This window comes from Micromonospora sp. GCM10011542 (assembly GCF_042650685.1).
GTDB lineage: Bacteria > Actinomycetota > Actinomycetes > Mycobacteriales > Micromonosporaceae > Micromonospora.
The window spans coordinates 113,038-168,226 of sequence record NZ_JBHSBO010000032.1 but is presented as its reverse complement, the minus strand read 5'-3'; the positions used below and the strand labels follow the sequence as shown (position 1 = coordinate 168,226).

Here is a 55,189-nt window from a genome sequence, read left to right as displayed (position 1 = left end):
GCGTTGATGCCGAGGTGGGCCGCCGCCCAGAACAGCGCCAGGCCGGGCAGGCCGATCAGCGCGGCCAGGCCGGCGCCCCGGGCGAGGTCCTGGCCGGGTCGCCGGGCGTCCAGGCCGAGGGTCCGCGCCGGGTCGCCGGGGTCGCGGCTGAGCAGGTGTACGGCGAGCAGCACCGGTAGCAGCGCGAAGACGATGCCGAGCAGTTGGTACGTCAGGTCCAGCCAGGGTCGGGCCGACGCCGAGGTGTTCAGCGAGGCGGTCTGCTTGGAGAGCGGACCGTCGGCGGTCAGCTTCGCGATGATCGAGACGACCGCGTAGACCGCGGACTGGCCGAGGGAGAGGCCGAGGACCAGCAGCGTCTCGGTCCCCAGCAGCCGGCGCGACACCGGGCGGGTCAGCTCAAGGGTCACCGCACCACTGTGCCCGACCGGCGGCCCCGACGGCACCGCCGAGCGGCGGCGTGAACCGGTCGCACATTCTGTGCGACCGGTCGACACGTTGCGTGGAGATTCTATGGGCACCCGATCCGCCGTCAGGAGAAGGAGCGTGTCCGTGGACAACGTCGCGCGGCTGCTGAAGGAGAGCTGGACTCTCGTCGAGGAGGACCGTGACCGGCTGACCGGTCACTTCTACGCCCGGCTGTTCCTGCTCGATCCCGCCCTGCGGCAGCTCTTCCCGGTGCAGATGACCGGTCAGGGCGACCGCCTGCTGGAAGCGATCATCACGGCGATCCACACCGTCGGCGACCCGGAGAGCTTCGACGAGTTCCTCCGCGCGCTCGGGCGGGACCACCGCAAGTACCACGTCGACGAGGAGCACTACGCGACGATGGGCGTGGCGCTGCTGGACGCGCTGCGCACCGTCGCCGGGGACAGCTGGAACCTGGAGTACGACCAGGCGTGGCGCGACGCGTACGCGGCCATCTCGACGACGATGCTGGCCGGCGCGGCGGCGGATGAGAACCCGCCGTTCTGGCACGCGGAGGTGCTGACCCACGAGCGGTACGGGCCGGACACCGCCGTGCTGACCTGCCGGGCGTTGCAGCATCCGCTGCCCTGGCGGGCCGGGCAGTACGTGAGCCTGGAGGTGCCCCGCCACCACCCGCGGGTGTGGCGGACGTACTCGGTGGCGAACGCCCCGAACGACGACAACGTGCTGGAGTTCCACGTGCGTACGCCCGGGGCGGGGTGGGTCTCCGGTGCGCTGGTCCGCCGGGTGAAGCCGGGTGACCTGCTCCGGTTGGCCGCGCCGATGGGGTCGATGACCCTGGACCGCGCCTCGGAGCGGGACATCCTCTGCGTGGCCGGCGGGGTGGGGCTGGCGCCGGTCAAGGCGCTGGTGGAGGAGTTGGCCAGCTACAACCGGACCCGCTGGGTGCACGTCTTCTACGGCGCCCGCCGGTCGGCCGACCTGTACGGCCTGGCCGGTCTGCGGGAGTTGGTCGCGGCGCACCCGTGGCTGTCGGTCACCGCGGCCTGCAGCGACGAACCGGACTTCGAGGGCGAGCAGGGCGACATCCCCGACGTGGTGGCCCGGTACGGCCCGTGGACCACGCACGACTGCTACGTCTCCGGTTCGGCCCGGATGGTCCGGTCGACGCTGCGGGTGCTGGCAGCGGACGAGGTGCCGCCGCCGCACATCCGCTACGACACCTTCGGTGATCTCTAGAGCGTTCCTCCCTCCATGCCGGGGCGCGTGCCCCTGCCCCCTGGGGCACGCGCCCCGGTCCCCGCGTCGGCACTAGTACCGCCAGGGGTTGCCGGTCTCCCGGTACTCCTCGACCGGGACCAGCGGCACCCCGGGCGCCATCCGGTCGACGTAGAGCCGCCCCTCCAGGTGGTCGATCTCGTGTGCGACCAGCCGGGCCATGCCGAACTCGAACGAGGTGATGATCCGGCTGCCGTCCCACTGGGCGTGTTCGACGTCCAGGCGCAGTGGCCGGGGGACCAGGCCGCGATGGTCGAAGAAGGAGAGGCACCCCTCGTACTGCTCGTCGGCGTCCGGGGCGGCGTCGACCACCCGGGGGTTGAGCAGCACCACCGGCTCGGCCGCCCGATCGGGGGGCCGAACCACGGCCGCCGACCGGCCGATGCCGAGCTGTGGGGCGGCGATGCCGACGCCCTTGCTGAACGGGTGCAGCTCGTCCAGCCGGACCAGGGTGGCGGTGAGCCGGTCGACCACGTCCCGGGCCGCCTGTGCCTCCGCGGGCAGGTCGAACGGTCGGCCGGGCTGGCGCAGCAGGTCGGCACCGCGCTGCACGATGCCGATCCCGCGCATCCGCTCGCTGGGCCGCAGCCGGTTGCCTCCGGACGGTGGGTCGGTCTCCGGGCGGGCGCGGAACCGCCACTGCATCCGGTAGCGGGCGTTCAGCGGCGGATCGTCGGTCTGCCACTCGAAGATCGCCCGGTCACCCTCGTCACGCCGCTGCGGCGCCGTCCGCAGCGGTCCCTCCTCCGCCGAGAGCGAGGTCTCCACGCCCCAGACCTGCGGGTCGAGCGCCGCCGGCATGTCCAGGCGTACGGACATCTGCCGGGTGGGCAGCCGGACGGCCCGCTGGAACCAGGGGCCCCACTTCTCCCGCCCGACGCAGTACGCGTACTCCAGCGTGGCCCGGTCGCCGGGGTAGAGCGGGAAGCGCCGTTCGCCGTTTTCGAAGAGCAGCCAGATCTCCTTGAACGCGTCCCGGTCGTGCTTGGCCCGCCAGTGCATCGCCTCCGGCTCACCGCCGCCGTCATGGCGATGAGCGCGTAGTTGCAGCTCGGCGAAGGTGAGCGGGTGTTCCCGGTGGTGCCGGTTGGAGCGGCCGGGGTCGTTCGGATAGCGGTCCACGGCGACCCGGACGAGGTAGCGGGTGACCGGCTCGGTGCCGGCGTTGTAGAGCTCGCGGCGGATCACGCACCGGTAGGCCTCGTCGGTGTGGATCAGCGTGGCGAGTTCCCGTTCGACCACCAGGCCGGTGCCGGGCGGCAGCTACTGGCCGGGCAGTTGCGGCTCGCGCTGCGCATGGCCGGTGCGGGCGTGCCGCAGCTCGTCGTACTCCCGGAAGCGCTGCCAGATCGCGCCGCTGGCCTCGAGCACGGCCTCGGCGCGGCGGGCGAAGTCCTCGGTCGGGCGGTGCCGGCGCCCTTCCACGTGGCTGACGTAGGACGGGTCGAACCCCATCAGGGCGGCCAGTTGCTTCTTGGACAGCCCTCGCCCCGTCCGGTGGCGGGCGAGTTCGGCCGCGAAGGAGTCGGCAGCCCGTTCGAGGGGGGAGGTCGTCATCGGCTTCCTCGTGGCCGGGAGTATCAGTTTCACGTTCCGTGCTCGGGCGCACACGCGTCTGCCACCTTGCCGACACACCACTTGACAATCAACCGACGGTTGTCAATCCTGCGCCGGCGTTTTCCGGGGCCAGGGTCGGGTAGTACGCCGGGGCGCGGAGCCGGACTCCCGCCGGGGGGAGTGACCCACGCCTCCCGATCCGACCGAGGTGAGGCTTCCCTTAGACCCACGGGTGTGCTTAGGCTAGCCTTAGCTCAGGACGGCAGCGGTCGTCCGCCGAGGCACTCTCCTCGGTCACGCGGACGGGGGATGACGCAGGTGACAGCGGTGATGCCGAGGCACGACGTGGCCCCCACGCCGCTCGCGCCGGTCACCGCGGCGCTGCGGGCGATGTTCGGCACCGACGACCTGCCCGGCCTCGCGCCGGGGCTGCTGGTCACCGACGAGTTCGGCTGGGCGCCCGCCACCACCCTGATCGACGGCACCCGGCTGCCCGAACTGCTGCACGCGGCCACCCGGCGCTGGGGCGGCACCCCGCACGCCTGCGCGGCGCTGGCCTGGAAGTCGTACAGCTACTGGACGTCCCTGCCCGTGGTCCTCGGCTGGGCCTCGGCCCGGCGGGTGCCGCTGCTCGACCCGGCCGACGTGCTGATCCACTTCGAGGACCACCGCCCGCTGCTCACCCTGGGCCTGCGCCGTACGACCGGCGTCGCCGTGCTGCCCAGCGACCCGCTGGCGCTCTCCGGCCACCCCGAGGTGCGGGTCGTGGCCGGTGAGGCGGAGCTGCTGGCCGCGCTGCGCGGCTCGCTGCTCGACGCCCACCTGGCCCCGCTGATCGCGGCGATCCAGGCGGAGGTCCGGATCGGCACCCGTACGCTGCTCGGCTCGGTCGCCTCCGGCATAGCGAACGGCATCCTGCGTGCCGCCGACGGGCTGCCCGGCTCGACGGTGCAGACCATCGACACCCTGCTCGGCGCACTGAACCTGCGCGACCTGGTGGAGCTGGCGCCCGGGCCGACCGGCGAGCCGACCGTGCAGCGCCGCACCTGCTGTCTCGCCTTCACCCTGCCCAGCCCGAAGGTCTGCCAGGGCTGCTGCGTCCGCTAGCCCGACCCGGCTCAGTCGGTCAGCGACCGGACGTCCCACACCCAGACCCCGCCGGTGAAGACCGGCCTGATCCCGGTCAGTTCGGTCATTCCCCGGCGCAGCGCCACCTCGTACTCGTGCGGCCCGAGGATCACCACGCCGGCCCGCCAGAAGCGCATGTCGTCGACCGCCGCCACCCGGTCCTGCGGAGTGATCGGCGGCACCGCGCCGGTGCGCCGGATGGTGGCGAAGAAGCTGCTGGTGGGCCGCGGAGGGGCGGTGAACAGGGCGATCCGCCCCTCGCCCGGCCGGGTGTCCGGGCCGAGGAAGTAGCCGCGGGCCAGCGGCATGTCCAGCCGCGTCGCCGCGGACCAGCGCAGCGGCTCGGCGTAGTTGGTGTCCGGCAACGGCAGGGTCACCACACTGCGCCCCCCGGCGACATAGGGACGCCACGCTCCGGAGGTGACGAACGCGGGGACCGGGTCGCGGCGGTCCACCTGCAGCGGGGTGGGCAGGATCGGCAGCAGCGCCATGGTGAGCGCGGTCGCGGTGGCGAGTCGGATCGGCCCGCGGGCGGCCGGGTGGCTGCGGACGAGCGTACGGGCCTGCTCGGCGCCGTAGGCGAGCAGCAGCCCGACGATCGGGGTGATCGCCAACGCCCACCGGGTCGGCACCACGGAGTGCAGGATCGGCAGGTTCTCCAGCGCCGCCCAGGGACCGGGCACCCCGGTCTCGCGCCCGGCGAAGCGGATCTCCCGGCCCAGCGAGAGCACCGCGAAGAGCAGCCCGAGCCCGGCCAGCACGAGCACCACGACCGACCGTCGCAGCCACCAGACCAGGGCGGCCACCAGCACCAGCAGTGGCCAGCCGAAGAAGCTGTTCTCCTCGGTCGGGTTGATGGCCAGCTTCGCCGCCGTCCGCGGGCTACCGGCCAGCGACTCGCGGGAGTACGCGACGAACGAGGCGAAGTCGCTGGAGTAGCCACGGATCAGCCGGGACAGCCCCGCGTACGCGCCGGGGCCGAAGAACTGCACGTAGAGGGGGTACGCCAGCAGCAGCGCGGCGACCCCGGCGGCGACGGCCAGGCCGGCGAGGAAGGGCCGGGCCCGGGCCCGCACCTCCGGGCGGGCGAGGGCGAGCGCCGCGATCACCACGCCGAGGCCGATCGCGGTCATCAGCAGGATCTCCAGGTTGAGGAAGGCCTGCCAGACGATCACCAGGGCGAGGAGCACTCCGTCGAGCAGCCACCGGCCCGGCCGGCCCAGCCGCAGGGTCCGCCAGATGATCAGGGGTACGACGAACTGCGACACGATGTTCGGGTGCGCATTGGCGTGCGACACCATCGCCGGCGCGAACGCGGAGAAGCCGGCACCGAGCCAGGCCGGCCCTCTGGCACCGATCAGCACCCGGGAGAGCAGCAGGTACCAGGCGACGGCGGTGGCGATCATCCCGCCGGTGAGGAACAGCAGGAATGCCGCACGCGGACCGAGCAGCACGGTGACCGGCGTCATTGGCAAGGAAATGGATAATACGGACGTATTCGCCATCAGGTTGACGCTGTCCGGCACGTTCATCCGGTCCGAGCCGAATGGATAGGCGAACTGGGTGACGACCCGCGCACCATGCGCCATCATCCACTCGAACTGCGACTGATCCGAGGGGTTGTCCCGCACGCCACTGCCGGGAGTCAGCCACAGCCGCCCGGTGACCCAGAAGCCGAGCACCACGAAGCTCAGCACGGCAGCCACATCGACCAACCCTCCCCGCCGCGGGGGCGGACCGGGCTCGCCCAACGGCGCCACGGAGGGCGGGCCGGCGCCGGGCGGGTCCGTTTCAGGAGTAGTCATGACAATTCGAAGGGTAGTCAGGGTATGGCACTGCCGTGACATGTTTCGGGGTACTGCCGTACTATGTGCCGGGTTCGCCGACCGCCGATCCCGTGCCCACCCCCGACCGCAATTCCGCCATCCCGCTACCCGATTCTTCTGCTTCCCACGCGGATGATTCACATTGTCGGTCCAAGGCACGGGTCGAGTTCTTACCGTGAGGAATCGACGCATGGCAGACATCACTGGGGATCAGCGCGTCCAGTCCGAGGTGCTCGAAGGGCTGGCGACCGCCGTCAACCATCGCCGCTGGTTCGTGGAGCTGGCAGTGCCGTACCTCGGTGACGATCCGATCGAGATTGGCAGCGGTCTCGGCGACTACGCGCTGGAATGGTCGGAGCGGCTCCCCCGGATCACCGCCACCGAGGCCGACCCGGACCGTCTGGTGCTGCTCAAGGAGCGGCTCGCCGACCGGCCGACCATCGAGGTCCGGCAGATGCTGCTGCCCCACAACGAGCGCGGCGACCACAGCGCCGCGGTCTCGTACAACGTGCTGGAGCACATCGAGGACCACGTGGGCGCGCTCCGCAGCATGCGCGACCTGGTCCGCCCCGGCGGCGCCGTGGTGATCATCGTGCCGGCGTTCCAGTTCGCCATGAGCCCGGCGGACATCGCCACCGGGCACGTGCGCCGCTATACGAAGAAGACGCTCGCGGCGGCGATGACCGAGGCCGGCCTCACCGTGGAGAAGATCCACTACGCCAACGCGCTGGGCCTCCTCGGCTACTTCATGGCCACCAAGGTCTTCCGGCTGATGCCGAAGGAGGGCCCGATGGTCAGCGTGTACGACAGCGTCGTGCTCCCCGCCACCAAGGCAGTCGAGCAGCGCCTGCGCCCGCCGTTCGGCCAGTCGGTCTTCGCGGTGGCCCGCGTACCCTCCTGACCCGACCGCGGTCTCGCACCGTCCGCCGCAGCGTGGGTGCGAGACCGCGGAGACCGGGCGTCAGTCCTTGATCTGGTAGGTGGGGCGGATGACGGCGCGGGCCAGGGTGTGGAACGTCAGGTTGAAGCCGACGTAGGCGGGGCTGGCGTCCGGCGTGAGGTCCAGGCGGTCGACGTCCAGGGCGTGCACCGCGAAGACGTACCGGTGCGGCCGGTCGCCGGGCGGCGGCGCCGCACCGCCGTACCCCTGGTCGCCGTAGTCGTTGCGGACCGAGAACGCCCCGCCGAGGTCGGTGCCCGCCGCGCCGCCGGCACCCGTGGGCAGCTGGGTGACCCCGGCCGGTACGTTCACCAGGACCCAGTGCCAGAAGCCGCTGCCGGTGGGCGCGTCCGGGTCGTAGCAGGTCACCGCGAAGCTCTTCGTCTCGGCGGGGAAGTCCGACCAGGCCAGTTGCGGGGAGACGTTCTCGCCACCGGTGCTGCCGTGCGCGTGCCGGGTGTCCATCGGCTCGCCGTTCTGCACGTCGTCGCTGGTCAGGGTGAATGAGGGCACCGTGGGCAGCAGCTCGTACGGATCCGGGGCGATCGGTCGTTCCAGGGTCATCGGGACGGTCCTTCCGAAAGTGCGCGAAACTTGCTGCGCCCTTCATACCCCGTCCCGGCCCACCCGACGACCGGAAGTGCCACCCTCGGCCGGATGCGGCTGGGTGGCTATCGTTTGTCGGAGGGCAACGTTGGAGAAGATCCGGGAGCACCGCCGGGAAGACGAGCCGCCGGGCTCGGCGCAGCCCTGACGACCCGCGCCGACGAACGCCGTTCGACCCGCTCGACCCGGGCCGCGCCGCCCGCTGGAGCAGCGCAGTTCACCGCCGCGCCGCGGGTCCGGCGTCGCAGCCGTTCGTCGGCGGAGGGTGTGGGATTCGAACCCACGAAGACATCGCTGCCTTACCGGTTTTCAAGACCAGCGCCATCGGCCACTAGGCGAACCCTCCTGGGCCGCCACCCGGGGGTGCGCGGCCGTGCCTAGTCTGCCACGACCATTCGACGGGCGGGCCGGCGTCCCACCCGGGGCGTGCCTGTCCGGGCCCTATCCGTCCACAGTGGCGAGCGCGGGAACCGGGTGCGCCTGCGGCCCGACCCGGGATCGGGTAAGACTGAGCCCATGCGAGCGATCACCATTCCCGACCCCGGTGGGCCCGACGCGCTGGTGTGGGCCGAGGTGCCCGACCCGGAACCCGGCCCGGGCGAGGTGGTCGTGGACGTACGGGCCACCGCCGTCAACCGCGCCGACCTGTTGCAACGGCAGGGGCACTATCCGCCGCCTCCGGGCGCGCCGGCGTACCTCGGGTTGGAGTGCTCCGGGGTGATCAGCGCGGTCGGCGCTGAGGTGACCGGGTGGCGGGTCGGGCAGGAGGTGTGCGCGCTGCTGGCCGGCGGTGGGTACGCCGAGCGGGTGGCCGTACCGGCCGGGCAGTTGCTGCCGGTGCCCGCCGGCGTCGACCTCGTCGACGCCGCGGCGCTGCCGGAGGTGGCCTGCACGGTCTGGTCGAACGTGGTCCGGCTCGCCGGCCTGCGCTCCGGCGAGACGCTGCTCGTGCACGGCGGGGGCAGCGGGATCGGCACGTTCGCCGTACAGCTCGGGGTGGCCCTCGGCGCCACGGTGCTGGCGACCGCCCGGTCGGCCAAGCACGCACGGTTGCGCGAGCTGGGTGCGGCGCACGCGATCGACTACCGCGAGCAGGATTTCGTCGAGGAGGTCCGGCGGCTCACCGACGGCCACGGCGCGGATGTCATCCTCGACATCATGGGCGCGTCCTACCTGAGCCGGAACGTGACCGCGTTGGCCACCGGCGGCCGGCTGGTGGTGATCGGGATGCAGGGTGGCCGCAAGGCCGAGCTGGATCTCGGCGCGCTGCTGACCAAGCGGGCCACGGTGGCGGCGACCAACCTGCGGGCCCGGCCGCTGGCCGACAAGGCGGCGATCGTCCGCGGGGTCCGGGACGAGGTCTGGCCGCTGGTGGAGGCGGGCCGGATCCGGCCGATCGTGGACCGGCGGCTGCCGCTGGCCGACGCGGCGGCGGCGCACGAGCTGGTCGAGTCGAACGACCACGTCGGCAAGGTGCTGCTCACGACCGGGTGACGCCGAGTACCGGGCGGTGGGCGTCAGGCGGGTGCCGGGTCTCCCGCCGCGCGGGGGAGCACCAGGCGGGCGCCCGGCCCCTCGCCGGCGAGGGTGTCCTCCGGGTTGTACAGGGTGCAGCGCTGCAGGGACAGGCAGCCACAGCCGATGCAGCCGTCGAGGTCGTCGCGGAGCTTGGTGAGCAGGCGGATCTTCTCGTCCAACCGGCTGCGCCAGGTGGCGGAGAGCCGGGCCCAGTCCTGCGGGCTGGGGGTCCGGCCGCCTGGCAACGAGGCCAGCGCCTCGCGGATCTCCTCGAGCGAGACGCCGACCTGCTGGGAGATCCGGATGAAGGCCACCCGGCGCAGCTCGGCGCGGGCGTACCGGCGCTGGTTGCCGCCGGTCCGCTCGGCGCGGATGAGGCCCAGCCGCTCGTAGTAGCGCAGCGCCGAGGGCGCCACGCCCGAGCGGACGGACAGCTCGCCGATGGTCAGTGAGTCCTGCATCACCCGGTCCTTGAGTTGAAGCGCACTTCAAGTCACAGGCTATCGGCATGGCCACGACACTCACCACCGACACCCACGCCCGACTCCGACCCCTGATCCGCCGGCTGACCGGCGACGAGAAACACGCGCCCAGCGCGCACTCCACCATCGACGTGCTCCAGGTGCTCTACGACCGGGTGCTGCGGATCAGCCCCGACACCGTCGACGATCCGGAACGGGACCGCTTCCTGCTCTCCAAGGGACACGGGCCCGTCGCCTACTACGCGGTACTCGCCGCGCACGGCTTCATCCCGGACTCCTGGCTCGACGACCTGGCCGGACCGGAGAGCCGGCTCGGCCACCACCCGGACCGGACGCTGATCCCCGGCGTGGAGATCGGCTCCGGCTCGCTCGGCCACGGCCTCGGGCTGGGCGTCGGCACCGCGCTCGGGCTGCGGGCCCAGGGGCTGCTCAAGCCCCGGGTGTACGTGCTGCTCGGCGACGCCGAACTCGACGAGGGCGCCAACCACGAGGCGATCGCGTACGCCGGCGCCACCGGGCTGGCGAATCTCACCGCGATCGTGGTCGACAACTCCTCGGCCACCCACGGCTGGCCGGGCGGCATCGCCAGCCGGTTCACCGTCGACGGCTGGACCGCCGACACGGTCGACGGCCGGGACCACACCGCCCTGCACGCGGCGCTGACCGGGCACCGGCCCGACCGGCCGCACGTCGTCATCGCCCGCGTCGAGAGCAAGGGATGACCGTCATGCGGACCGCGTTCATCGACACCACCACCGCGCTGCTCGAGGAGCAGCCGCGTACCGCCCTCGTGCTGGCCGACATCTCGGCCAGCCAGTTCGCCCCGGCCGGCCGTCGACACCCCGACCGGGTGCTCAACGTCGGCATCCGGGAGCAGTTGATGATCGGGGTGGCCGGCGGGCTCGCCCTGACCGGGCTGCGCCCCATCGTGCACTCGTACGCGACGTTCCTGGTGGACCGGGCGTACGAGCAGATCAAGCTGGACCTGGACCACCAGGGCGTCGGCGCGGTGCTGGTCAGCATCGGCGCGTCGTACGACGGCTCGCGGGAGGGCCGGACCCACCAGTCGCCGGGGGACGTGGCGCTCTTCGACACGCTCGGCGACGGCTGGACGGTGCGGGTGCCCGGTCACCCGGACGAGGTGGCCCCGCTGCTGCGCGCTGCCGTCGGCACCGACGACCCGGTCTACCTGCGGCTGAGCGAGCAACGCAACGCGCGGGCGTACCCCGACGCGCGGCGGCTGCGGATGCTGCGGCACGGTGGGCCGGGGGCGCCGCTCGTGGTGGCGGTCGGACCGATGCTCGACGCGACGCTGGCGGCGACCGAGGGGCTGGACGTGACGGTCGCGTACACGCACACGCCGCGACCGTTCGACGCGGCGGGACTGCGGACGCTCGCCACGAACAAGGTGGTGCTGGTCGAGCCGTACCTCGCGGGCACGTCGAGCGCGGCCGTCGGCCGCGCCCTGGCGGACGTGCCGCACCGGCTGCTGGCCCTTGGGGTGGGCCGGACCGACCTACGCCGGTACGGCGACCCGGCGGACCATGCCCGGTGGCACGGCCTGGACGCCGTCGGTCTGCGGCGGTCGATCAGCGCGTTCCTGGAGTCAGCGCGGGTTTGAGGCGGTGGGACGGCGGCGGGCGCGCTCCCGGCCGAGGATCCAGATCGCCTCGACGCCGTCCTTCCAGGTGATCTTCTTGCCCTCTTCGCGGCCACGCGCCCGGTAGCTGATCGGCACCTCGTACGGCCGGATCCGGCGGCGCAGCAGCTTGCCGGTCACCTCGGCCTCCATGCCGAAGCCGCGGGAGCGCACGTCCAGCGACCGGTAGAGCGCCACCGGCATGAGCTTGAAGCAGGTCTCCAGGTCGCCGATGTAGGAGTTGAACAGCACGTTCGCCGCCATCGTGACGCCCTTGTTGCCCATCACGTACCAGAAGCTGTACGCGCTGTGGCTGCCGAAGGTGCGATTGCCGTAGACCACCGTGGCCCGGCCGTCCAGCACCGGGTCGAGGAGCTTCGGGATGTCCTGCGGGTCGTACTCGAGGTCGGCGTCGAGGATGACCATGTAGTCGCCCTCGGCGTTGTCCACCGCCGTCTTGATGGCCGCGCCCTTGCCGGCGTTGCGCTGGTGCGTGATGACCCGCAGCCGTGCGTCGTCGGCCCGACCGAGGACCTCACCGGTGCCGTCCCGGCTGCCGTCGTCGACCACCACCAGCTCGATCTCGCACGGGTAGTCGACCGCCAATGCCTGCTTGAGGGCATCCGCGATGCGTTCTTCCTCGTTGTAGACCGGCATGAGGATCGAGAGCTTCACGGGAATCTCCACGGTGGCGACGATATGTCGGGCCTAGCCTAGCCTGGCTGGTCAGCACGGCGGAGGCCAGCACCGTCGGCATCCGGCGTGGCGGGCGCAGTCGGATGGTGTTTACTTCCGGCCATGTCGGCTGCCGACTTCCCGCTCGCGGTGGCGCCCGCCGCCGCGGTGCTCCTGCTCACCGTTGCCACCAGGCCGGCCGAGTCGGCCGCGGTGGCGCCGCTGCGACTCGCCGTCGTGCGCGCGGCCCTGCTCACCGGGGCGTACGCGGTACTCGTCGTCGAAGTGCTCGGCGCGCTGCACGCGCTGACCCGGCCGGCGTTCGTCGCCGCCTGGCTGCTCTTCCTGGTGGCCGCCGCGGCAGTCGTCGGGTGGCGCCGCAGCCGGGACACCGTCCAGCGTGGCGCCCCGGCCACCGAACCACGAACCAGAACGCTGGTCGGCGCGGGCGTCGGCGAGGCCGGCGCCGGCCCGGCGGCCACCCTCCCATCCGGTCCGGCGAGCGGTGCCACGGATACGCACCGGCCGCGGTACGGACGCGCCGCCCCGCTGGCCGCCTTCTGGCGGACGGCGAGCCGGGGCGAGCGGCTGCTCGCCGGCACGGTCGGCGGGCTGGTGCTGCTGGAACTGCTCGTCGCGCTGCTCGCCGAGCCGAACAACTTCGACTCGCAGACGTACCACCTGCCCAAGGTGGAGCACTGGGTGGCGCAGGGCGACCTCGACTTCTGGGCGACCGCCATCCACCGGCAGGTGACGATTCCGCCCGGCGCGGAGTATCTGCTGCTGCACCTGCGGCTGCTCACCGGCGGCGACCGGCTGCACAACCTGGTGCAGTGGGCGGCCGGCGTGGGCTGCCTGCTGGTGGCCGCCCGGATCACCGCGCAGCTCGGCGGTGGGCGACGGGCTCAACTGCTCACCGCGATCGTGCTGGCCAGCACCCCGATGGTGGTGCTCCAGGCGACCAGCACCCAGACCGACCTGGTCTGCGCGGCCTGGGTGGCGTGCGCGGCCACGCTGGTGCTCGACGGGCTGCGTCGGCGTACCGGCTGGGGCACCCTGCTCGGCCTGGGGGCCGCCACCGGCCTGACCGCGGTGACCAAGACCAGCGGTCTGATCGCGGTCGGCCCGCTGCTGCTGCTCTGGGGGATCGCCCAGCTGCGGTCGGCGTGGACCGGAGCCGGCGCCCGGCGTACCGGCGGGCTGGCCCGCACGGTCGGCGGTTCGGTGCTGATCCTGCTGGTGGCGGCCGTGGTGGTCGGGCCGTTCCTGGCCCGGGTGACCGCCGAGTTCGGGCATCCGCTGGGGCCGCCCCGGCTGCGCGAGTCGATCCCGATGGAGCGGCACGACCCGCCCTCGATCCTGGTCAACGCGCTGCGCATCGGGCACACCGCGTTCGACACCCCGCTGGCGCCGCTGCGCCGGGCCGGCGCGGAGGCGATCATCGGCGGCGCCGACGCCATCGGGGTCGACCCGCAGGACCGGGCCATCACCTTCGGCCGGGAGGTGTTCCCGGTGCCCGCCTGGTATCCGGACGAGGACCGGGTGGCGTTCCCGCTGGCCGGGTCGTTGGCGCTGATCGGCGCGGTCGTCGCGCTGGCCCGGCCGCGTCGGATCGACCCCGAGCAGGTCGGGGCGCTGCGCGGGTACGCCGTGGTGGTGCTGGCCACGGTGGCGCTGCACACCGCCATGATCAAGTGGCAGCCGTGGGGCAACCGGCTACTCCTCTACGTCCTGGTCCTCGCCGTCCCGCTGGCCGGGCTCTGGCTGGACGCGCTGTTCCGGCACCGCGCCCACACGCCGGCCGCCCCGCCGGCCGGCGCGGGTGGGCGGCGCTCGATAGCCGCACTGGTCGCGGTCGCCGTACTCGCCACCTCGGCGCTGGCCGGGGTGCTGGCGCTCTCGTACGGCTTCCCCCGTCGACTGGTCGGATCCGGCTCGGTCTTCACCACCTCGGACTGGGACACCCGGTTCCTGCGCCGCCCGCAGTGGGCCGAGGAGTTCCAGTGGGCGGCCACGGCGGTACGCGACAGCGGCGCCCGCCGGATCGGGCTGGTCGAGCAGAACGACAACTGGGAGTACCCGTGGTGGCTGCTGCTGCGGCGGCCCGACGGCAGCCCGCCGGAGCTGGTGGCGTTGCAGTCGGTGCTGCCCGAGCGACCGCCGGCCGACCCGTCCTCGGTGGACGCGATCGTCTGCACCGGCGGCAGGTCGGCCTGCGCCAAGCTGGTCCCGGCCGGCTGGCGGCTGGAGTTCCGCGGCTACGTCGGCTACGCGCTGCCGCCCGGCCGCTGACCGTCGTCGGCCGCGACCGCCGACCGTGCCGCCCGGATCGTCCGATCCGGGCGGTTCTGCACTCCGCGCAAGGATGGCGAGACTCATTCACATCCGTTGATCGGCACGTTACCGTCTGGTAACTCGATCGACGTGCTGCGATCGAGTCGAAAGGAGTGCGTCGATGCCTGCTACCCCCGCCAGGCGCGAACGCGCGACCCGACGACGGAATCTCGCCGTCGCCGTCGCCGCCGCTCTCGTCCTGCCGATGCTCGCCGGACCGGCCGCCCCCGCGACCGCCGCGGACCGGCCCGCCGTCCAACCGCTCGCCGCCAACCTGGAGGCGATCCGGGCCGCCGAGGCCACGGCCCTCTACGGCGCTCCGGCCATCCGACCGCTGGAGCAACGCCGCACCGCGCTGATCACCATGGGCGACAGCGAGATCTCCGGCGAGGGGGTCGGCAACTACGTCCCCGGCACCCACCAGAACGGCAACTGGTGCGACCGCTCGTACGACCAGGCGGTGTTCCGCACCGACATCCCCTCCGACGCGCAGTACAACCTGGCCTGCTCGGGCGCCACCCCGTGGAACCTGATCGCCGGCGGCCCCACCCAGCACAACGAGCTGAACCAGGGCGACTACCTGGGGATCAAGGCGCGCAACACGCACGTGAAGCTGATCTGGGTGGTGGTCGGCGCGAACGGGGACGGCACCATCCAGTTCGGCCCGGTCGCCACCGACTGCGCGATCAGCCGGGTCCTCTTCACCGGCCCCTGCTACCCGCGCTACACCGACCAGTGGACCATCCGCACCGACGGCAGCCGCCGGGCGGTGGTCGACGCGCTCACCGACATCCGGCAGACCATGACCAACGCCGGCTACCTGCGCTCCGACTACGAGCTGGTGCTCATGTCGTACCCCAGCCCGGGCAGCCCGGACGTGGAGGACAACCCGAACTTCCCCGGCTGGTACGCCGGCGGCTGCCTGCTCTACCTGGCCGACGCCGCGTTCGCCCGGAACAAGGCCGTGCCGATGTTCGAGTCGGCGCTGCGCGCCGCCGCCACCGAGACCGGCACCCGCTACCTGGACGCCAGCCGACTCTTCCACGGCCACGAGGTGTGCACCGACAACACCTCGGTCCGCGGCCTCTACATCGAGCTGGGCATCTGGGACGAGAACGCCGCCCGGCAGTCGTTCCACCCCAACGCCCGCGGGCACGGCATGTTCGCCCAGTGCATCACCCAGTTCTGGAACTCCGGGCAGGACCGGGCCAGTTGCGTTGACCCGGCCAGCACCGGCGGCGGCGTGCTCTACCCGGGGCTGCTGGAGTTCAAGCAGTTGCGCAACCTGGCCACCGGCACCTGCGTCGACGGCAGGGGGTACGACTCGCGCAACGGCACCGCCCAGCAGTCGTACGGCTGCCACGGCGGCCGCAACCAGGGCTTCTGGTACGACCCGAACCGCAGGTCGCTGCACTCGGAGCTCTCCCACGACCGCTGCCTGGACGTCGCGGGCGGGTCGATGACCGCCGGCACCGCGGTCAACATCTACGACTGCAACGGCAGCGCCGCCCAGCAGTTCGTCTTCGCCGGCAACCAGCTCAAGCCGGCCGGCGCGGGCAGTCTCTGCGTGGCGTTCGACAACCCGTGGCTGGGCAGCCCCCGGCTGCGGCTGGCGGCCTGCTCCACCAGCACCCGACAGCAGTGGTCGTACGAGTCCCGTAGCTTCGCCAACCCGGTCGGCTACGGCCACGACGACTTCATCGGCTCGCGCGTCTACTGAAGTGAAAGGAGGGGCCCCTTGTTAACGCCTGGGCGTTAACAAGGGGCCCCTCCTTTCACTTCGTGCGGGGGATGAGGATCAGGCGGGCCACGTTCCGGTCGCCGTCCTTCGCCCCGGCCACGCCGAGCGTCGTGCCGACCTTGACCTCGCTGGGCTGCACGGTCGCGCGCCGCTCGACCACCCGCAGGTCGTCGCCGAGGGTCCAGGTCATGGTGAACCCGTCGGTGGACTTCACGGTCATCGAGTCGCCGTCGACGGCGGTCACCGCACCGCGCTGCACGGCGACGGTCCGCGTACCGCCGTCCTTAGTCTGCACCACCGCCTCGCCGTGCAGGGTGTTCCTGCGCAGCAGCACCCGGGCCTGGTGGCGCTTGCGCCACTCCTCGCCGCGCTTCTGCCGGGCCTTCTCCCCCGCGCTGGGGGAGGCGCCCGGGGTGGCGGACCCACCGGGCGTGGCCGGCGCGGCGACGGCCTGGACGTCCAGGTCGGTGGCGTCGAAGCCCATCGCGGCCAGCGCCTGGCCTTCGACGCCCATCGCCGCGGCGACCTCGACGGCGGCGTCCCGAGCGGGCTGGCTGGCCACCTCGGCCGCGCCGCAGCCGCTGACGCCGAGCGCGACCGCCGCGAACAGCGACGTGGTGGCGGCGGCGAATCCCCAACGTGCCATGACTCTCCCTCTCGTTCGTGGAGCCCTCAGCCTTCCCCACGCCGACGAGCGCAGCATCAGGCCGATGTTCGGGTCGGGTAAGGATCGGCGGGCAGCCGGACGGTGAACGCCGCGCCGCCCTCCGGCGCGTGGCCGGCGACGATCTCCCCGCCCAGCCGGCGGACCAGCCCGGCGGCCAGCGCCAGCCCCAACCCGCTGCCCACCTTGCGGACCCCCCGGTAGCGCTGGTGCAGCGCGCCCCGCTCGAAAGCCACGGCCAGGTCGTCGTCGGTGAAGCCGGGTCCGCCGTCGCGGACCTCCAACACCCCGCCGGCAGCCGGGTCCGGGCCGGCCGGCCGGGCCGCGAGCACCACCGTTGCCCCCGGGGGTACGACCCGCAGCGCGTTCTCCAGCAGCCCGTCGACCACCTGCCGGATCCGTCCCGGATCGGTGTACGCCGGCACCGGCGCGTCGGGGACCTCCACCCGGAACGGCACGCCCACCGCCGCGCACCGGTCGGACCAGGTCCGTGCAGCGTCGGCGACGAGCCGGCCCAGGTCGACCGGCGCCGGTTCGAGCGGAAAGTCGGCGGCCTCCAGCCGGGCCAGCGCCAGCAGATCCCCGATCAACCGGTCCAGGTGCTCCGCCTCGGCCAGCACCGTACGGCCGGTGTCGGCCGTGCCCTCCGGCCCGATCACCCCGTCGGCCAGCGCCTCGGCGTAGCCCCGGATCGCGGTCAGCGGGGTACGCAGCTCGTGCGAGACGGACAGCAGGAACTCGCGCTGCCGGCCCTCGCTGGTCGACAGCGCGGCGGCCAGCCCGTTCAGCGCCTCGGCCAGGTCGGCCACCTCGTCCGGCGGCTCCACCGGCACCCGGACGGCCCGGTCGCCGGCGCGCAGCCGGGCGGCGGCCGTCGCCGCGGTGCGGATCGGGCGGGCCAGCCGGCGGGCCAGCAGCAGGCCGGCCACCACACCGGCGGCGAGCCCGGCCAGCAGCGGCAGCCAGAGGCTGAGCAGCACCCGCCGCCACAGCCCGGTCGCCGACGCGCGGGCAAGCACCACCCCGTTGCCGCCGGGCAACGCGCGCCCCTCGACCAGCGCGCGCCGGCCGTCGATCGGGCGGCGGGCGGAGACGTTGCGTCCCTGCGCGACCCGCTGCACCAGCTTCGGCGGCAGGCCCGACCGGTCGACCACCCCCCGCCGGATCAGGTACGCGTCGATGCCCTGGTTCCGGAGCTGCTGGATGAGCCGCTCCTCGTCGGCGGTGCGCCCCCGGTCCAGCCTGGTGCGCAGCACCTCGGCGGCGAGCCGGGCCTGGGCGGCGAGCGCCTCCTGGTCGCGTCGCTCGGCACCGCGTACCGCCAGCGGCACCGCGACGACCGCGGTGACCAGCACCGACACCAGCGCCACCGCGCAGGTGACCAGCACCGCACGGGCGGTCAGCGTCCGGCCGAAGCGGCTGCGCCGGGCTGGTGGGTTGGCGCCGAGCACCGGCAGCGCCATGGTCGGGGAGTCCGGCCGGGCCGCCGCCGGGTGCTCGGCCGGGCCGGTCGGGCCGGCCCGACGCGGGTCGGGCGGGCCGGCGGGGCGGGGGTGGTCAGGCATCGGCGGCGTACCCGACGCCCCGGTGGGTGCGGATCACGCTGGCCGGGCCGAGCTTCGCCCGCACCTGGGCGACGTGCACGTCGACCGTGCGGGTGCCGGCGTGCGCGGCGTAGCCCCACACCCCGGCCAGCAGTTCCTCCCGGGTGAAGACCCGCCCCGGCCGGGACATCAGGTGGGCCAGCAGGTCGAACTCGGTCGAGGTGAGCTGCACCGGTGCGCCGGCGGCGGTCACCGTCCGACGGGCCGGATCGAGGGTCACCGGGCCGACGACGCGTGGCCGGTCCGCGCCCTCCGGACCGCCGGCGGCGCGACGCAGCACCGCACGCACCCGGGCCACCAGCTCCCGCGGGCTGAACGGCTTGGTGACGTAGTCGTCGGCGCCCAGCTCCAGGCCGACGATCCGGTCCACCTCGTCGTCGCGGGCGGTGAGGAAGATGACCGGCGTCCAGTCACCGGCCTCGCGCAGCCGCCGGCAGATCTCGGTGCCGGGCAGGCCCGGCAGTGCGATGTCGAGCACGCAGGCCACCGGCCGTAGCCGGAGGGCGGCGGCCAGGCCGGCCGAGCCGTCCCGTTCCAGGTGTACGCCGAACCCGTCCCTGCTCAGGTAGAGCCGGACCAGGTCGGCGATGGCCGGCTCGTCCTCTACCACGAGGACGAGCCCGCGGTGCGGCGGGTCGACGGTCACCGACCCATGATGGTCGACCGGGCGTTGCCGGTACGGTCGGGGATTGTTCGAATCCGGTAAGGACCCGGTCAGCGCGCCACGACGGGACGGAACACGGCGGGCCGTGGCGCGGCCGGCGCGTCACCGATGGTGGCGACGATCCGCTCCCGTGGCGTCCGCAGTCGGGTACGGAAGGCGTGGTTGAGCAGCGCGTCGAGCTGCCACACCTGCTTCGGGTGAGCGGTGCGGATCAGGAACCGCTCGCGGATCCCGTCGATCGCCGTGGCGGCGAGTTCAACCGAGTGCAGCCGCGGATCGGGGCTCCAGGTGACGTTGCTCAGCTCGCGCAGCTCGGTGTTGAGGTGCAGGCGCAGCCGGTGCAGCAGTCGGGTCTGCTGGGTGACGACCAGCCGACGGTGGGTGAGCAACAGGAGATAGTCGCCGGTGACCGGGCGGTCCGGGCGGCTGCACCGGGTGACCAGGATGGTCGCGTCACCGGAGCCGACGCAGCGCCGGAACACCGGCATGTGCCGGCTCACCGTCTGCACGGCCAGGCCCGCCTCGGTGGCGGCCGGGAGGAACGTTCGGGAGAAGACGTCCATGACGTGCCCAACGACCTCCCGACGGGGAGTGACATGGGTCACGCAGGTTTTTTGGAAGTTCCACGCCCCGACGTCGCACCGGCTGTCCGACATCGACCACGCCGGGCGAGACGGCTGCCCGGCCGGCCGCCGTCAGCGGGTCGGCGACGACCCGCCGAGCCGTTGCAGCAGCAGGGACTGCTTGCGGAAGATCTGCCACCCCGGCGAAACCCACAGGATCCGCGGCTGGCGGAGGTCGAGGTAGTTGCTGTCGATGTTGATCCGCACCCCGCCCCAGGTCTCGTGGTGGTCGCCCCGGTACTGCTTCATCCGCCGGCCGGGCATCCAGAGTGAGGCCGGCAGCGCGCTGTCCGACACCGTCTGCACGCTGTCCCAGCGGGCGAAGTCGATCACGTCAGGACGGACGTGACCCGGCCGCGAGTAGGCCGCGACCTGGTCCCGCAGCCCGGCCGAGGTGACCTTGGTGTAGAAGCCGGACCGGAACCGCTGGTCGTGCAGCCGATTGCTCCACGCGCTCACGAAGGAGTTGACCGCTTCGGTGCAGGCCACGTTTCCGGCCGGGTAGTTCTCCATGTCGAGCGTGATGGTGCTGCTGGAGGCCAGACCGAGGGCGCGGGCGTTGCGCACCGCGTCGTCGGCCGCCTCACGACCCTGTGCCGCCGCCCGGGCCGGATCGATCCTGCGCTGGTACGTCGAGCAGGGCGCCTGCAGGCCGACGTAGAGCGGGAAGAGCCGCCAGCCGGCCGTCTGCTGGGTCGTCACCCAACTCCGGGTCAGGTTGGGCTGGGCACAGCCCCGGTTCACGCCGCCGATGTAGATGCCGACCGCGCGGTACGGCGACTGCAGCCACGCCTTCATCGCCGCGTTCGACGGCGCGGCACAGGTGTCGAACCCCAGGCCGGTGAAGGTGCCGGGCTGCGGCCCGTAGTACGGGTCAGCGGCCCTGGCCGGCCGGGCGGGGCCGGTCAGCGCGGCTCCCACGGCGAACACCACGACCGCCAGCGCGCCGACGAGTCGGCGGGTGCCACGGCGCGGACGAGGCGGGGAAAGACTGATGGTCACGGAGCTCCCGATCTCATGTGGACGGCGGGCGGGGATCGGCGGCAGAATTCTGCCCGGTCATCGGCCGCCTGTCGAGGCCCGTCCCCGGGATGCGTCCACCGGTCGCCGGTCCCCACGCGTGGCGTCAGGCCGGCTCGGCCGCCCGCAGTTCCGCCAGCCAGCCGGGGACCGCCTCGGCGTACTCCGCGCGGGCCGGGTCGGCGGTGTCCAGTGCCCGCCGCCAGGACAGCGCCCGGCTCACCGGGCCCAGCCCGACCGCCAGCTCGGCGGCCTCGACGAGGGTCCGCCGGTCGTACCGGTCGGTCCACGGCTCCAGGTAGCCGTCGCGCAGCCTGTCCAGCGCGGCGTCGTCCGCCGCCAGCTCGGTGGCGTACCGGATCGAGCGCAGGGTCACCAGCAGCGTGCCGAACGGGTGCGCCACGGAGGCGTCGCCCCAGTCGAAGTAGCGGTAGCCGTCCGGGCCGGCGAAGACGTTGCCGTCGTGCAGGTCGTCGTGCTGCACGGTGGCCGGAATGCCCATCTCGGCGAGCCGGCGGCACCGCTCGGCGTACGCCGGCAGCTCCGCCCGCAGCCACCGGTGGGTCTCCGGGCCGAGCCCACCCTCGGCGCCGATCCGGAGCGACCCGCGGTCGTCGAGCAGCCCGGCGAGCAGCTCGGGAAGGACCTCGGGGCGATGGTCGGGGACGCCGAGGGCGAGCAGTTCGTCGACCCGCGTCGCGGTGGTGAGCTGGAGCGCGGCGTACCCGGGCAGGGCCCGTTCCCAGTGCCTCAGGTCCCGGTCGCGGCCGAGCGTGTCGCGCAGCGACTCGCCGCCGTCCGGCAGCAGCGACCAGCCCTGGACCGGGTCGACGGCGAGCGGCGTCAGCACCCGGTCGGGCGCCAGCCGGGCCAGCGTCGCGACCAGGCCGGCCTCGTGCACGGTGCCCGGGTTGTTGGCCTTGAACCAGACCGGGCCGTCGTCGGTCGGCACCCGCCAGACCAGTGACCAGGGTCGCAGCCGGGGCTCGACCGGCCCGGTCACCCGCCGGCCGACCCGGTCGAGCTGCCCGTCGACCCAGGACCGGGCACCCCGCTGCCACTGCTCGCTCGACCAGTCGGGGGTGCGGGTGCGGGGGGTCGTCGTCACGGTCGGCAGCCTAGGCCGCCGGTCCCCGTCGCAGCGACACCTTTCCACCCGGTCGCCGGACGAGCAGCGCCAGCACGGGGCGGGCGTTGCGGCCCGTCGGTGTCAGAGCAGCTCGACGATGGTGGCGTTGGCCATGCCGCCGCCCTCGCACATGGTCTGCAGGCCGTAGCGGATGCCGTTGTCCCGCATGTGCTGGAGCATCGTGGTCATGATCCGGGCGCCGGAGGCGCCGAGCGGGTGGCCCAGGGCGATCGCCCCGCCGCGCGGGTTGAGCCGCTCCGGGTCCGCCTCGGTCTCCGCCAGCCAGGCCAGCGGCACCGGGGCGAACGCCTCGTTCACCTCGTACACCCCGATCTCCTCGATGCCCAGTCCCGCGCGGCGCAGCGCCTTCGCGGTGGCCGGGATGGGTGCGGTGAGCATGGTGACCGGGTCGTCGGCCGCGACCACGGCGGTGTGGATCCGGGCCAGGGGGCGGAGGCCGTGCCGGCTCGCCCACTCGCCGGTGGTGACCGCGAGGGCCGCTGCGCCGTCGGAGATCTGCGACGCCGACCCGGCCGTCACCACACCGTCGGCGCGGAACGGGGTCGCAAGCTCGCCCAGCTTCTCCAGCGAGGTGTCCCGTCGGATGCCCTCGTCGGCGGCGAACTTGCCGCCGTCGCCGAGCGCCACCGGTGCCAGCTCCGGGTCGAACGCCCCGGCGTCCTGGGCGGCGGCCGCCTTCTCGTGGCTGGCCAGCGCGAACTCGTCGAGCTGGGTGCGGGAGAACCGCCAGCGCTCGGCGATCAGCTCGGCGCCGACGCCCTGGTTGAACGGCAGCGGCGCGTCGTCGGCGAAGCCCTCGACCCCCCGGTAACGGTCCCGGAGCTGGTCGCTGAACGGCATCCCGCCGGCCACGCTGGAGCCCATCGGCACCCGGGTCATCGACTCCACCCCGCCGGCGACCACGAGGTCGGCCTGGCCGGAGAGGACCGTCGCGGCGGCGAAGTGCAGGGCCTGCTGGCTGGAGCCGCACTGCCGGTCGATCGTGGTGCCGGGCACCGTCTCCGGCCAGCCGGCGGCGAGCACGCCGTTGCGGGCGATGTTCCAGGACTGCTCGCCGACCTGCGACACGCAGCCCCAGAAGACGTCGTCGACGTGCTCCGGGTCGAGGCCGGTGCGCTCGGCGAGGGCGCGCAGCACGTGCGCCGACAGGTCGACCGGATGCACGCCCGCCAGGCTGCCCTTGCGCCGCCCGACCGGGGTGCGCACCGCGCCGACGATGACCGCGTCACTCATTCTCTACTCCCCGGTAACCTGGGCTGTCCCGATCCTACGTCCTTCGCCGGCCGGTCGTCCTCCCCCGCCCGGCAGGGATCCGACGGGGCGGGCATGCTGGTCGGATGGAATCCGAAGCCGCCCCGACCCGGCAGTGGCGGGTGCCTCCGACCGTGCCGTTGGCGAAGGCGGCCGGCGCCGTCGTCCTGGTCGCGCTCGGCCTGCTCTTCGCCGAGGGGGACCAGGTGCAACTGGTGCTGACCGGGCTGGTCGCACTCGGTCTGGTCGGCTGGGCCGTCCGCGACCTGCTGGCGCCGGTCCGGCTCGCGGTCGATCCCGCCGGGGTCACCGTGGTACGCGGCTTCGCCGGTCACCGCCGGCTGCCCTGGCCCGCGATCGAGAAGATCACCGTGGATCGGCGGGCCCGGTTCGGGTTGACCGCCGAGGTGCTGGAGATCGACGCCGGGGAGTCGCTGCACCTGTTCGGCCGGTTCGACCTGGGCGCCGACCCGGACGAGGTGGCCGAGGCGCTGCACGCCGCCCGCCCCGCCTGAGCACCCCGCCACCGGGCGTCGACCCGTCGGTCAGCCGGCCAGCAGCTGCGCGGTGCGGAGCAGGACCAGACCCAGCAGAGCCAGCAGGATCACCGCCCCGCCGCCGAACTGCACCAGCGTGCGCCGGCCCCGGGGGGCGTACGCGAGCACCAGGGCCATCGCCCCGCCGACCACCAGGCCGCCGAGGTGACCGGGGATCGAGATGCCCGGCACGGTCAGCGTGAACACCAGGTTGATCACCAGGATGGGGAGCACCTGGGAGATGTCCCGGCCCATTTTGCGCTCGATGATGATCAGCGCGGCGAAGAGACCGAAGATGGCGGTCGACGCGCCGGCGGTGGCCGCGTTCTGGGCGCTGAACAGGTAGGCGGCGACGTTACCGCCGAAGCCGGCGACCAGGTAGAGCGCGGCGAAGCGCAGCGGCCCCAGGTTGGCCTCCAGCGACCGACCCAGCACCCAGAGTGCCCACATGTTGAGCAGCAGGTGGATCACGCCGTAGTGCAGGAACATCGCGGTGAGCAAGCGGTAGTAGTCGCCGTCGGCGATGCCGTTCGGGGGGAAACCCGGCGGCGCGAGCCCGTAGACCGAACCCCAGTCGGTCAGCGGCGTGCTGCCACCCAGCAGACCGCCGAAGCCGGAGCCGCCCACCGCCGCGTCCCCGCCTCGGTCCGAGGCGATGGAGAGCAGCATCAGCAGCACGTTGACCGCGATCAGGGCCTTGGTCACGTAGCCGTGCCGGCCGGCCGCACCGCCACCGAAGGCGGTACGTGCCGGCCGGACGCTACGACGTCCCTCGTTGACGCACTCCGGGCACTGGTGCCCGACCGACGCCTCTCGCATGCAGTCCGGGCAGATCGGCCGGTCGCAGCGGGTGCACCGGACGTAGGTCTCCCGGCCCGGATGGCGGTAGCAGACCGGGGTGGTCGGTGGGGACTCGCTCACCGGGTCCACCCTCCGTTCGGCACCGCACGGCTCACCGGCGCCAGCCGGTCGCCTGCTCCGGAGCGCTCAGTCATGCGAGCAAAGGTACCTCGCCGAGCGATCAGCCAGCGGAACGCTCGATCTCCACCCGCTCGATCACCACGTCCTGCAGCGGACGGTCACTCGGGCCGGTCGGGGTGTTCGCGATCGCGTCCACCACCTTCACCGACTGCTCGTCGGCGACCTGGCCGAAGATGGTGTGCCGGTTGTTCAGGTGCGGCGTCGGGGAGACGGTGATGAAGAACTGCGAACCGTTGGTGCCCGGTCCGGCGTTCGCCATCGCCAGCAGGTACGGCCGGTCGAAGCGCAGCTCCGGGTGGAACTCGTCGGCGAACTGGTAGCCCGGCCCACCGCGACCGGTGCCGGTCGGGTCGCCCATCTGGACCATGAAGCCGCTGATCACCCGGTGCGAGATGGTGCCGTCGTAGTACGGCCCACTGCCCGGCTGACCGGTGCGCGGGTCGGTGTACTCCCGGTTGCCCTCGGCCAGGTCGACGAAGTTGCGGACCGTCTTCGGCGCGTGGTTGGGGAAGAGCTCCAGCCGGATCGGGCCAGCGTTGGTGTGCAAGGTGGCGTAGACAGCCTCGGCCACGGGTACTCCTCACTCGTTGGTCAGTTCCATGCGGATCCTCCCATGTGCCCGATCTGGCAGTGCGGAGGCATCCGAAGGTGGAGGATGACGAAGGAACAACTCCCAGGAGGTGGGACCGTGTTTGGAATCGGGCGGCGTAAGTCCCAGGGGCAGCTGGCCAGGGCTGAGCTGAACCAGAGCATCAGCCACCTGGTGCAGGCAGCCAACCACGCCGCGAAGGGTGCCGGTTCGAGTGTCGGTCCGCGGGTCCAGGCGGCCCGGGGCTACGTCGTACCGGCCGCGGCGAAGGTGCGCGACCGCGCGTCGACCGGCTGGGGGACGACACTCACCACGCTGGCACCGCTGGCGGCGGCGGCCCGCGATGGCGCCGCGCAGGCGGGGCCGCTGACCAGGAAGGCCAAGTCGAAGAACATGCGGATCACCGGCAAGAAGAAGCAGCCGCGTCGTCGCGGCTCGATGATGACCGGCCTGCTGGCCGCCGGCGCGGTCGCCGGCCTCGCCGGCGCGGTGGCGCTGCGCCGCCGGCGCGAGCAGCAGGAGTGGGCGGAGTACGACCCGACCCGCACCCTGGAGCCCATGCGCGACGAGGTGGACTCCATCGAGGTGCGGACGCCGTCGGCCGGCGGCACCAGCACCGACGCGTCCACCATGGCCAGTGGGTCCCCGGTGGCCGGCGGCCCGACCGGCGCCGGCAGCTCGGCGGTGGCCGGCGGCGACAGTGCCAGCACCACCGCTCCGAACAAGCAGTCGACGGTCAACCCGACGACCAAGGTCCCCTCGGTCGCCGAGGGCGCCAAGAACGCCTCCGGCCGTCCGGCGGACGACCTCACCAAGGCGCTCGGCAAGGACACCGCCCGCACCAACGGGCGCCGCTGACCGCAGCGGTCACGGACAAGCGCCGGCGAGGCGGGGGCCACCCCGCAGCGCCGGCGCTTCCGTGTCCCGCGCAACTCCGGTGTCAGGAAGGGGCCCTTCCTTCCGGTCAGAGCCAGCCGTTGCGGCGGAACCAGCGGTAGAGGGCCAGCGAGATGGCGAGCATCAGGGCCAGCACGCCCGGGTAGCCGTACGTCCACTTCAGCTCGGGCATGTTCTCGAAGTTCATCCCGTAGACGCCGGCGAACGCCGTCCAGACCGCGGCGATCGCCGCCCAGGCGGCGATCTTGCGCATGTCGTTGTTCTGGTCGACGGTGACCTGGGCCAGCCGCGCCTGGAGGATCGAGTTGAGCAGGTCGTCGTACGAGTTGACCTGTTCGACGGTGCGGCTGAGGTGGTCCTGCACGTCGCGGAAGTAGCGCCGGATCTCCTTGGGCACGTCCCGGTTGACCTGCGAGGTCAGCGTCATCAGCGGACGTTGCAGCGGGATCACCGCCCGCTTGAACTCCACCAGCTCACGCTTCATCTGGTAGATCCGCTGGATCCGGCCGCTGCCGTTGCGGTCGAACACCTCGGCCTCCAGCACGTCCAGGTCGTCCTCGATCTGGTCGGCGACCTCCAGGTACAGGTCGACCACCCGGTCGGTCACCGCGTACGCGACCGCCCACGGGCCCTGGAGCAGCAACTCCTGCTTGGTCTCCAGGTCGGCGCGGACCGGGGCGAGCCGGCAGGCGTCCCCGTGCCGGACACTGATCAGGAAGTGCGGGCCGATGAAGAGCATCACCTGACCCGTCTCCACCACCTCTGAGTTCTCGGTCAGCTCGTCGTGCTCGCAGTAGCGGGCGGTGCGCAACACCAGGAAGCTGACCTCGCCGAACTGCTCCAGCTTGGGCCGCTGCTCCGCCTTCACCGCGTCCTCGACGGCCAACTCGTGCAGCCCGTAGGTCTCCGCGATCGCGGTCATCTCGGACAGCTCGGGTTGGTGCAGGCCGATCCAGACGAAGCCGTTCTCCTCCCGGCGGGCCGCGGCGAGCGCCTCCGCGTACGTCCACTGGCCGGGCTGCCGCCGGCCGTCGACGTAGAGCGCGCAGTCGACCACCGAGCTGCGGCCGGGGCCGGCGGGGGGCGGCGCGGGGGGCGAGCCGTCAGCGTTGAGGATCCGCGTCATGGCGCGGACCGGGGACGGCCAGGCTCGTCGGAGCGTGCGCCCGGTGGCCTGCGGCGCCAACCGGCCCCGCTCTGCCCGATCCGTCATCGCGCCACCTCCCCACGCTCGGCTGCGGCTTGCAGGTTACGCCGGTTCCGGGGCGCGGCACGGGTGACGGCGGTCGCGTGGGGCGGCGCCGGGCGGGCCGGGCCGCTTCAGGGGGGTGAGGGGACGACACGGCCCACCCGGCGCCCGTGGGGGCGGGGGGTTCTGCTTGCGCGCGTCACCCGGGGTGTCAGGCCCGACGACCGGGCGGTGACCTCCGCTACACCTGGTGGGTGACGCTCGCAGCATTGTGGGCCGCCGGCCGCCCGGGCGGGAGTCCCGGAACGGCCGGCATCGTCGTTCTGTCGGAAACCCGACAGAAAACTCAGGCGCGGACGGCCTCCACCGCCTCCGCGAGCCTCCGCACACCCTCGTCGATCCGGTCCGCCGTCACCGCGGAGAAGGCCAGCCGCAGCGCGTGTCGACCGCCGTCCAGCACGAAGTCACTGCCCTTGACCACGGCGACTCCACGCTCGGCCGCCGCCGGGGCGAGCCGGTCGACCAGCACGTCCTCGCCGAGCTCGACCCAGAGGAAGTAGCCACCGTCCGGCTCGACGAACCGGGCCTGCGGCAGGTGCCGGCGCAGCGACTCGGCCAGCACCCGGGCCCGCTCGCCGAGCGCCGACCGGACGGTCTCGATCGAGCGGTCGATGTCGCCCGAGACGCAGAACTGGTGCACGATCGCCTCGGACACCATGCCCGGCGAGATGTAGAGGCTGGTGGCGTTCTTGGCGATGTCGGCGATCAGGTCGGCCGGGCCGACGAGGTAACCCACCCGCACGCCCGGGCAGACGGTCTTCGTGAAGCTCGACGCGTGCACCACCACGTTGCGGGTGTCCAGCGACAGCATCGACGGCAGCGCCTCGCCCCGGAACCGGATGTCGGCGTACGGGTCGTCCTCGAAGATCGTGAACTCGTACTCCGCGGCCAGGTCGAGCAGCTCCCGCCGCTTCTCCAGCGAGAGCGTCACGCCGGCCGGGTTCTGGTAGTTCGGGATGACGTGCGCGAGCCGGGGACGGACCCCGGACTCCAGCAGCTTGCGCAGCTCGGCGGTGTCCAGGCCGTCCGGCTGGATCGTGACGCCGTGCAACTCGCTGCCCATCCGCTGGAGGTTGAGCAGCGTCCGGTCGTAGGTCGGGCGCTCCACGACCACCGCGTCCCCCGGGCGGACCAGGTGGTCGAAGAGGAACGCGTCGGCCTGGAGGGAGCCGTTGGTGACCAGCACCTGCTCCGCCTCGACACCGTGCTTCTCGGCGATCCACTGTCGCAGCGGAAGGTAGCCGACGGAGGTGCCGTACGCCGTGACCCCCGCGGGATCGGCGTCGAAGGCGCGGACGGCGGCGGCCTTGAGGCCCTCGATATCGACGATGTCCAGCGAGGGAGCCCCACGGGCGAAGGAGATCAGCTGCTCGGCGGTCATGGGTGTTGAGCGTACGGGCGGCAACGGGGGACGCGCGGACGGCACGGCGATGTCCGCATCCTGAGCCACCGGGTCGGGTGACCCGCCTCCGCCGCCTCGGCGGCAGATCAGACCGGAAGGGCGAGCGGGTCGTGCTGCGCTTCGCGGGAAAGTCCCTCCAGGTGCAGGCCGAGGGCGTCGAGCAGCTGCCCCCAGTCGAAGTAGGACCGCCAGGCCACGATGCGCCCCCGACGCACCCGGACCACGTCCGCCACGTCCCAGCTCACCGCCCGGCCGGTGGGCGCCACCGTGCCGAACGGCGAGTGCAGCGTGCCGGTGTGCGTACCGGTCAGCCGCAGCTCGACCGCCGCGCCACCGGCGGTCCGCACCGCGTGCAACGGATCGACTCGCAGGTCCGGAAAGGCGCCGGTCCAGGTACGCAGCAGCGCGGGCAGCTCGATCGGGCGGACCGTCACGCCCGGCATGGCGTAGAACGCCTCCGGGGCGTAGAGATCCGGCAGCCGGGCGACGTCCCGGCGCAGGAGCATGGCGTACTGCTGCTCGACCAGCCGCTCCGCGTCGCGCATCACGCCTCCCCCACGGCCGCGGCGTCTCCGCGCCCGTGGGGGATCCTTACCCGTCGATCCGCACGCCACACCTGCCCGGCGCCCGACCGGTCAGCCGGTGCCGACCATCTGGCTCTGCGCCCAGACCCGCATGATGTCCCGGACCGAGATCACCCCGGCGACCTCGCGGCCATCCAGGACAACCAGGTGGCGGAAGCCGCCCCGGGCCATCGCGGCGGCCGCCTCGGCCACCGTCCAGTCCGGGCCGGCGTAGACGACGTCCCAGGTCAGGTGGGCGCCGGTGCGCTCCACGTCGCAGTCCAGGCCCGCGCCGATGGCGTTCAGCACGTCGCGCTCGGTCATGATCCCGACTCCCTCGGAGTCCGGGTCGATCACGACCGCCGACCCGACACCTCGGGCCGACATCATCCGGGCCGCCTGGCGGAGCGTGTGCTCCGGACCGACGACGAGGACCTCGTTGGACATCGCTTCCCGTACCTGCATCACGCATCACCCCTATGGGACGGTGGCATCCGGTAGGGACATGGTGGGCCGTGGATGTTTCCGGGACAAGACCGGGCATCGCCGCGACGCCGGGCCGCTCGCTACTGTCGGACCGTGTCCCCCGAGCCCCTGCGCTGCGCCGGCGCGCTGATCGTCGACCACGACGGCCGCATCTTCTTCCAGCGCCGGTCGCCGCACCGGCGCCTCTCTCCCAAGAGCTGGGACAGCGTCGGTGGTCACCCGGAGCCGGGCGAGGAGGTCGAGGGGGCGCTGCGCCGGGAGTACCGCTACGTCGGCGACGACGGCCTGATCCGGCGGATCGCGGAGGAGGGCTTCGCCGTCCTGCGGTCGATCGGTCCGTGAACACCGTCGAGCTGGCGCCGCACCGGTTCGCCGGGCTGGTCGCCCCGGCCGTGGACCGGGCGTTCGTGGCCGGCATGCTGGCCGGCCGCGACGGCGGTGGCGCCGAGCTGAGCCAGCGCTACGGCGGCCCCGCCGCGACCGGTTTCCTGGTGGAGTTCCGCACCCGGCTGGCAGCTCCCGGCGGAACGGTCGACGGGCCGGGGTTCGCGGCGGTCACCCGGTACCGCGACCCGGCCACCTGCCAGCGTGCGCTGGACAAGCAGGTGGCGCACGGGATGATCCACCGCCGCCCGGACGGCGGGCTTTCCGCCACGGACCGGGGCGCCGCCTTCCTCGCCGAGATCTACCAGGTGCACGCCGAGGTGACCGAGGAACTGTGGGCCGGACACGACGACCGGGTGCTCCGGCTGGTGGCCTCGCTCGGCCGGCTGCTGGCGTACGCCCTGGTGCTGGCCGAGGAGGAGGGGGACGCGGCGGGCTCGGCGTTCACCGCGATGGCGCCGCCGTACGAGCCGGACGGCACCCCGCCGGGCGTGCTGCTGCTCAACCGGCTCGGCACGCTGCGGTACCACCGGGCCGACGCCCACGCCGCCGCCTGGGCAGCCGCCGGGCACACCGCCGCCAGTGCCAGCGACCTGCCGGACGGGCCGGAGCGGCTGGCGATCGAGCTGGAGACCGACCGTCGGGCGGCCGGCCCGTACGCCGCGCTCGGCGCGGAGGAGCGGCTGACCATGCTCGCCGACCTGGCCGCGCTGCCCGGCTGACCGGTTGGCCGCAGCGCGGCGCTCACCCGGGGCTATCCTCCACCGGTGACGGGGAGTGGGACGAGGGAGGATGTGCCGATGATCGGGATGGTGCTCGCGGCCGGGGCGGGGCGCCGGCTGCGCCCGTACACCGACACCCTGCCCAAGGCGCTGGTGCCGGTCGACGGGGACACCACGATCCTGGACATCGCGCTGGGCAACCTCGCCGAGGTGGGGCTCACCGACATCGTGATCGTCGTCGGCTACGCGGCGGAGACGGTCCGGGAGCGGCAGGCCGACCTGGAGAAGCGGTACGGGGTCACCCTCACGCTCGTGCACAACGACAAGGCCGAGGAGTGGAACAACGCCTACTCCCTCTGGCTGGCCCGGGAGCACTTCGCACGGGGGGTCCTGCTGGTCAACGGCGACACCGTGCACCCGGTGAGCGTGGAGAAGACCCTGCTGGCCGAGCGTGGCCCGGGCATCCTGCTCGCGGTGGATACCCTCAAGCCGCTGGCCGAGGAGGAGATGAAGACCACCTTCGACGCCGCCGGCCAGCTAACCCGGATCACCAAGCTGATGGACCCGGGTGAGGCGTACGGGGAGTACATCGGCGCGACGCTGATCGAGCCGCAGGTCGCCGACGCACTCGCCGACGCACTCGAGGCCACCTGGCGGCGCGACCCGAACCTCTACTACGAGGACGGCTACCAGGAGTTCGCCGACCGCGGTGGCGAGGTGCGGGCCGCCCCGATCGGTGACGTGCCCTGGGTGGAGGTCGACAACCACGCCGACCTGGCCCGCGCGCGGGAGATCGCGTGCCGCTACTAGCCCGTACGGTCAACACCCCGCTGGTGATCGAGGTCCGCCGGGGTGCGGTGGCCGACCTGGGGCCGCTGCTGGCCGACCGGCGGATCTCGGCCGGCGGCGATGTCGCCGTGGTGGTCGGCCCCGGCCAGGGCGAGAAGATCGTCGAGCTGTGCCGGCCCAGCCTCGGCTCGGCGGACGTCTTCACCGTCGCCGGCGGCACCATCGACGCGGCCAACGAGCTCGGTGACCGGCTCCGGTCCCGCTCGTACGACGCGGTGGTCGGCATCGGCGGCGGAAAGACCATCGACACCGCCAAGTACGCCGCCACCCGGTACGGCATCCCGATGGTGACCGTGGCGACCAGCCTCGCCAACGACGGCATCGCCTCGCCCACCGCCTCCCTCGACCACGAGGGCGGCAAGGGTTCCTACGGGGTGCACATCCCGATAGCGGTCATCGTCGACCTGGACTTCGTGGAGAACGGGCCGGACAGCCAGACCCAGGCCGGCATCGGCGACGCGGTCAGCAACGTGAGCGCCTGCGCCGACTGGGAACTGGCCCACCAGGTCCGTGGCGAGCCGATCGACGGCCTCGCCGTGACGCTCGCCCGCACCGGCGCCGAGGCGTTGATCAATCACCCCGGCAAGATCACGGACGACGCGTTCCTCACCACGCTGGCCGAGGCGCTGATCCTCGGCGGGATCGCGAGTTCGGTGTCCGGGTCGAGCCGCCCGGCCAGTGGCGGTGACCACGAGATCTCGCACGCCATCGACCGGCTCTACCCCGGCACCGGCTCACACGGCGAGCAGGTCGGGCTCGGGGCGCTGTTCTGCACCTTCCTCCGCGGCGACCTCGAACGCTTCGGCCAACTCGCCCGCTGCCTGCACCGGCACGGTCTCGCCACCGTCCCCGCCGACCTGGGCCTCACCGACGACCAGTTCGTCGAGGCGGTGCAGTTCGCGCCCCGGACCCGGCCGGACCGGTTCACCATCCTCGAACACCTGGCGCTGTCGCCTACCGGGACGCGGGAGCGGCTGGCAGACTACGCCGGTGCAATCCGCGACCAGCTTGGCTGACCCCCGTCCCACCGTCGCCGACTTCCACCGCGTGAACCGGGGCGGCGGTCTGTTCAGCGAGTCGATCAGCCAGTGGCTGGGCGCGGTCTTCGCGCTGGTCGCCCAGCGGCTCGGGCTGCGCCCGACCGCGCTGACGATCACCAACCTGGTGCTCGGGCTGGCCACCTCGGTCACCGTCGTGGCGCTGGCCGAGCCGGTCGCCGCCGGTGACGTACCGGCCTGGGTGGTCGGCCTGCTCGCGCTGGTCGGCTGGCAGGTGGCGTACTCCCTGGACTGCGCGGACGGCCAGCTCGCCCGGGTGACCGGGCAGGGCAGTGCAGCGGGCGCCCGGGTCGACGTGCTCTGCGACGTGGCCGCCCAGATCGCCCTGGTGGCCGCCCTGTCCGCCACCGCGGTGGCGCAGCAACCGTCGACGCCGACGTGGCTGGTGGCGACGTTCGCCGGCACCTGGATGGTCAACCTGGTCACCTCGGTGATGCAGGCCGGCCCGAGCGCGGCCAGCATGGTCACCTCGACCTCGCTGCCGGTACGCCTGGTGAAGCTCGTCCGCGACTACGGCGCGGTGATCTTCGTGGCCGCCCTGGTCCTGGCCCTGGCCCCTGCCCTGACCCTCTGGGTGATGGCCGCGTTCACCGTCGTCAACGGCGGCTTCCTGCTCGCCAGCATCGCCTTCTCCGCCCGCGCCTCCCTGCGCTGACCCGCGAGGGTTCACGTCCGGCTCCGGTCCGGAGCCGTCCAGCCGACCCTGCCCCTGGAGAACGACGCACACCGCGAGAAGCGATATGCCGGAGAGTTATGAATATGCCTCTGCGGCATATCGCTCGCGGTGGCCCGCACCGCCGGGCCGGCAGGGGACAAGCGGCAGACGCGGGCAGGGTCAGGGGCGGCGGGCGGTGTGGGACAGGCCGGCGTAGATGTCGAGGAGGCGCTTGGTGACCACGTCGGGGTGGAAGGTCTGCTCGTAGCGGAGCCGCGCCGGCCCGGCGAGCGCCGCAGCACCGGCCCGGGCGACCGGCAGGGCCGCGGCCAGCGCCGCCGGTTCCGGAGGCACCACCCAGCCGGCGGTCCCGGTGACCACACCCGCAGGCAGCGGCGACCCACCCCCGGCCTCGGCGGAGGCCAGGCCGCCGCCCCCCGCGACGGCGGAGGCGACCGCGGCCGGCCCGGTGCCGACGGGCTCGCGCGGGCCGTCCGCCCCGATCAGGTACGGGATGCCTCCCAACGCGGTGCCGAGGACCGGCCGACCGCTGGCCAACGCTTCGATGATCACGGTCGGCAGCACGTCGTGCCACATGGAGGCGGCGATCACCACCGCACTCGCCTCGACCGCCGCGCGTACCCCGGCCCGGTCGAGCTGGCCCAGGTAGAGCACGTCGGGTCGCTCGGCGGCGGCGGCCTCCACGAGCGGGCGCAGCTCGCCGTCGCCGGCCACGCGCAGCGTGCCCAGCGCGCCCACCGGATGCCGGCGCCACGCGTCCAGCAGCAGGTCGACGCCCTTCTCCGGGGACAGCCGGGCCATGTAGAGGAACCCGTCGCCGAGCGGCGCGGGCCGCCCCGGGTCCGGCACGGCGTTGGGCTTCACCACGATCCGTTCGTCCGGAATGCCGTAATCCCGGAGGTGGTCGGCGATGGCCGAGGTGAGCGCGACGAACCGGTCCACCGACCGCCAGGTGCCACGGTGCACGGCCAGGGTGGTCGCCATCAGGGCGCTCTGCGCCGCCGAGTCGCGGTAGCAGCGATGCCTGATCGCCGGCACGCCCAGCGCCCGGCCCTTGCAGTCCTGACAGATCACGCCGTCGCGGAAGTAGATCCCCGAGGAGCAGACCTGCCGGTAGTTGTGCACCGTCTGCACCACGGGCACGCCGTGGCGGTGCGCGGTCCGCACCACCCAGGGCGAGAGCAGGGGGTACGGGTTGTGCAGGTGCAGCACGTCCGGCCGGTGCTCGGTGAGCAGCCGGCTCAGGTCGTGCTGGGCGCGCGGCGCCCAGATCGGCGAGATCGGCAGCAGGGCCTTGGCCGCCTTCGACATCGACGGAATTTCGTCCGAACTTCGGATGAACGGCAGCACCTCGACGCCGGCCGCGGTGAGCTGGGCGATCTCCGAGTCGACGATGATGTTCTCGCCGGACGGCTGGGCTTCCCGGTACCGGTTGTGTGCCACCACGATTCTCACAGAGCTCGCCTTTCGTTCGCGGTCGTGCCGGCTCCTGCTCGCGACTGCGGGGCTCGCAAGCTCACTCCTCGCGCTCGCGGCAGGAACTCGCAAGCTCATTCCTCGCGCTCACCGGAAAGAAGGCTACCGTTGGGTCGTGCCCGAACTACCGGAGGTTGAGGCGCTCGCGGGTTACCTGCGACAGCGCGCGGTGGGGCGGCGGGTCGACCGGCTGGAGGTCGCCGCGATCAGCGCCCTGAAGACGTACGACCCGGCACCAACCGCGGTCACCGGCCGGACGGTGGTCGACGCCCGCCGGCACGGCAAGTTCCTCGACGTGGTCTTCGACGGCGACCTGCACCTGGTGGTCCACCTGGCCCGGGCCGGCTGGCTGCACTACCGGGAGGCGTTTGCGTCGTCCACCCCGCTGCGCCCCGGCAAGGGGCCGATCGCACTGCGGGTACGCCTCGACGACGGCTCCGGGTTCGACCTGACCGAGGCCGGCACGCAGAAGAAGCTGGCCGCGTACCTGGTCACGGACCCGTCGGCGGTGCCCGGGGTGGCCAAGCTCGGCCCGGACGCGCTCGCCGCGGACCTGCCCACCTTCGCCGAGCGGCTGCGCAGTCGGCGCGGGCAGGTCAAGGGGGTGCTGACCGACCAGGCGGTGCTGTCCGGGGTGGGCAACGCGTACTCCGACGAGATCCTGCACGCGGCGAAACTGTCCCCGTTCGCGATCACCGACCGGCTGACCGACGCCCAGCTCGCCACCCTGCACGCCGCCACCCGGCAGGTGCTCGGCGACGCGGTGGAGCGGTCCCTGGGCCAGCGGGCCGCCGAACTGAAGGGCGAGAAGCGCTCGGGGCTGAAGGTGCACGCCCGCACCGGGCTGCCCTGCCCGGTTTGCGGGGACACCGTCCGCGAGGTCTCCTTCGCCGATTCCAGCCTGCAGTACTGCCCGACCTGCCAGACCGGCGGCAAGCCGCTCGCTGACCGACGGTTGTCCCGTCTTGTACGGTGAGTAATCCCACCCGGCGACTACGGAGTGGAATCGGCGGCGCTGCGGCGAAGCTCCGGCGCACCGCTCTCCCGAGTTGCTTATCCATCGGTATAGTGGCCCGGTCCCCGGCTTCTGAAATGGTACGGAGCCGGCCAGATCCCGCCGGTACCGTCGGGCGCCAATCTCTTTCGGGGTGGCGACCGGCCAAGGCCCGCGTGGGAGACTGGGACGGTGGGCGACCCGGGCCCTCACTGCGAGTGAGCGGCACGTGTCATGCGGGAGGACATGGGTGAGGTGACGACAAGCCTCCAGCGCCCGGTAACCAACGAAGGCCGGAGCAGACTCGTGCGGCACGTCGACAGCTTCGAGATCCAGCCGCCGACGCCGTCGTCGCACAACGGCGTACCCCGGTCGGCGTGGGCTCGCGCCGGCCGCCGCGTATCGCGTTGGCACCGCCCCTACATCGCGATCCTGCTGCTGCTCGACTTCGGCGCGGCGGCGTTCGCCAGCTGGATCGCCATCCAGCTGTTCGACCAGGCCGCCTCCGGGTTCTCCGGCACCAAGCAGGACCCGACCTGGTTCCACACCGTCTCGTACCTGCTGCTCCCGCTGGGCTGGGTGGTGATCCTCTGGAGCAACCGGGCCTACGACCGGCGCTACCTGGGGCTCGGCCCGGACGAGTTCAAGCGGGTGATCCGCGCCTCGGTGACGGTGGCCGCGAGCGTCTCCTTCCTCGCCTTCTCCACCGTGACCCAGCTCTCCCGGTTCACCGTGGGCACGGCGCTCGTCGGTGCGACGCTGCTGATCCTCTGGGGTCGGTTCGTGTCCCGCTGGGCGCTGCACTACATCCGGCGGCGGGCCGGCCAGGCCGCGCACCGGATGGTGCTGGTCGGCACCCTGCCGGAGTGCCTGGAGGTCTACGCGGCGGTCACCCGCAGCCCGGCCGCCGGGCTGGTGCCGGTGGCCATCCACATCACCGACGGCTACGCGGCGGCCCGCGGGATGCCGACCCCGGTGCCGGTGTACGCCGGCCGGGACGTCCTCGCCCTGGTCCGCGAGGTCGGCGGCGACACCATCGCGGTCTGCGGGTCGGCCAGCGCCGAGCCGGGCGAGCTGCGCCGGCTGGCCTGGCAGTTGGAGGGCTCCGGCGTCGACCTGGTGGTCGCTCCGCAGCTCACCGACATCGCCGGTCCCCGGGTGCACATCCGGCCCATCGAGGGCCTGCCGCTGCTGCACGTCGAGGAGCCGACCCTCTCCGGGCCGGCGCTGCTGGCGAAGAACCTGATGGACCGGGTGGCCGCCGGCCTCGGCCTGCTGCTGCTGATCCCGATCTTCCTGGCCATCGCCGTAGCGATCCGGATCTCCGACCCCGGGCCGGTCTTCTTCCGCCAGCCCCGGGTCGGGCACGAGGGGCGCACCTTCCGGGTCTGGAAGTTCCGGACGATGTACGTCGACGCCGAGGACCGGCTGGCGAGCCTGACCGACCAGAACGAGACCGACGGCATGCTGTTCAAGATGAAGCAGGACCCCCGGGTCTTCCCGGTGGGCCGCTTCCTGCGCGCCTCGTCGCTGGACGAGCTGCCGCAGCTGATCAACGTGCTCTGGGGCGAGATGTCGCTGGTCGGCCCCCGGCCGCTGCCCGCCGACGACGGCGACTTCCTGGGCGACGTACGCCGCCGGCTGCTGGTCCGCCCCGGGATGACCGGCCTGTGGCAGGTCTCCGGTCGCTCCGACCTGTCCTGGGACGAGGCGGTCCGGCTGGACCTCTACTACGTCGACAACTGGTCGCTGGCGTACGACCTGAGCATCCTCTGGCGCACCGTCGGGGTGGTGCTCGCCCGCAAGGGCGCGTACTAGGGGCTTGGCGCGGCGGGCCGAAGGGGCCAGGATCGCTGCGTGAGTGGCAACCTGTCCGCCGTCGTCGGCGTCGTCTCGCTGGTCACCGCGCTGACCGCGGCCCTGTGGGCGGTGCTGCGGCTGCGCGCCCGCCGGGGCATCGCCACCGCCACCCAGCGGGCCACCTACGAGGTGCTGCACACCGCCGGACTGGCGGCCGAGCCGCTGCGGGCCGGGCTGAGCGCGGCGGGCGCGGCGAAGGCCGTACGTCATCTGCGGGCGCTGGTGGGCGCGGCCGGGCTGGCGCTCACCGACGCCGACACGCTGCTCGCTCTGGACGGGCGCGGCACCCACCACGCTCCGCAGCTGCTCGCGGCGGCCCAGCGGGCGGTGGCGAACGCCCGCTCGACCGTGCTCGGCGAGTCCGAGCTGCACTGCGACCGGGTCGACTGCCCGGTGCGCGGGGCGGTGATCGCCCCGCTGCACGGCGCGGACAACCGGGTCGTCGGGGCGCTGGTGGCGGTGGCCGACGGCCCGCCGGCGCCCGGGCTGGTACAGGCCACCCTGGAGACCGCGCACTGGGCCGGCAACCAACTGGCCCTGGCCGAGCTGGACTCGTCGCGGGAGCGGCTGGCCCGGGCCGAGGTACGGGCGCTGCGGGCGCAGATCAGCCCGCACTTCATCTACAACGCGCTGACCGCGATCGGCTCGTTCGTCCGCACCGACCCGGAGCGCGCCCGGGAGTTGATCCTGGAGTTCGCGGAGTTCACCCGGTACTCGTTCCGAGCGCACGGGGAGTTCACCACGCTGGCCGAGGAGCTGCGCTCGATCGACCGCTACCTGACCATCGAACGGGCCCGGTTCGGCGACCGGTTGCAGGTGCGGTTGCAGATCGCCCCGGAGGTGCTGCCGGTGACGCTGCCGTTCCTCTGCCTGCAACCGCTGGTGGAGAACGCGGTCCGGCACGGGTTGTCCCGCAAGCCGGGCACGGGCATGGTGAGCATCGAGGCCCGGGACGCGGGCGCGGAGTGCCACATCACGGTGGAGGATGACGGGGTGGGTATGGATCCGACCACGCTGACCGCCGGGATCGCCGAGCTGGCCCGCGGCAGCGGAGACCCGGGCGACGAGACGGGCCAGCACGTCGGCCTCTCCAACGTCGACGAGCGGCTGCGGTCGGTCTTCGGGGATCGCTTCGGCCTGGTCGTGGAGACCGGTGTGGGCTCGGGTACGAAGGTGAGCATGCGGGTGCCGAAGTTCCACCCCGGCGTGCGGGCCGGCTCGTGAGCGAGCGCAGCGAGCGAACCGACCGGACCGGCGCGGTGAGCACGTCCGGTTTCCTGCGCGTGCTGGCGGTCGACGACGAGCCACCCGCGCTGGACGAGCTGGCGTACCACCTGCGGGCCGATCCCCGGGTGGCCCGGCTGCACACCGCCGGCGACGCCACCGAGGCGCTGCGGCTGCTGCGCGACGGCGACGTGGACGTGGTCTTCCTGGACATCCGGATGCCGGGGCTGGACGGGATGGAGCTGGCCCGGGTGCTGCGCCGGTTCGCCCGACCACCGGCGATCGTCTTCGTCACCGCCTACGACGACGGGGCGGTGGACGCCTTCGACCTGGGCGCGACCGACTACGTGCGCAAGCCGGTGCGCGCCGAACGGCTGGCCGAGTCGTTGCGCCGGGTGATCGGTTCCCGGGTGGTCCCGTCGCATCCGGCGGCCCTGGCCCGGGCCGAGGAGGACCCGACCATCCCGATCGAGCTGGCCGGCACCACCCGGATGCTGCCCCGCTCGGCGGTGCGCTGGGTGGAGGCGCAGGGGGACTACGCCCGGCTGCACACGGGGGACGGCTCCCACCTGGTGCGGGTGTCGCTGGCCACGCTCGCCGAGCGGTGGGCGGACGCCGGCTTCGTCCGGGTGCACCGGTCCTACCTGGTCCAGTTGAAGCTGATCGCGGAGCTGCGGCTGGTCAACTCGGGGTACGTGGTGGTGATCGACTCCACCGAGCTGCCGGTGAGCCGGCGGCACACGCGGGAGCTGAAGGACAAACTGGTCCGGGCGGCCAAGCAGGACTGGAACCGCTGACTCGGGAATAAGGGCTCCTGCCGTACGTTGTACGCTACGACGTACGACTCCCAGGAGGCCGCCGTGACCGATACTCCGTTCGACGCCGGGACCGAATTCGACCGCCAGCTATACCGGCTGGTGGAGCTGGGCTATCCCGCCCTGGCCGAGCTGTCCGAGGACACCTTCCGCGACCTGGTCACGCCACTGCGGGCCGCCGCCGTCGAGGGCGCGGCCGGCCTGCCCGCCCCCACCGATGCCCGGGTGCCGTTCCTGCTGGTCACCACCAGGGAGCTCATCCCGGTACCGCCACGCCTGGAGATCACCACGCTGGCCGGCAAGCGCAAGCCCGGCTTCCTCGACCGCAACTTCCCCCTCGACGACCTGCCGACGTTCCACCCGATCAAGGAGCTGGAGGTGCCGGCCGGGCCGGCGTACCTGCTCTTCGACGTCGACCGGGGCGAGGAGTTCCGCAACCTGCCACCCGTCACCGCGCTGGAGGAGATGACCGGCCAGGGCCGGCTGCCACTCACCATCGACGAGGGCATCGCCCTGATCACGCTCTACCCGGCCGCGCTGGCCAGCAACCGGTGCTTCTCGCTGGTCGGGTCCCGCTGCGGCGACAAGCGGGTGCCGGCGCTCTGGATCAGTCAGGGCGCGCCCAAGCTGGGGTGGTGCTGGTACGGCAACCCGCACACCTGGCTCGGCTCCGCCTCGGCCCGCCCGGAGCGCGTCGGCCGGACGTGAACAGGTCAGCTGACGGGGGATGGGAGCGGGGCCGGTGGCAGTGCCACCGGCCCCGCCGCACGTCTGGCGGTGCTCAGTCCGGAAGCGGGAAGCGGGTCCATGTCTTCCCATCGCCGGTCAGCTGTACGTGGTCCGCACCCATCACCGTCATGTCGTCCCGGCCGTAGAGCCAGACGTATCCGGGCGAGGCACCGACCCCGCCCTCGCGCCGGTCGTACTCCCGGACCGTCGTGAAGTGTCGCCCGGCATCCCGGCTGACCATGGCCTTCGACCTGCTGCTGGCGGGCTGCATGTTTCCCGCCTCGGTGAGCAGCAGGGAACCGTCCGAGCCAACGACGAGGAACCGGGTCTCCAGGGAGTTGGGCAGGTCGGTGCCCATGTCCACCCAGGTCCGCCCGCCGTCCGTGGTACGCAGCAGCTGCGACGTGCCCTCGACCTCCATCGGGTCGGAACCGGGGCGCGGCGAAGGCGCGATCAGCAGGTACGCCTCCTGCATGCTGACCCCGGTCACCGCGATCACCTGCGCACCCTTGGCCGGTCGCCAGGTGGTCCAGGTGGCTCCCCGGTCCGCGCTCCGAGCGACCACCATCACGTCGGTGTCACCCGGCCAGTAGGTCACCCAGATGGATCCGTCGGCGCTCGGATAGATGCTGGAGGGCGGATAGGGCGACGGTGGCTTGCCGCGCAGCCGGTACACCGTCCCCGTCGCTGGGTCCACCGCCACCGGTTCGCGCAGTGCCCCGCAGCCCCTGCCCCACTGGCAGAACACCGGCTGCGCCTTCGTCGGGAAAGCGGACACCGTCACCATGGCCTGCTCGGCGTCCCGCCAGGTGCGGCCGTGGTCGGTGGAGAGCTGGAGCTGGTCGCCGTCGAGGATCAGGTAGGAGCGCTGCCCCAGCACCGAGAACTCGGGGTGGGCCGGCGAGTTCCCCTGGGCGTCCGTGTCGCACCGGTTGCTGCGGTAACGGGTTGCCTTCTCGCCGGTCCAGCTGCGCCCGCCGTCGTCGGTGTGTCGGAACCGCACGGTGGGGCAACCGTCGTCGCCGTCCCACACCCCCACGAGGACGCCCGACTCCGGCCCGGTCAGGAAGAGCTCGCCACCACGGTCCGGCTTGACCGGCGGCTGGTCCGGGCCGGTCCAGTCGCCCCGGCCGGTGTTGCCGACCAGGGGCAGCATCGCCATGCTGGCCAGGGCGACGACCAGGACGAGCGCCACCCCACTGGTACGCCGCCGACGGCGGGCCCGCGCTGCCGTCCACAGGTCGTCCAGGGGTGGCTGGCGGACGGCGTCGGCGACCGTGTCGACGTCGAAGCCGGTGAACTCACGATCGGACATCGATCCTCCCGGTGTTCGTGCTGTCGCTGACGTCGGAGTCGGTGAGCAGCGCCGCCAGCGCCTGCCGACCCCGGGACAACCGGGACTTGACCGTGCCCGGCGAGACGCCCAGAGTCGCCGCGACCTCGTCGACCGGCAGGTCGACCAGGTAGTGCAGGGCCAGCGCGTGCCGCTGCCCCTCGGGCAGCCCGCGCAGCGCGGCGAGCAGCGCCAGATGCTCCGGTGACCGGTCGGCGACGGCCGGCGGCGGGCCGATCCGACGCAGCAGCCCGTCCAGCACGCGCCGTCTGCGGTGCCGGGTGCGGGCGACGTTCACCGCCACCCGACGCAACCATGCCTCCGGGTTGTCGAGCCGGGCGAACCGCCCGGGCGCGGCCAGCGCACGGGTGAACGCCTCCTGTACCGCCTCCTGCGCCTCGTTGAGGTCGCCGGTCACCGCGTACAACTGGACCACCAGGCGGCGGAAACAGCCGGCGTAGAGCTCGGAGATCAGATCACCGTCGGACACCGTCACCTCCCTTCTCCACCTGTCCCACTCCTCGGCGGGGCAGAAGGTTCCGGTGCGGTGGTCAGAAGATGTCGGCCAGGGCCAGCGTGAGAGGGAACGGCTGATCGGCCCGGTAGGTCTCGGTGCCGGAGATGGCGGCCGTCTCCCGGTAGACGCCGCCGACGTTCTCCAGAACGGTGAGGGTCTGCTTGCGCGGCTCCACCAGCCAGTAGCGGGGGATGCCGGCGACCGCGTACTCGTGTCGTTTGAGCACGAGGTCCCGACCGGCGTTGCTCGGCGAGATCACCTCGACCACCAGGAGCACGTCAGCGGGGCGGAGAGCCGCACCGCCCTCATCCAGGGCGCTCTCCCGCGCGACGAAGAGATCGGGGACGAAGTACGACGAGCGCTTCGCGCTGACGCCGATGTCCTGCCCGACGAGGAGACCGGCGGGGGCCTGGCGATCCAGGAGGCGGCGGAGGCGGTTGGCGACCGCGCCGTGGAAGACGTCCGCGTGGGGGGACACGAGCAGACTCCCGTCGAAGATCTCGTAGTCCTGGCCGTCCTCGGGCAGGTCCTGGAGGTCGTCCACCGTCCAGGCGCCGTCGCGACCGGGCCGAGCAGGGCTGGTCACCGTCACACCTCCTTCCTACCGGCCCACCCTGGCACCCCACCCCGTCGTCCACAACGAACCCACGCTCATCCACCGGGTTATCCACAGGAGTGAGCCGTTCTCCACAGGTTGTTCACAACGCGCGCCACCGATCTCCACGGCGGCTCCCTACAGTCAGTGCCCATGAACGAACGCCGGATCCTGGTGGTCGAGGACGAACGGACCATCGCCGAGTCGGTCGCCGCCCGGCTGCGCGCCGAGGGATTCACCGTGGACATCGCCGCCGACGGTCCCAGCGCGGTAGAGCGGTTCCGCGACGGGCGGCACGACCTCGTCGTCCTGGACGTGATGCTGCCGGGGTTCGACGGCCTGGAGGTGTGCCGGCGGATTCAGGCCGACCGACCGGTGCCGGTGCTGATGCTGACCGCCCGCGACGACGAGACGGACCTGCTGGTCGGGTTGGCCGTCGGGGCCGACGACTACCTCACCAAGCCCTTCTCGATGCGGGAACTGGCGGCGCGGGTGCACGTGCTGCTGCGCCGGATGGAACGGGCGGCGACCGCGCCGCCGGCCAGCGTCCGGCTCGGCGACATCGAGATCAGCCCCACCGAACGTCGGGTGGTGAAGGACGGCGCCGAGGTGCACCTCACCCCGACCGAGTTCGACCTGCTCGTCCACCTGGCCGGCCGGCCGCGCACGGTGCTGCCCCGGGAGCGACTGCTCGCCGACGTGTGGGGCTGGGCCGACGGCACCGGCACCCGCACCGTGGACAGCCACGTCAAGGCGCTGCGGCGCAAGCTCGGTGCCGACCTGATCCGGACCGTCCACGGCGTCGGGTACGCCCTGGAGGTGCCCGCGTGACCGGCCCGTTGGTGCGCTGGCTGGACGAGGTGCTGCCCCGGCCGCTCGACCCGGTCCGCTCGATCAAGATGAAGCTCGGCGTTCTGCTGGTCGCCTCCTGGGCCGTCGCCATCGGCTACTTCTGGTACGGCATCGGTTGGCTGCCACCGGGCACGTCGATCACCGTCATCTGCATCGCGCTGGTCACCTCGCAGGTGCTGGCCCACGGGATGACGTCCCCGCTGCGGGAGATGACCGCCGCCGCCGGGGCGATGGCCCGCGGCGACTACACCCGGCGGGTGCGGGCCACCTCCCGGGACGAGGTCGGCGAACTGGCGCAGGCGTTCAACAAGATGGCCGAGGACCTGGCCGCCGCCGACCAGCGCCGCCGGGAGCTGATCGCCAACGTCTCGCACGAGCTGCGGACACCGATCACCGCGTTGCAGGGCGTACTGGAGAACCTGGTCGACGGGGTGGCCAGCCCGGAGCCGGCCGCGCTGCGGGCGGCGCTCGCCCAGACCGAACGGCTCGGCCACCTCGTCGCGGACCTGCTCGACCTGTCCCGCCTCGACGCCGGTGTCGTCCCCCTGCGCCGGGTCCGCATCGAGGTCGCCGACTTCCTCGACGAGGCGGTGGAGCACGCCGTCGCCAGCGCGGCGGGCGCCGGTCGCGACGTGCGGTTCCGGCTGCGGGAACTGCCCACCCCGTTGACGCTCGAGGGCGACCCGTGGCGGCTGCACCAGGTGTTCGCCAACCTGCTCGACAACGCTGCCCGGCACAGTCCGGCCGGCGGCACGGTGCTGATCACCGCCGAGGAGCGCGCCGGCCACCTGCACTTCGAGGTCACCGACGAGGGCGAGGGCATCCCCGCGGCGGAACGGTCCCTGGTCTTCGAACGGTTCACCCGCGGTGAGCGGACCGCCGGAGGCGGGACCGGGCTGGGCCTGGCCATCGCCCGCTGGGTGGTCGAGCTGCACGGCGGCAGCATCCGCGTCGCCGACGCGGCGGGGCCGGCCCGCGCTCACCGTCCCGGCTGCCGCGTCGAGGTGACCCTTCCCCGTACCGCACGTATCCGAGAAGAGGCCGTATGACCAGCGCACCCGTCAGACCGGGCCCGATGCCCGCACCCGCTGGCACCGGTGTCGGGCCCTGGCCGCCGACCCCGCCCGTGCCCCGCCCCCCGTCCTTCTTCCAGCGACGCTGGCCCGGTCCCAGCGGGCCGGCCCGACCGCTGGTGCTCGGCGCGGTCGCGGTCGCCGCCACGGTCGGCGCCTCGGTCGTACCCCTGGACCGACCGGGACTCGGCTGGCTGCTGGCAGCCGTGGCCGGCGCCGGCGCTCTCGGCACGGCGGCCACCGTTCGGCCTCGGCCGGCGGCCACCGTGGCGCCTCGGCCAGCGGCACCGACGGCACCGGGTCCAACGGGCGCACCCGGAGCAGTGGCGCCACCTGGAGCGCCGGCGGCGCCGTCGCCAACAGCGGCCGCCGGTGCACCGGCGGCACCGGCCGCAGCAGCCATCGCGTCCCGACCACCGACGCCGGCGAAGCTCACCCCCGGGCCGGCGGTCTCCGGACCGGCGAGCACCGGCACGCCGGCCGCCATACCGGCGGCGAGCACCACCACGGGGGGCGCCGTGGCCGCCCGTCCCGGCGCCACGGGGGCGTCGGGGCGGGCCGTCCGGCTGGCCTGGGCGGCCGCCACACTCGCCCTGGTCGGGGTGGGGACCCTCCGGGCAGCCGGCTGGCTGTTCGTGCTCTGCCTGCTCGCGGCCGTCGCCACCACCACCCTCGCGGTGGTCGGTGGCCGTTCGGTGCCGGGGATGCTCGTGGCGGTGCTGCTGCCGCCGGCCGCCACCGCGCGGGCACTGCCCTGGGCGGCGCGGGGGCTGCCCAGGTCCGGCACGAACGGCCCGAGCATCGGGCGCGGCCTCGCCACGGTCGCCGTCACCGCCGGTCTGCTCCTGGTCTTCGGGCTGCTCTTCTCCTCGGCCGACGCCGTCTTCGCCGACCTGCTCACCGGTCTGCTGCCGGACGTGTCGACCCCCGGGGTGGTCGGTTGGGTGTTCCGCGTACTCCTGGTCGGCGCGGCACTGCTCGGTGGGGCGTACCTGTTGGCCGCGCCGCCGGAGCTGGACGGCCTGGCGGTCACCCCCGGCCGGACCGTCCACCGACTGGAGTGGGCTCTGCCGCTGGCGCTGCTGGACCTGCTCTTCGCCGCCTTCGTGCTGGTGCAGCTCACCGTGCTGTTCGGCGGCTCGGGCCACGTGCTGCGCACCAGCGGACTCACCTACGCCACCTACGCCCGCGGCGGCTTCTGGCAGTTGCTCGTCGTCTCCGCGCTCACCCTGCTGGTGATCGGCGGCGTCTTCCGCTGGGCACCCCGGCGCACCCGCGCGGAGCGGATCCTCATCCGGCTGCTGGTCGGTGCCCTGGCCGCGCTGAGCCTGGTCGTGGTCGCCTCGGCGCTGTACCGGATGCAGGTGTACGCCGACGCGTACGGGGCCACCCGGCTGCGGCTCGTCGTGGCGACCGTCGAAATCTGGCTCGGGCTGCTCTTCGTGCTGGTCGGGGTGGCCGCGATGCGGCTGCGCGGTGGCTGGCTGCCGCGGCTGGTGCTGGCCGCGGCCGTGGTCGCCCTCCTCGGCCTGGCCGCACTCAACCCGGACCGGTTCATCGCCGAACGCAACATCGACCGGTACCAGCAGAGCGAGCGGCTGGACGTGGGCTACCTGTCCGGGCTCTCCGCGGACGCCGTGCCGGCGCTGGACCGGCTGCCCGAGCCGATGCGCTCCTGCGCGCTGCGGGAGATCGCGGCGGACCTGCCCACCGACGGCTGGTGGGCCGCGAACGCGGGCCGGGCACAGGCGCGGGCGGTGCTCGGGCGGAACGAGGCCGGGGGGTGCCTGCTGCCGCGCTGGTGAGCCGGCCGCGCTTGACATTCCCGGTGGGCAGGCGAGACTGCCGGGATGACCGGAGTCGGTGAGCCGCGCGTACCGGAGCGGCCCCTGCGGGCCGCTCCGATACCCGGTCCACGGCCGGCGAAGCCGTCGGGGCGCACCCGCGTGGTGCTGGCCGAGGTGTCCCGGCGGGACAGCCGTGCCGAGCGGACCCGCACCGAACTGACCCAGCAGACCCAGGTCGGCGAGGCGCTGGTCCGCGGCCTGGTCCGGGCCCAGCTCGCGCTGGCGGTACGGCTCTCCCTGGTGGTGGCAATCGGCCTCGGCGGGCTGCCCTGGCTGTTCGCCATCGCGCCGTCGCTCGGCCGGACCACCGTCGCCGGCGTCAACCTGCCCTGGCTGCTGCTGGGCGTGGTCTCCTTCCCGTTCCTGATCGCGGTGGGTTGGGCGTACGTGCGGCTGGCCGAACGCAACGAGCAGGACTTCACCGACCTGGTGCAACGGCCGGAGCGCTGAGCGGTGGGCAACGGGTACGTCGTCCCGGCGATCGTCACGGTCACCCTGGTCACCCTCGGGATCGGTTTCTACGGGCTGCGGCTGGCCCGGACCACCTCGGACTTCCTGGTCGCGTCCCGGGCGATCAGCCCGACCTGGAACGCCGCCGCGATCGGCGGGGAGTACCTGTCGGCGGCGAGCTTCCTCGGCATCGCCGGCCTGGTCCTCAAGTACGGCGTGGACGTGCTCTGGTATCCGGTCGGCTTCGCCGCCGGTTATCTGGCCCTGCTGCTCTTCGTGGCCGCGCCGCTGCGCCGCTCGGGGGCGTTCACCCTGCCCGACTTCTGCGAGCTGCGGCTGGGCTCGCGCCGGCTGCGGATCCTGGCCACCATCTTCGTGATCTTCATCGGTTGGCTCTACCTGGTCCCGCAGCTCCAGGGCGCCGGGCTCACCCTGGCCACGGTGGCCGGTTCCCCGTACCCGGTCGGCGCGCTGCTGGTGGCCGCCGTGGTCACCGCGAACGTGGCGCTCGGCGGGATGCGGGCCATCACCTTCGTGCAGGCGTTCCAGTACTGGCTGAAGCTGACCGCGCTGGCCGTACCGGCGATCTTCCTGGCGTTGCAGTGGCAGGCCGACGCCCGGCCGGCGGTGACCCCGCCGGACGGCCCGACCTTCCGGGCCGCGACCACCGTCGTGGTCGAGCACCGCGCGACCCTCACCCTGCCCGACGGTGACATCCGGGAGGTACGCCCCGGCGACGAGCTGAGCTTCGCCGCGGGTGACCCGGTGCCGGAGGTGTCCGGGGTGGCCACCGACGCCGGGGACTGGCTGCTGCCCAGCACGGCCGGCGACGACGACCGGGGTCTGTTCGCCACGTACTCGCTGATCCTGGCGACCTTCCTCGGCACCATGGGGTTGCCGCACGTGCTGGTGCGCTTCTACACCAACCCCGACGGCGCGGCGGCCCGCCGGACGACCCTGGTCGTGCTGGCCCTGGTCGGCGCCTTCTACCTGCTGCCCACCCTGTACGGGGTGCTCGGCCGGATCTACACCCCGCAGTTGCTGGTCAGCGGCCAGACCGACGCCGTGGTGGTGCTGCTGCCCGGCGCGGCGCTCGGCGACGGGCTGGCCGGGCGGCTGCTCGCCGCCCTGGTCGCCGCGGGCGCGTTCGCGGCCTTCCTCTCCACCTCGTCCGGGCTGCTGACCAGCGTGGCCGGGGTGATCTCCACGGACGTGCTGGGCCGAGGTTCGGTACGCGGCTTCCGGCTGGCCACGGTCATCGCCGGGGGTGTGCCGGCGGTGCTGGCGCTGCGCGTGTCCGGACTGGACGTGTCGCAGGTGGTGGGGCTGGCCTTCGCGGTCGCCGCGTCGAGTTTCTGCCCGTTGCTGGTGCTCGGCATCTGGTGGCGGGGGCTCACCGACCTGGGCGCCGCCGCCGGTGTGCTGGCTGGCGGTGGCGCCGCGATCGGCGCGGTGCTGGTCACCGTGCTGGGTCCGCCGCTCTCCGGCTGGCCGGCCACGCTCACGGCCCAGCCGGCCGCCTGGACGGTGCCGCTGGCGTTCACCGTGATGGTGGTGGTCTCGATGGCCACCCGCCGCCGGGCACCGGCCGACGTCGGCGCCACGATGCTCCGCCTGCACGCCCCGGAGGCGTTGCGGCTGTAGAGCTCCCGACACCGGTTCGGGGCTGAGCGGACGATGGCCCGCTGGCTACACTGCCGCTCGTGACGTACCCCTCGGATCTGGGCAGGTCGATCTCGGAGATGCTGGCGACGCTCGGTCGTGCCGGCGTCGGTGGCGACGCGACGGACCAACCGGAGGAGGCGGCCCAGCCGCTGCAGGGCGTCGGCGAGGCCGCCGACGGCATGGTCCGGGTGGTGGCACTCGCCGGTGGGCAGATCGAGTCGGTGTGGATCGACCCGCGGCTGATGCGGTCGGCCTCGGAGAGCCTCGCCGAGGAGATCCGTACGGCCACCAACGCCGCCCTGGCGGACCTGCGCACGGCGCTGGCCGACGCCACCACCACACCGGACACGACCGCCATGCTGGAGCAGTTGCGCGAGCTGCAGCGGGGCGCGGTACCGCAGTTGCAGGGCTTCATCGACACCCTCAGCGGGGTGCAGGAGCGGCTCTCCTCCGGTCGGCGGCCCTGACGTGGTGCGGGCCGTCGACCCCGACGGGCTACGCGCCGCCGGCACCAACCTTCAGGACGTCTCCGACCGCTTCCTCACCGAGCTGCGCACGTTCCTGGCCGACCTACAGGGGTTCGGTGCGCCGTGGGGCGACGACGACATCGGCAGCCTGATCGGTGCGGCCTGCGAGGAGGTCACCGCGTACGCCGCGGAGTGCTTCGAATCCGCGATCGAGGAACTCGGCGTGGTCGGCGTCGACCTCAACCGGATGGCGCACCTCGTCGAGGAGGACGAGCGGGCCATCGCCGCGCGTCTGACCGGGCTCGGCCAGGAGTTGGGGTGAGCTGACGTGGGGCTGCAACTGCCGGGCGAGCTGGTGAGCGTCCTGGGCATGATCGGGTACGACTGGCCGCTGGCGGACGAGACGGCGCTCTTCGAGATGGGGCAGCGCTGGCTCGAGTTCAGCCAGACCCTGCACGCCCTCACCGCGGAGGCGGCGCAGGCCGCCCAGCCGGTCGGTGCGGGCAACGCCGGCGCCGACATCGACGCGTTCCAGCAGTACTGGACCGGGCAGGACGGGCCGGTGCCGGTCCTGGAGGACGGCGCGCTGGCCGCCACCCTGGCCGGCACCGGTCTGATGATCGTCGGCGCGATCGTGCTGGCCCTGAAGATCCAGGTGATCGTGCAGTTGGTGATCCTGGCCATCGAGATAGCGCAGGCGGTGGCGACCGCTGTGGTGACGTTCGGGGCGTCGCTGGCCGAGATCCCGATCTTCCAGATGATCACCCGCGAGATCGTCGGTCTGCTCATCGACCAGGTCGTGACCGAGCTGATCGATGGGTAAACGCGCCCGGGGCAAGTTCATCCGCGCGGCCTTGTCGCACCTGCGCAAGCAGCGCAAGCGCGCTCGTCACGGGCAGCGGACGGAGGGCATGACGCCGGAACGGCTCCGGCACACCCTGCTCGGCGAGCGGGACGGCCGGGCATCCGGATGGCACCACCGCCCGGGCGGCATCGACCCGCCCGGCGCGAAATTGATCGAGGTCACGGAGAGAGACGCCAAGAGTGGCGTCTATCGCGGCGAGGTCGCCTTCCAGAACCGTCGGACCGGTGCATGGCGGCAGAAACGTGGTGGCAGCACGTTCTTCCCCGACGACTGGACGCCCCAGCAGGTGGATCGTGCGGTCAGCCGCGGCTTCGAGGCACCGGACGTCGTCAAGGATCCGAAGACGGGTCGCTGGTCGAGCACCTTCCGGGGCGTCAACCTGGAAGGCTTCTACGACCCGGAGAGTGGCAAACTCAGCCACGGTTATCCAGTCCTGCGTCGTCCTGGAGGTACTCCCTGAGCAGCATCGAGTTCTACTGGACCAAGACCGGACGGGCCGAGTACCGCACGAAGGACTCGCGGCTGGAGTGCATCGGAATGTGGCTGACCGGAGACGTGCAGGCCGACCGCAGTACCTGCCTCGACCTACTCGCCGACCTGGAGGACATCGCTACCGGGCGGAAGGAGACCGAGAGCTGGGAGGGCAACGCCTGGGCTGCGGAGATCAGCGCGAGCGGCGTCGACCTGCAGAACCTGTGGCGAGACCAACTTGCCGCCCACTACCCGCTGGCCGAAACCCGCCGGATCGCGGATCAGTACTGGCGACTTCTGGCTGCCGAGCCGGGCCGGGCAGCGGTGCTGGCGCGCTGGGAGGAACGCAACGGTCGTGAACACCCCTATCCGGGGCTTTGAGGCCGTGTTGGTCGAGTTCCACCGGGACGAGACCGGACACGTCGCCTTCCGCAGCGACGCCCGGATGAAGTGCCTTGCCATGTGGCTCACGGGTGACATCCAGTCGTCGCACGAGATCTGCCTCGACCTTCTCGCTGATTTGGAGGACATCGCTACCGGGCGGAAGGAGACCGAGAGCTGGGAGGGCAACGCCTGGGCCGCCGAGATCGGCGCCACCGGCGTCGACCTGCAGAACCTCTGGGTGGAAGACCTTTCGGCCCATCACCCCCTGGCGGAGGCTCGGCGTGCCGCCGAGCAGTACTGGCGACTGCTGGCCGACGATCCGGACCGCGCCCGAGCCGTGACCGAATGGGAGCGCGACAACGGTCGCCAGCACCCCTACCCGGGACTGTGACGTGTTGCTGGAGTTCTACTGGTCCGTGAACGGGACAGCAAAGTACCGCACCACGGACCGCCGACTGGCCTGCCTGGGGATGTGGTTGACCGACGACATCCAGAGCGTGCACGACTCGTGCCTGGACCTGCTGGCCGATCTGGAGGACATCGCAGCCGGGCGCAAGGTGAGCGAGAGCTGGGAGGGCAACGCCTGGGCCGCCGAGCTGAGCGCGGAGGGGGTCGACCTGCAATGTCTCTGGCGGGACGTGCTCAGCGCCCACTATCCGCTCGGCGAGACCCGTCGGGTGGTGGCGCAGTACTGGCGACTCCTGGCGGCGAAACCGGGACGCGATCCGGCGATCACCCGCTGGGAGGAGCGGAACTGTCGCCCGCATCCGCGCCCGTCGTTCTGAGGGCAGACGGTTCCTCTCCCGGCGCTGCGCGAGTTCGGCTTCTGGTGGCGCGGGCTGGCCGGCTGCGGCGCCGCCGGGGTACTGGTCGACGCCGGCGCCGCGATCGGACCGGCGGGAGTCAGCAGGCGTCGGTGTCGGCGCAGAGCCGGTTCGCCACCAATCGCGCGTACGTGCGCGCCTCGTCCGGTCGGGTGTCGCCGGGCATCCGCACCTGGGCCAGCAGGTCACCCGCCCGCCTCCTGCGCCGCGTCCTGCGCCTCGTTCAGGTCGCCGCCGAGCGCGTAGAGCACGGTGACCACCCGGTGCCTGGTCGTTCGATAGAAGTCCTCGAACCCCTCGTCCACGTCCACGTCCAAAGTCCCTCCCCGCCGTGGGTCCTGCCACCGTCACCCGCCGCCGGGTGGACCGGTTGCCCCTGACGCCCGTACGTCTGGGAGACGACCGGAAGTCCACCTGCGGCGGGAGCGCGCGGGTGGCGGCGGACGGATAGCGTCGGGGCATGACTGGTGACCACCCCGCGCTCGCGCTGCGCGGCCTGGCGAAGCGGTTCGACGGCACCGTAGCGGTGGCGGGTGTCGATCTGGACGTTCCGGCCGGCTCGTTCTACGGCCTGCTCGGCCCGAACGGCGCCGGCAAGACCACCACGCTGTCGATGGCGGTCGGGCTGCTCCGGCCGGACGCCGGGTCGGCCTGGGTGCTGGGGCACGACGTGTGGCGGGATCCGGTCGGCGCGAAGCGGCTGCTCGGGGTCATGCCGGACGGCGTGCGGCTCTTCGACCGGCTGACCGGCGCGGAGTTGTTGGCGTACCACGGTCTGCTGCGCGGGATGGACCCGGCGGTGGTCGACCAGCGGGCGGCGGAGCTGCTCGACGTGCTGGCACTCGGTGACGCCGGCCGGACCCTGGTGGTGGACTACTCGGCCGGCATGAAGAAGAAGATCGGTCTGGCCTGCGCGCTGTTGCACGGCCCCCGGCTGCTGGTGTTGGACGAGCCGTTCGAGGCGGTCGACCCGGTCTCCGCAGCGCTGATCCGGGACATCCTCAGCCGGTACGTGTCCGGCGGCGGCACCGTGGTCTTCTCCAGTCACGTCATGGAGGTCGTCGAGCGGCTCTGCTCGCACGTGGCGATCCTCGCGGAGGGCGTCATCAAGCGGGTCGGCACGATCGCCGAGGTGCGCGGCGACCGTTCCCTGGAGCAGGTCTTCGTCGAGGTGGTCGGGGGGCGCACGGCGACCGGCGAGGAGCTGTCGTGGCTGTCTCGATGACCGTGGCGGCGCCGCCGGCCGGGCCGGTCCGCGCCGTCTCCGCCCGGCACTTCGTCCGGCTCAAGCTGCGGGTGATGGGCAACAACTTCCGCGGCCAGGGCTGGCGTGTCGCACTCTTCGTGTTCGGCGCGCTGTTCGGGCTCTGGGTCGCGGCCAGCGGCTTCTTCCTCTTCGCCCTGCCCGGCCTGTCAGGTACGGGCCGGTACGCGATCCTCCTCGCGGCGGGCGGCGGCGGGCTGCTGGTGCTCGGTTGGCTGCTGCTGCCGCTGGTCTTCTTCGGGGTGGACGAGACGCTCGACCCGGCCCGCTTCGCGCTGCTGCCACTGACGCGTCGCACGTTGGTCACCGGCCTGTTCGCCGCGGCGCTGCTCAGCGTGCCGGCGGTAGCGGTGCTGATCGCCGCATCCGGTCTGGTGGTCAGCGCGGCGGCGCTGGGCGGATGGTCGGCGGCGGTGGTCGCCGCCGTCGGCGTGGTCGCCGGGGTGTTGCTCTGCGTCGCGGCCAGTCGCGCGATGACCAGCGCCTTCGCCAGCATGCTGCGCTCACGTCGGGTCCGCGACCTGGCGGCCGTGCTGTTGGCGGTGGCCGCGGCGCTGCTCGGGCCGCTGCAGATCTTCGGGGCCGCCGCGCTGCGGGGCGCGGACTGGGACCGGTTGTCGGGCGCGGCGACCGTGCTGGGTTGGACGCCGCTCGGTGCCCCGTGGACCGTCGGCATCGACGTGGCCCAGGGCCGGGTCTGGGCCGCCCCGGTCAAGTTGCTGATCACGCTCGCGGCGCTCGCCGCGCTGCTGGTCTGGTGGTCGCGTTCCCTGGAGTCGGCCATGGTCGGCGCAGTGAGTGCCGGCCCCGCGCCGACGCAACGGGGCGTCAGCGGCGGCGCGGTGGCGCAACTCTTCCCGCGCATGGTCGGTTGGGCGCCGCGGAGCCGCTTCGGCGCGCTGGTCGCCCGGGAGGCCCGCTACTGGTGGCGCGACGCGCGACGCCGCGCCAACCTGATCACCATCGCGGTGGTCGGCATCTTCGTACCCGTGATGGTCAACCTCGGTGGCGCGGGCTTCGGGGCGGACGGCGGGCCGGGCCTGACCCCCACCGCCGACTCGTCTCCCGTACTGGTCACCCTCTCGATGCTCTTCGTCGGTGTGCTGGCCTCGGCCACCCTCGCCAACCAGTTCGGCTTCGACGGCAGCGCGTACGCCGCGAACGTGGTGGCCGGGGTGCCCGGCCGACTGGAGCTGCGCGCGCGGATGGTGGCGTTCTCGGTGTACGTGCTGCCGATGCTGGGGGTCGTCGCGGTGGTGCTGTCGCTGGTGCTGCGGCAGCCCTGCTGGACCGGGTTGACCGTCGGCACCCTGGCCGCGACCTACGGCGCGGGGCTGGCGGTGAACAGCTACGTCTCGGTGCTCGGGGCGTACTCGTTGCCGGAGACCAGCAACCCGTTCGCGATGAACACCGGCGCGGGAATGGCGAAGAGTCTGCTCACCATGCTGTCCATGCTCATCTCGGCAGTGGTCGCGGTGCCGATGGTGGTGGCCGCCGGGCTGCTCGGCGACGCCTGGCTCTGGCTGGCCCTCCCGGTCGGGGCGGCGTACGGGTTGGGCGCGGCACTGCTGGGCGCGTACCTGGCCGGTGACGTGCTGGACCGGCGCCAGCCGGAGCTGCTCTCCACGGTCACGCCGCGCCGCTGACCCGGCGGAGGGCTTCCGAGGTGGGGGACGGCCCGGGGCGGCACAATGTTTCACGTGAATCAGGAGCCGGGTGCCGAGATCCACCACACCGATCCGTTCGCCGTTCCGGCCGGGCAACGCTCACCGGTACGCCGGCTGCGCGGTCGCCTCGCCGCGCCGGTGACGCTCTGGACGGCGCCCGGGCCGGCCGGCCTGACGGTCTCGTCCACCCTGGTCGCCGAGGGCGAGCCGGACCGGCTGCTCGGACTGATCGACCCGGAGTCGGACCTGTGGGCGGCCGTGGAGGAGGCGGGTCGTTTCGCGGTGGCGCCTCTGGG

The 55,189-nt window shown here is 72.9% G+C and carries 56 protein-coding genes, 1 tRNA gene and 3 pseudogenes (2 of these 60 running past the window's edge); 35 read left to right on the top strand and 25 right to left on the bottom strand.

Annotation, left to right across the window (positions count from 1 at the left end; translation table 11 throughout):
* Window positions 1-410 carry the 5' portion of a CPBP family intramembrane glutamic endopeptidase gene (locus ACFOW4_RS11945; RefSeq protein ID WP_377527060.1) on the bottom strand. Its footprint begins 361 nt before the window's first position, so only the first 410 of its 771 coding nucleotides appear in the window; the start codon lies at window positions 408-410; the stop codon falls past the left edge of the window.
* Between the two features lie 142 nt (window positions 411-552).
* Between ACFOW4_RS11945 and ACFOW4_RS11940 the strand changes: the two genes are divergently transcribed.
* Window positions 553-1,668: a globin domain-containing protein gene (locus ACFOW4_RS11940; RefSeq protein ID WP_377527058.1), complete on the top strand. Its 1,116-nt coding sequence runs from the start codon at window positions 553-555 to the stop codon at window positions 1,666-1,668.
* 72 nt (window positions 1,669-1,740) lie between these two features.
* Here the strand turns inward: ACFOW4_RS11940 and ACFOW4_RS11935 are convergent.
* Window positions 1,741-3,264 (bottom strand): annotated as a pseudogene (locus ACFOW4_RS11935) (peptide deformylase).
* Window positions 3,265-3,594: 330 nt separating this feature from the next.
* Between ACFOW4_RS11935 and ACFOW4_RS11930 the strand changes: the two are divergent.
* Window positions 3,595-4,371 (top strand): IucA/IucC family C-terminal-domain containing protein, encoded by a 777-nt coding sequence (locus tag ACFOW4_RS11930; RefSeq protein ID WP_377527096.1) that lies wholly within the window; start codon window positions 3,595-3,597, stop codon window positions 4,369-4,371.
* An 11-nt stretch (window positions 4,372-4,382) separates the two neighbouring features.
* Here ACFOW4_RS11930 and ACFOW4_RS11925 read toward each other — a convergent pair whose 3' ends face one another.
* A complete protein-coding gene (locus ACFOW4_RS11925; RefSeq protein WP_377527057.1) occupies window positions 4,383-6,197 on the bottom strand; it encodes a hypothetical protein in 1,815 nt (604 codons plus the stop codon).
* Window positions 6,198-6,408: 211 nt separating this feature from the next.
* Between ACFOW4_RS11925 and ACFOW4_RS11920 the strand changes: the two genes are divergently transcribed.
* The gene (locus ACFOW4_RS11920) at window positions 6,409-7,119 is read left to right on the top strand and encodes a class I SAM-dependent methyltransferase (RefSeq protein WP_377527054.1); all 711 of its coding nucleotides are present in this window, start codon (window positions 6,409-6,411) and stop codon (window positions 7,117-7,119) included.
* A gap of 60 nt (window positions 7,120-7,179) precedes the next feature.
* Here ACFOW4_RS11920 and ACFOW4_RS11915 read toward each other — a convergent pair whose 3' ends face one another.
* Together ACFOW4_RS11915 and ACFOW4_RS11910 are read right to left on the bottom strand one after the other, a co-directional pair.
* On the bottom strand, window positions 7,180-7,722 hold the full coding sequence (locus ACFOW4_RS11915; RefSeq protein WP_377527053.1) for a YbhB/YbcL family Raf kinase inhibitor-like protein: 543 nt from the start codon (window positions 7,720-7,722) through the stop codon (window positions 7,180-7,182).
* Window positions 7,723-8,023: 301 nt separating this feature from the next.
* Window positions 8,024-8,110, bottom strand: a tRNA-Ser gene (locus tag ACFOW4_RS11910).
* Window positions 8,111-8,280: 170 nt separating this feature from the next.
* Here ACFOW4_RS11910 and ACFOW4_RS11905 point away from each other — a divergent pair.
* Window positions 8,281-9,258 (top strand): NAD(P)H-quinone oxidoreductase, encoded by a 978-nt coding sequence (locus ACFOW4_RS11905; RefSeq protein ID WP_377527051.1) that lies wholly within the window; start codon window positions 8,281-8,283, stop codon window positions 9,256-9,258.
* 23 nt (window positions 9,259-9,281) lie between these two features.
* On the opposite strand, the gene soxR is transcribed toward ACFOW4_RS11905, so the two are convergent.
* Window positions 9,282-9,743: a redox-sensitive transcriptional activator SoxR gene (soxR, locus tag ACFOW4_RS11900; RefSeq protein WP_377527050.1), complete on the bottom strand. Its 462-nt coding sequence runs from the start codon at window positions 9,741-9,743 to the stop codon at window positions 9,282-9,284.
* Window positions 9,744-9,790: 47 nt separating this feature from the next.
* Between soxR and ACFOW4_RS11895 the strand changes: the two genes are divergently transcribed.
* Both ACFOW4_RS11895 and ACFOW4_RS11890 read left to right on the top strand, forming a co-directional pair.
* Window positions 9,791-10,486, top strand: coding sequence for a transketolase (locus tag ACFOW4_RS11895; protein WP_377527047.1), 696 nt, complete (start codon window positions 9,791-9,793; stop codon window positions 10,484-10,486).
* A gap of 5 nt (window positions 10,487-10,491) precedes the next feature.
* Window positions 10,492-11,385, top strand: coding sequence for a transketolase family protein (locus ACFOW4_RS11890; protein WP_377527046.1), 894 nt, complete (start codon window positions 10,492-10,494; stop codon window positions 11,383-11,385).
* Here the strand turns inward: ACFOW4_RS11890 and ACFOW4_RS11885 are convergent.
* Window positions 11,371-12,078, bottom strand: a complete 708-nt coding sequence (locus ACFOW4_RS11885) for a glycosyltransferase family 2 protein (RefSeq protein WP_377527095.1) — start codon at window positions 12,076-12,078, stop codon at window positions 11,371-11,373. The genes ACFOW4_RS11890 and ACFOW4_RS11885 overlap by 15 nt on opposite strands.
* 123 nt (window positions 12,079-12,201) lie before the next feature.
* Between ACFOW4_RS11885 and ACFOW4_RS11880 the strand changes: the two genes are divergently transcribed.
* Window positions 12,202-14,370 (top strand): hypothetical protein, encoded by a 2,169-nt coding sequence (locus tag ACFOW4_RS11880; protein WP_377527044.1) that lies wholly within the window; start codon window positions 12,202-12,204, stop codon window positions 14,368-14,370.
* Window positions 14,371-14,533: 163 nt separating this feature from the next.
* A complete protein-coding gene (locus ACFOW4_RS11875) occupies window positions 14,534-16,132 on the top strand; it encodes a ricin-type beta-trefoil lectin domain protein (RefSeq protein ID WP_377527043.1) in 1,599 nt (532 codons plus the stop codon).
* Between the two features lie 55 nt (window positions 16,133-16,187).
* Here the strand turns inward: ACFOW4_RS11875 and ACFOW4_RS11870 are convergent, their stop codons facing one another.
* The 7 genes from ACFOW4_RS11870 to ACFOW4_RS11840 all read right to left on the bottom strand — a co-directional run bounded on the left by ACFOW4_RS11870 (window position 16,188) and on the right by ACFOW4_RS11840 (window position 23,111).
* On the bottom strand, window positions 16,188-16,799 hold the full coding sequence (locus ACFOW4_RS11870) for a hypothetical protein (protein ID WP_377527041.1): 612 nt from the start codon (window positions 16,797-16,799) through the stop codon (window positions 16,188-16,190).
* A gap of 56 nt (window positions 16,800-16,855) precedes the next feature.
* On the bottom strand, window positions 16,856-18,280 hold the full coding sequence (locus ACFOW4_RS11865) for a histidine kinase dimerization/phospho-acceptor domain-containing protein (protein WP_377527093.1): 1,425 nt from the start codon (window positions 18,278-18,280) through the stop codon (window positions 16,856-16,858).
* A 94-nt stretch (window positions 18,281-18,374) separates the two neighbouring features.
* On the bottom strand, window positions 18,375-19,067 hold the full coding sequence (locus ACFOW4_RS11860) for a response regulator transcription factor (protein ID WP_377527040.1): 693 nt from the start codon (window positions 19,065-19,067) through the stop codon (window positions 18,375-18,377).
* 68 nt (window positions 19,068-19,135) lie between these two features.
* Window positions 19,136-19,648 carry a hypothetical protein gene (locus ACFOW4_RS11855; protein ID WP_377527092.1) on the bottom strand — a complete coding sequence of 171 codons (513 nt, stop codon included), beginning with the start codon at window positions 19,646-19,648 and terminating at the stop codon, window positions 19,136-19,138.
* A 132-nt stretch (window positions 19,649-19,780) separates the two neighbouring features.
* Window positions 19,781-20,710 carry a DUF1906 domain-containing protein gene (locus tag ACFOW4_RS11850; protein WP_377527038.1) on the bottom strand — a complete coding sequence of 310 codons (930 nt, stop codon included), beginning with the start codon at window positions 20,708-20,710 and terminating at the stop codon, window positions 19,781-19,783.
* A 124-nt stretch (window positions 20,711-20,834) separates the two neighbouring features.
* Entirely contained in the window at window positions 20,835-21,836 is a 1,002-nt protein-coding gene (locus ACFOW4_RS11845) for an aminoglycoside phosphotransferase family protein (RefSeq protein WP_377527037.1), read from the bottom strand.
* Between the two features lie 102 nt (window positions 21,837-21,938).
* Entirely contained in the window at window positions 21,939-23,111 is a 1,173-nt protein-coding gene (locus ACFOW4_RS11840) for a thiolase family protein (protein WP_377527035.1), read from the bottom strand.
* Between the two features lie 104 nt (window positions 23,112-23,215).
* Here ACFOW4_RS11840 and ACFOW4_RS11835 point away from each other — a divergent pair, with 104 nt between their 5' ends.
* Window positions 23,216-23,644, top strand: a complete 429-nt coding sequence (locus ACFOW4_RS11835) for a PH domain-containing protein (RefSeq protein WP_377527034.1) — start codon at window positions 23,216-23,218, stop codon at window positions 23,642-23,644.
* A gap of 30 nt (window positions 23,645-23,674) precedes the next feature.
* On the opposite strand, the gene ACFOW4_RS11830 is transcribed toward ACFOW4_RS11835, so the two are convergent.
* Window positions 23,675-24,586, bottom strand: coding sequence for a rhomboid family intramembrane serine protease (locus ACFOW4_RS11830; protein WP_377527031.1), 912 nt, complete (start codon window positions 24,584-24,586; stop codon window positions 23,675-23,677).
* 100 nt (window positions 24,587-24,686) lie between these two features.
* A complete protein-coding gene (locus ACFOW4_RS11825; RefSeq protein WP_377527030.1) occupies window positions 24,687-25,217 on the bottom strand; it encodes a peptidylprolyl isomerase in 531 nt (176 codons plus the stop codon).
* Window positions 25,218-25,301: 84 nt separating this feature from the next.
* Here ACFOW4_RS11825 and ACFOW4_RS11820 point away from each other — a divergent pair, with 84 nt between their 5' ends.
* The gene (locus tag ACFOW4_RS11820; RefSeq protein WP_377527028.1) at window positions 25,302-26,093 is read left to right on the top strand and encodes a hypothetical protein; all 792 of its coding nucleotides are present in this window, start codon (window positions 25,302-25,304) and stop codon (window positions 26,091-26,093) included.
* A gap of 106 nt (window positions 26,094-26,199) precedes the next feature.
* On the opposite strand, the gene corA is transcribed toward ACFOW4_RS11820, so the two are convergent.
* From corA to ACFOW4_RS11800, 4 genes are all read right to left on the bottom strand, one after another.
* A complete protein-coding gene (gene corA, locus ACFOW4_RS11815; RefSeq protein WP_377527027.1) occupies window positions 26,200-27,345 on the bottom strand; it encodes a magnesium/cobalt transporter CorA in 1,146 nt (381 codons plus the stop codon).
* Window positions 27,346-27,667: 322 nt separating this feature from the next.
* Window positions 27,668-28,762, bottom strand: a complete 1,095-nt coding sequence (locus ACFOW4_RS11810) for a PLP-dependent aminotransferase family protein (RefSeq protein ID WP_377527025.1) — start codon at window positions 28,760-28,762, stop codon at window positions 27,668-27,670.
* Window positions 28,763-28,869: 107 nt separating this feature from the next.
* The gene (locus ACFOW4_RS11805; RefSeq protein ID WP_377527024.1) at window positions 28,870-29,328 is read right to left on the bottom strand and encodes an ester cyclase; all 459 of its coding nucleotides are present in this window, start codon (window positions 29,326-29,328) and stop codon (window positions 28,870-28,872) included.
* A 90-nt stretch (window positions 29,329-29,418) separates the two neighbouring features.
* Window positions 29,419-29,811, bottom strand: coding sequence for a cyclic nucleotide-binding/CBS domain-containing protein (locus tag ACFOW4_RS11800; protein ID WP_377527022.1), 393 nt, complete (start codon window positions 29,809-29,811; stop codon window positions 29,419-29,421).
* 114 nt (window positions 29,812-29,925) lie between these two features.
* On the opposite strand from ACFOW4_RS11800, the gene ACFOW4_RS11795 reads away from it, so the two are divergent.
* The 5 genes from ACFOW4_RS11795 to ACFOW4_RS11775 all read left to right on the top strand — a co-directional run bounded on the left by ACFOW4_RS11795 (window position 29,926) and on the right by ACFOW4_RS11775 (window position 33,500).
* A complete protein-coding gene (locus tag ACFOW4_RS11795) occupies window positions 29,926-30,174 on the top strand; it encodes an NUDIX domain-containing protein (RefSeq protein ID WP_377527021.1) in 249 nt (82 codons plus the stop codon).
* Window positions 30,171-30,938: a hypothetical protein gene (locus ACFOW4_RS11790; RefSeq protein WP_377527019.1), complete on the top strand. Its 768-nt coding sequence runs from the start codon at window positions 30,171-30,173 to the stop codon at window positions 30,936-30,938. The genes ACFOW4_RS11795 and ACFOW4_RS11790 overlap by 4 nt, the downstream gene beginning before the upstream one ends.
* A 78-nt stretch (window positions 30,939-31,016) precedes the next feature.
* Window positions 31,017-31,748: a sugar phosphate nucleotidyltransferase gene (locus ACFOW4_RS11785; protein ID WP_377527018.1), complete on the top strand. Its 732-nt coding sequence runs from the start codon at window positions 31,017-31,019 to the stop codon at window positions 31,746-31,748.
* A complete protein-coding gene (locus ACFOW4_RS11780; protein ID WP_377527016.1) occupies window positions 31,736-32,803 on the top strand; it encodes an iron-containing alcohol dehydrogenase family protein in 1,068 nt (355 codons plus the stop codon). Before ACFOW4_RS11785 ends, ACFOW4_RS11780 begins: the two co-directional genes overlap by 13 nt.
* Complete coding sequence (locus ACFOW4_RS11775) at window positions 32,778-33,500, top strand: CDP-alcohol phosphatidyltransferase family protein (protein ID WP_377527015.1); 723 nt, start codon at window positions 32,778-32,780, stop codon at window positions 33,498-33,500. Before ACFOW4_RS11780 ends, ACFOW4_RS11775 begins: the two co-directional genes overlap by 26 nt.
* Before the next feature lie 180 nt (window positions 33,501-33,680).
* Here ACFOW4_RS11775 and ACFOW4_RS11770 read toward each other — a convergent pair whose 3' ends face one another.
* Window positions 33,681-34,976, bottom strand: a complete 1,296-nt coding sequence (locus tag ACFOW4_RS11770; RefSeq protein WP_377527012.1) for a glycosyltransferase — start codon at window positions 34,974-34,976, stop codon at window positions 33,681-33,683.
* Window positions 34,977-35,112: 136 nt separating this feature from the next.
* Here ACFOW4_RS11770 and ACFOW4_RS11765 point away from each other — a divergent pair, with 136 nt between their 5' ends.
* The 5 genes from ACFOW4_RS11765 (at window position 35,113) to ACFOW4_RS11745 (ending at window position 40,598) form a co-directional block, all read left to right on the top strand.
* Window positions 35,113-35,973, top strand: coding sequence for an Fpg/Nei family DNA glycosylase (locus tag ACFOW4_RS11765; RefSeq protein WP_377527011.1), 861 nt, complete (start codon window positions 35,113-35,115; stop codon window positions 35,971-35,973).
* Between the two features lie 264 nt (window positions 35,974-36,237).
* A complete protein-coding gene (locus ACFOW4_RS11760; RefSeq protein WP_377527090.1) occupies window positions 36,238-37,809 on the top strand; it encodes a sugar transferase in 1,572 nt (523 codons plus the stop codon).
* 39 nt (window positions 37,810-37,848) lie between these two features.
* The gene (locus tag ACFOW4_RS11755; RefSeq protein WP_377527009.1) at window positions 37,849-39,075 is read left to right on the top strand and encodes a sensor histidine kinase; all 1,227 of its coding nucleotides are present in this window, start codon (window positions 37,849-37,851) and stop codon (window positions 39,073-39,075) included.
* Window positions 39,076-39,110: 35 nt separating this feature from the next.
* A complete protein-coding gene (locus tag ACFOW4_RS11750) occupies window positions 39,111-39,872 on the top strand; it encodes a LytR/AlgR family response regulator transcription factor (RefSeq protein ID WP_377527089.1) in 762 nt (253 codons plus the stop codon).
* A gap of 63 nt (window positions 39,873-39,935) precedes the next feature.
* Window positions 39,936-40,598, top strand: a complete 663-nt coding sequence (locus tag ACFOW4_RS11745) for a DUF5701 family protein (RefSeq protein ID WP_377527008.1) — start codon at window positions 39,936-39,938, stop codon at window positions 40,596-40,598.
* Between the two features lie 73 nt (window positions 40,599-40,671).
* On the opposite strand, the gene ACFOW4_RS11740 is transcribed toward ACFOW4_RS11745, so the two are convergent.
* The 3 genes from ACFOW4_RS11740 to ACFOW4_RS11730 form a co-directional block, all read right to left on the bottom strand.
* Window positions 40,672-41,934, bottom strand: coding sequence for a hypothetical protein (locus ACFOW4_RS11740; protein WP_377527006.1), 1,263 nt, complete (start codon window positions 41,932-41,934; stop codon window positions 40,672-40,674).
* The gene (locus tag ACFOW4_RS11735) at window positions 41,921-42,442 is read right to left on the bottom strand and encodes an RNA polymerase sigma factor (protein WP_377527005.1); all 522 of its coding nucleotides are present in this window, start codon (window positions 42,440-42,442) and stop codon (window positions 41,921-41,923) included. The genes ACFOW4_RS11740 and ACFOW4_RS11735 overlap by 14 nt, the downstream gene beginning before the upstream one ends.
* A gap of 61 nt (window positions 42,443-42,503) precedes the next feature.
* Complete coding sequence (locus ACFOW4_RS11730) at window positions 42,504-43,055, bottom strand: Uma2 family endonuclease (protein WP_377527004.1); 552 nt, start codon at window positions 43,053-43,055, stop codon at window positions 42,504-42,506.
* A 162-nt stretch (window positions 43,056-43,217) separates the two neighbouring features.
* Here ACFOW4_RS11730 and ACFOW4_RS11725 point away from each other — a divergent pair, with 162 nt between their 5' ends.
* From ACFOW4_RS11725 to ACFOW4_RS11670, 12 genes are all read left to right on the top strand, one after another.
* On the top strand, window positions 43,218-43,895 hold the full coding sequence (locus tag ACFOW4_RS11725; protein ID WP_377527002.1) for a response regulator transcription factor: 678 nt from the start codon (window positions 43,218-43,220) through the stop codon (window positions 43,893-43,895).
* 68 nt (window positions 43,896-43,963) lie between these two features.
* Entirely contained in the window at window positions 43,964-44,965 is a 1,002-nt protein-coding gene (locus tag ACFOW4_RS11720; RefSeq protein ID WP_377527087.1) for an ATP-binding protein, read from the top strand.
* Between the two features lie 26 nt (window positions 44,966-44,991).
* Entirely contained in the window at window positions 44,992-46,794 is a 1,803-nt protein-coding gene (locus ACFOW4_RS11715) for a DUF4153 domain-containing protein (RefSeq protein ID WP_377527001.1), read from the top strand.
* A gap of 45 nt (window positions 46,795-46,839) precedes the next feature.
* A complete protein-coding gene (locus ACFOW4_RS11710) occupies window positions 46,840-47,286 on the top strand; it encodes a hypothetical protein (protein WP_377526999.1) in 447 nt (148 codons plus the stop codon).
* A 3-nt stretch (window positions 47,287-47,289) separates the two neighbouring features.
* Window positions 47,290-48,930, top strand: coding sequence for a cation acetate symporter (locus tag ACFOW4_RS11705; protein ID WP_377526998.1), 1,641 nt, complete (start codon window positions 47,290-47,292; stop codon window positions 48,928-48,930).
* A 59-nt stretch (window positions 48,931-48,989) separates the two neighbouring features.
* Entirely contained in the window at window positions 48,990-49,418 is a 429-nt protein-coding gene (locus ACFOW4_RS11700) for a YbaB/EbfC family nucleoid-associated protein (protein WP_377526996.1), read from the top strand.
* A gap of 4 nt (window positions 49,419-49,422) precedes the next feature.
* Window positions 49,423-49,740, top strand: coding sequence for a hypothetical protein (locus tag ACFOW4_RS11695; RefSeq protein WP_377526995.1), 318 nt, complete (start codon window positions 49,423-49,425; stop codon window positions 49,738-49,740).
* 6 nt (window positions 49,741-49,746) lie between these two features.
* Window positions 49,747-50,241, top strand: a complete 495-nt coding sequence (locus ACFOW4_RS11690; RefSeq protein ID WP_377526993.1) for a hypothetical protein — start codon at window positions 49,747-49,749, stop codon at window positions 50,239-50,241.
* Window positions 50,234-50,743 carry an EndoU domain-containing protein gene (locus ACFOW4_RS11685; RefSeq protein WP_377526991.1) on the top strand — a complete coding sequence of 170 codons (510 nt, stop codon included), beginning with the start codon at window positions 50,234-50,236 and terminating at the stop codon, window positions 50,741-50,743. The genes ACFOW4_RS11690 and ACFOW4_RS11685 overlap by 8 nt, the downstream gene beginning before the upstream one ends.
* Window positions 50,744-50,820: 77 nt before the next feature.
* Window positions 50,821-51,135 carry a hypothetical protein gene (locus ACFOW4_RS11680; protein ID WP_377526989.1) on the top strand — a complete coding sequence of 105 codons (315 nt, stop codon included), beginning with the start codon at window positions 50,821-50,823 and terminating at the stop codon, window positions 51,133-51,135.
* A gap of 7 nt (window positions 51,136-51,142) precedes the next feature.
* Window positions 51,143-51,529 carry a hypothetical protein gene (locus ACFOW4_RS11675; protein WP_377526988.1) on the top strand — a complete coding sequence of 129 codons (387 nt, stop codon included), beginning with the start codon at window positions 51,143-51,145 and terminating at the stop codon, window positions 51,527-51,529.
* A gap of 1 nt (window position 51,530) precedes the next feature.
* Window positions 51,531-51,923 (top strand): hypothetical protein, encoded by a 393-nt coding sequence (locus ACFOW4_RS11670; protein ID WP_377526987.1) that lies wholly within the window; start codon window positions 51,531-51,533, stop codon window positions 51,921-51,923.
* A 233-nt stretch (window positions 51,924-52,156) separates the two neighbouring features.
* Here ACFOW4_RS11670 and ACFOW4_RS11665 read toward each other — a convergent pair.
* Window positions 52,157-52,273: pseudogene (locus ACFOW4_RS11665) on the bottom strand (SigE family RNA polymerase sigma factor); the annotation flags it as partial.
* Between the two features lie 149 nt (window positions 52,274-52,422).
* Between ACFOW4_RS11665 and ACFOW4_RS11660 the strand changes: the two are divergent.
* The 3 genes and pseudogenes from ACFOW4_RS11660 to ACFOW4_RS11650 form a co-directional block, all read left to right on the top strand.
* Window positions 52,423-53,187: an ABC transporter ATP-binding protein gene (locus tag ACFOW4_RS11660; RefSeq protein WP_377526985.1), complete on the top strand. Its 765-nt coding sequence runs from the start codon at window positions 52,423-52,425 to the stop codon at window positions 53,185-53,187.
* The gene (locus ACFOW4_RS11655; RefSeq protein WP_377527086.1) at window positions 53,184-54,872 is read left to right on the top strand and encodes an ABC transporter permease; all 1,689 of its coding nucleotides are present in this window, start codon (window positions 53,184-53,186) and stop codon (window positions 54,870-54,872) included. The genes ACFOW4_RS11660 and ACFOW4_RS11655 overlap by 4 nt, the downstream gene beginning before the upstream one ends.
* A gap of 33 nt (window positions 54,873-54,905) precedes the next feature.
* Window positions 54,906-55,189, top strand: a pseudogene (locus tag ACFOW4_RS11650) (flavin reductase family protein); its annotated part runs 262 nt beyond the window's last position; the annotation flags it as partial.

What these genes read in the sequence shown, in the direction of transcription:
- ACFOW4_RS11930 (WP_377527096.1), top strand. Translation starts at nt 3,595, where the DNA reads ATGCCGAGGCACGACGTGGCCCCCACGCCGCTCGCGCCGGTCACCGCG.
- ACFOW4_RS11925 (WP_377527057.1), bottom strand. Translation starts at nt 6,197, where the DNA reads ATGACTACTCCTGAAACGGACCCGCCCGGCGCCGGCCCGCCCTCCGTG.
- ACFOW4_RS11920 (WP_377527054.1), top strand. Translation starts at nt 6,409, where the DNA reads ATGGCAGACATCACTGGGGATCAGCGCGTCCAGTCCGAGGTGCTCGAA.
- ACFOW4_RS11915 (WP_377527053.1), bottom strand. Translation starts at nt 7,722, where the DNA reads ATGACCCTGGAACGACCGATCGCCCCGGATCCGTACGAGCTGCTGCCC.
- ACFOW4_RS11905 (WP_377527051.1), top strand. Translation starts at nt 8,281, where the DNA reads ATGCGAGCGATCACCATTCCCGACCCCGGTGGGCCCGACGCGCTGGTG.
- soxR (WP_377527050.1), bottom strand. Translation starts at nt 9,743, where the DNA reads ATGCAGGACTCACTGACCATCGGCGAGCTGTCCGTCCGCTCGGGCGTG.
- ACFOW4_RS11895 (WP_377527047.1), top strand. Translation starts at nt 9,791, where the DNA reads ATGGCCACGACACTCACCACCGACACCCACGCCCGACTCCGACCCCTG.
- ACFOW4_RS11890 (WP_377527046.1), top strand. Translation starts at nt 10,492, where the DNA reads ATGCGGACCGCGTTCATCGACACCACCACCGCGCTGCTCGAGGAGCAG.
- ACFOW4_RS11880 (WP_377527044.1), top strand. Translation starts at nt 12,202, where the DNA reads ATGTCGGCTGCCGACTTCCCGCTCGCGGTGGCGCCCGCCGCCGCGGTG.
- ACFOW4_RS11875 (WP_377527043.1), top strand. Translation starts at nt 14,534, where the DNA reads ATGCCTGCTACCCCCGCCAGGCGCGAACGCGCGACCCGACGACGGAAT.
- ACFOW4_RS11870 (WP_377527041.1), bottom strand. Translation starts at nt 16,799, where the DNA reads ATGGCACGTTGGGGATTCGCCGCCGCCACCACGTCGCTGTTCGCGGCG.
- ACFOW4_RS11865 (WP_377527093.1), bottom strand. Translation starts at nt 18,280, where the DNA reads ATGGCGCTGCCGGTGCTCGGCGCCAACCCACCAGCCCGGCGCAGCCGC.
- ACFOW4_RS11855 (WP_377527092.1), bottom strand. Translation starts at nt 19,648, where the DNA reads ATGGACGTCTTCTCCCGAACGTTCCTCCCGGCCGCCACCGAGGCGGGC.
- ACFOW4_RS11840 (WP_377527035.1), bottom strand. Translation starts at nt 23,111, where the DNA reads ATGAGTGACGCGGTCATCGTCGGCGCGGTGCGCACCCCGGTCGGGCGG.
- ACFOW4_RS11835 (WP_377527034.1), top strand. Translation starts at nt 23,216, where the DNA reads ATGGAATCCGAAGCCGCCCCGACCCGGCAGTGGCGGGTGCCTCCGACC.
- ACFOW4_RS11820 (WP_377527028.1), top strand. Translation starts at nt 25,302, where the DNA reads ATGACGAAGGAACAACTCCCAGGAGGTGGGACCGTGTTTGGAATCGGG.
- corA (WP_377527027.1), bottom strand. Translation starts at nt 27,345, where the DNA reads ATGACGGATCGGGCAGAGCGGGGCCGGTTGGCGCCGCAGGCCACCGGG.
- ACFOW4_RS11810 (WP_377527025.1), bottom strand. Translation starts at nt 28,762, where the DNA reads ATGACCGCCGAGCAGCTGATCTCCTTCGCCCGTGGGGCTCCCTCGCTG.
- ACFOW4_RS11805 (WP_377527024.1), bottom strand. Translation starts at nt 29,328, where the DNA reads ATGCGCGACGCGGAGCGGCTGGTCGAGCAGCAGTACGCCATGCTCCTG.
- ACFOW4_RS11800 (WP_377527022.1), bottom strand. Translation starts at nt 29,811, where the DNA reads ATGCAGGTACGGGAAGCGATGTCCAACGAGGTCCTCGTCGTCGGTCCG.
- ACFOW4_RS11785 (WP_377527018.1), top strand. Translation starts at nt 31,017, where the DNA reads ATGATCGGGATGGTGCTCGCGGCCGGGGCGGGGCGCCGGCTGCGCCCG.
- ACFOW4_RS11760 (WP_377527090.1), top strand. Translation starts at nt 36,238, where the DNA reads ATGGGTGAGGTGACGACAAGCCTCCAGCGCCCGGTAACCAACGAAGGC.
- ACFOW4_RS11740 (WP_377527006.1), bottom strand. Translation starts at nt 41,934, where the DNA reads ATGTCCGATCGTGAGTTCACCGGCTTCGACGTCGACACGGTCGCCGAC.
- ACFOW4_RS11725 (WP_377527002.1), top strand. Translation starts at nt 43,218, where the DNA reads ATGAACGAACGCCGGATCCTGGTGGTCGAGGACGAACGGACCATCGCC.
- ACFOW4_RS11720 (WP_377527087.1), top strand. Translation starts at nt 43,964, where the DNA reads ATGAAGCTCGGCGTTCTGCTGGTCGCCTCCTGGGCCGTCGCCATCGGC.
- ACFOW4_RS11715 (WP_377527001.1), top strand. Translation starts at nt 44,992, where the DNA reads ATGCCCGCACCCGCTGGCACCGGTGTCGGGCCCTGGCCGCCGACCCCG.
- ACFOW4_RS11710 (WP_377526999.1), top strand. Translation starts at nt 46,840, where the DNA reads ATGACCGGAGTCGGTGAGCCGCGCGTACCGGAGCGGCCCCTGCGGGCC.
- ACFOW4_RS11685 (WP_377526991.1), top strand. Translation starts at nt 50,234, where the DNA reads ATGGGTAAACGCGCCCGGGGCAAGTTCATCCGCGCGGCCTTGTCGCAC.
- ACFOW4_RS11680 (WP_377526989.1), top strand. Translation starts at nt 50,821, where the DNA reads ATGTGGCTGACCGGAGACGTGCAGGCCGACCGCAGTACCTGCCTCGAC.
- ACFOW4_RS11660 (WP_377526985.1), top strand. Translation starts at nt 52,423, where the DNA reads ATGACTGGTGACCACCCCGCGCTCGCGCTGCGCGGCCTGGCGAAGCGG.
- ACFOW4_RS11655 (WP_377527086.1), top strand. Translation starts at nt 53,184, where the DNA reads ATGACCGTGGCGGCGCCGCCGGCCGGGCCGGTCCGCGCCGTCTCCGCC.